Source organism: Jatrophihabitans sp. (genome assembly GCF_036389215.1).
Classification (GTDB): domain Bacteria; phylum Actinomycetota; class Actinomycetes; order Mycobacteriales; family Jatrophihabitantaceae; genus Jatrophihabitans_A.
Map to the genome: position 1 here is coordinate 1 of NZ_DASVQG010000032.1, position 43,745 is coordinate 43,745.

At 69.8% G+C, this 43,745-nt stretch carries 35 protein-coding genes and 3 pseudogenes; 17 read left to right on the top strand and 21 right to left on the bottom strand.

The features are described 5' to 3' along the window. The 4 genes and pseudogenes from VF542_RS01375 to VF542_RS01390 all read left to right on the top strand — a co-directional run. Window positions 1–874: pseudogene (locus VF542_RS01375) on the top strand (SAM-dependent methyltransferase); the annotation flags it as partial. Then, complete coding sequence (gene dtd, locus VF542_RS01380; protein WP_408649915.1) at window positions 871–1,317, top strand: D-aminoacyl-tRNA deacylase; 447 nt, start codon at window positions 871–873, stop codon at window positions 1,315–1,317. The pseudogene VF542_RS01375 and the gene dtd, both read left to right, overlap by 4 nt. A 390-nt stretch (window positions 1,318–1,707) precedes the next feature. Then, window positions 1,708–2,670: an RNA polymerase sigma factor SigB gene (gene sigB, locus VF542_RS01385; RefSeq protein WP_408649947.1), complete on the top strand. Its 963-nt coding sequence runs from the start codon at window positions 1,708–1,710 to the stop codon at window positions 2,668–2,670. 160 nt (window positions 2,671–2,830) lie between these two features. After that, window positions 2,831–3,847 carry a PHP domain-containing protein gene (locus tag VF542_RS01390; RefSeq protein WP_408649916.1) on the top strand — a complete coding sequence of 339 codons (1,017 nt, stop codon included), beginning with the start codon at window positions 2,831–2,833 and terminating at the stop codon, window positions 3,845–3,847. A 66-nt stretch (window positions 3,848–3,913) separates the two neighbouring features. Here VF542_RS01390 and VF542_RS01395 read toward each other — a convergent pair whose 3' ends face one another. Then, a complete protein-coding gene (locus VF542_RS01395) occupies window positions 3,914–4,891 on the bottom strand; it encodes a sulfurtransferase (protein WP_408649917.1) in 978 nt (325 codons plus the stop codon). A 132-nt stretch (window positions 4,892–5,023) separates the two neighbouring features. On the opposite strand from VF542_RS01395, the gene VF542_RS01400 reads away from it, so the two are divergent. Then, complete coding sequence (locus tag VF542_RS01400) at window positions 5,024–5,686, top strand: metal-dependent transcriptional regulator (RefSeq protein ID WP_408649948.1); 663 nt, start codon at window positions 5,024–5,026, stop codon at window positions 5,684–5,686. Between the two features lie 29 nt (window positions 5,687–5,715). Here the strand turns inward: VF542_RS01400 and VF542_RS01405 are convergent, their stop codons facing one another. Next, the gene (locus tag VF542_RS01405; RefSeq protein ID WP_408649918.1) at window positions 5,716–6,963 is read right to left on the bottom strand and encodes a DUF4192 domain-containing protein; all 1,248 of its coding nucleotides are present in this window, start codon (window positions 6,961–6,963) and stop codon (window positions 5,716–5,718) included. Window positions 6,964–7,083: 120 nt separating this feature from the next. Continuing rightward, entirely contained in the window at window positions 7,084–7,686 is a 603-nt protein-coding gene (locus VF542_RS01410; RefSeq protein ID WP_408649919.1) for a hypothetical protein, read from the bottom strand. A gap of 258 nt (window positions 7,687–7,944) precedes the next feature. Here VF542_RS01410 and VF542_RS01415 point away from each other — a divergent pair, with 258 nt between their 5' ends. The 3 genes from VF542_RS01415 to VF542_RS01425 all read left to right on the top strand — a co-directional run bounded on the left by VF542_RS01415 (window position 7,945) and on the right by VF542_RS01425 (window position 10,306). Then, window positions 7,945–8,622, top strand: coding sequence for an NUDIX domain-containing protein (locus VF542_RS01415; RefSeq protein WP_408649920.1), 678 nt, complete (start codon window positions 7,945–7,947; stop codon window positions 8,620–8,622). A 125-nt stretch (window positions 8,623–8,747) separates the two neighbouring features. Further along, window positions 8,748–9,596, top strand: a complete 849-nt coding sequence (locus tag VF542_RS01420; RefSeq protein WP_408649921.1) for a YaaA family protein — start codon at window positions 8,748–8,750, stop codon at window positions 9,594–9,596. 62 nt (window positions 9,597–9,658) lie between these two features. Then, window positions 9,659–10,306, top strand: coding sequence for a VOC family protein (locus tag VF542_RS01425; protein ID WP_408649922.1), 648 nt, complete (start codon window positions 9,659–9,661; stop codon window positions 10,304–10,306). 117 nt (window positions 10,307–10,423) lie between these two features. Here VF542_RS01425 and VF542_RS01430 read toward each other — a convergent pair whose 3' ends face one another. Then, window positions 10,424–11,323 (bottom strand): DMT family transporter, encoded by a 900-nt coding sequence (locus VF542_RS01430; protein ID WP_408649923.1) that lies wholly within the window; start codon window positions 11,321–11,323, stop codon window positions 10,424–10,426. Between the two features lie 323 nt (window positions 11,324–11,646). On the opposite strand from VF542_RS01430, the gene VF542_RS01435 reads away from it, so the two are divergent. Further along, complete coding sequence (locus VF542_RS01435; protein ID WP_408649924.1) at window positions 11,647–13,566, top strand: glycoside hydrolase family 15 protein; 1,920 nt, start codon at window positions 11,647–11,649, stop codon at window positions 13,564–13,566. An 88-nt stretch (window positions 13,567–13,654) separates the two neighbouring features. Further along, window positions 13,655–14,404 (top strand): annotated as a pseudogene (locus VF542_RS01440) (phosphatase PAP2 family protein); the annotation flags it as partial. Window positions 14,405–14,434: 30 nt separating this feature from the next. Here VF542_RS01440 and VF542_RS01445 read toward each other — a convergent pair. The 3 genes from VF542_RS01445 to VF542_RS01455 form a co-directional block, all read right to left on the bottom strand. Next, a complete protein-coding gene (locus VF542_RS01445) occupies window positions 14,435–15,496 on the bottom strand; it encodes an alcohol dehydrogenase catalytic domain-containing protein (protein WP_408649925.1) in 1,062 nt (353 codons plus the stop codon). Window positions 15,497–15,590: 94 nt separating this feature from the next. Then, window positions 15,591–17,441: a PD-(D/E)XK nuclease family protein gene (locus VF542_RS01450; protein ID WP_408649926.1), complete on the bottom strand. Its 1,851-nt coding sequence runs from the start codon at window positions 17,439–17,441 to the stop codon at window positions 15,591–15,593. Beyond that, the gene (locus VF542_RS01455) at window positions 17,438–18,367 is read right to left on the bottom strand and encodes a RecB family exonuclease (RefSeq protein WP_408649927.1); all 930 of its coding nucleotides are present in this window, start codon (window positions 18,365–18,367) and stop codon (window positions 17,438–17,440) included. The genes VF542_RS01450 and VF542_RS01455 overlap by 4 nt, the downstream gene beginning before the upstream one ends. 160 nt (window positions 18,368–18,527) lie before the next feature. Between VF542_RS01455 and VF542_RS01460 the strand changes: the two genes are divergently transcribed. After that, entirely contained in the window at window positions 18,528–20,051 is a 1,524-nt protein-coding gene (locus VF542_RS01460) for a hypothetical protein (protein ID WP_408649928.1), read from the top strand. Window positions 20,052–20,064: 13 nt separating this feature from the next. Here the strand turns inward: VF542_RS01460 and VF542_RS01465 are convergent, their stop codons facing one another. The 3 genes from VF542_RS01465 to VF542_RS01475 all read right to left on the bottom strand — a co-directional run bounded on the left by VF542_RS01465 (window position 20,065) and on the right by VF542_RS01475 (window position 24,012). After that, on the bottom strand, window positions 20,065–21,621 hold the full coding sequence (locus tag VF542_RS01465) for an endonuclease/exonuclease/phosphatase family protein (protein ID WP_408649929.1): 1,557 nt from the start codon (window positions 21,619–21,621) through the stop codon (window positions 20,065–20,067). A gap of 220 nt (window positions 21,622–21,841) precedes the next feature. Beyond that, a complete protein-coding gene (locus VF542_RS01470; RefSeq protein ID WP_408649930.1) occupies window positions 21,842–22,921 on the bottom strand; it encodes a hypothetical protein in 1,080 nt (359 codons plus the stop codon). 323 nt (window positions 22,922–23,244) lie between these two features. After that, window positions 23,245–24,012 (bottom strand): nuclear transport factor 2 family protein, encoded by a 768-nt coding sequence (locus VF542_RS01475; protein ID WP_408649931.1) that lies wholly within the window; start codon window positions 24,010–24,012, stop codon window positions 23,245–23,247. A 310-nt stretch (window positions 24,013–24,322) separates the two neighbouring features. Here VF542_RS01475 and VF542_RS01480 point away from each other — a divergent pair, with 310 nt between their 5' ends. The 3 genes and pseudogenes from VF542_RS01480 to VF542_RS01490 all read left to right on the top strand — a co-directional run bounded on the left by VF542_RS01480 (window position 24,323) and on the right by VF542_RS01490 (window position 26,813). Further along, entirely contained in the window at window positions 24,323–24,655 is a 333-nt protein-coding gene (locus VF542_RS01480; protein WP_408649932.1) for a helix-turn-helix transcriptional regulator, read from the top strand. Between the two features lie 15 nt (window positions 24,656–24,670). Next, a pseudogene (locus VF542_RS01485) lies at window positions 24,671–25,743 on the top strand (type II toxin-antitoxin system HipA family toxin). Between the two features lie 5 nt (window positions 25,744–25,748). Next, window positions 25,749–26,813: a hypothetical protein gene (locus VF542_RS01490; protein ID WP_408649933.1), complete on the top strand. Its 1,065-nt coding sequence runs from the start codon at window positions 25,749–25,751 to the stop codon at window positions 26,811–26,813. 270 nt (window positions 26,814–27,083) lie between these two features. On the opposite strand, the gene VF542_RS01495 is transcribed toward VF542_RS01490, so the two are convergent. The 3 genes from VF542_RS01495 to VF542_RS01505 form a co-directional block, all read right to left on the bottom strand. Beyond that, window positions 27,084–29,993: a vitamin B12-dependent ribonucleotide reductase gene (locus VF542_RS01495; protein ID WP_408649934.1), complete on the bottom strand. Its 2,910-nt coding sequence runs from the start codon at window positions 29,991–29,993 to the stop codon at window positions 27,084–27,086. Then, a complete protein-coding gene (gene nrdR, locus VF542_RS01500; protein WP_408649935.1) occupies window positions 29,990–30,550 on the bottom strand; it encodes a transcriptional regulator NrdR in 561 nt (186 codons plus the stop codon). Before nrdR ends, VF542_RS01495 begins: the two co-directional genes overlap by 4 nt. A gap of 326 nt (window positions 30,551–30,876) precedes the next feature. Then, window positions 30,877–31,374: a LysM peptidoglycan-binding domain-containing protein gene (locus tag VF542_RS01505; RefSeq protein ID WP_408649936.1), complete on the bottom strand. Its 498-nt coding sequence runs from the start codon at window positions 31,372–31,374 to the stop codon at window positions 30,877–30,879. Between the two features lie 387 nt (window positions 31,375–31,761). Between VF542_RS01505 and lexA the strand changes: the two genes are divergently transcribed. Next, window positions 31,762–32,514 carry a transcriptional repressor LexA gene (lexA, locus tag VF542_RS01510; RefSeq protein WP_408649937.1) on the top strand — a complete coding sequence of 251 codons (753 nt, stop codon included), beginning with the start codon at window positions 31,762–31,764 and terminating at the stop codon, window positions 32,512–32,514. A gap of 126 nt (window positions 32,515–32,640) precedes the next feature. Here the strand turns inward: lexA and tatA are convergent, their stop codons facing one another. From tatA to miaA, 4 genes are all read right to left on the bottom strand, one after another. Next, a complete protein-coding gene (gene tatA, locus VF542_RS01515; protein ID WP_408649938.1) occupies window positions 32,641–33,015 on the bottom strand; it encodes a Sec-independent protein translocase subunit TatA in 375 nt (124 codons plus the stop codon). A 70-nt stretch (window positions 33,016–33,085) separates the two neighbouring features. Beyond that, a complete protein-coding gene (gene hflX, locus VF542_RS01520; protein ID WP_408649939.1) occupies window positions 33,086–34,636 on the bottom strand; it encodes a GTPase HflX in 1,551 nt (516 codons plus the stop codon). A gap of 59 nt (window positions 34,637–34,695) precedes the next feature. Continuing rightward, window positions 34,696–35,577, bottom strand: coding sequence for a diaminopimelate epimerase (dapF, locus tag VF542_RS01525; protein ID WP_408649940.1), 882 nt, complete (start codon window positions 35,575–35,577; stop codon window positions 34,696–34,698). Beyond that, window positions 35,574–36,518, bottom strand: coding sequence for a tRNA (adenosine(37)-N6)-dimethylallyltransferase MiaA (gene miaA / locus VF542_RS01530; RefSeq protein WP_408649941.1), 945 nt, complete (start codon window positions 36,516–36,518; stop codon window positions 35,574–35,576). The genes dapF and miaA overlap by 4 nt, the downstream gene beginning before the upstream one ends. 58 nt (window positions 36,519–36,576) lie before the next feature. Between miaA and VF542_RS01535 the strand changes: the two genes are divergently transcribed. After that, window positions 36,577–37,761, top strand: coding sequence for a DUF349 domain-containing protein (locus VF542_RS01535; RefSeq protein ID WP_408649942.1), 1,185 nt, complete (start codon window positions 36,577–36,579; stop codon window positions 37,759–37,761). A gap of 25 nt (window positions 37,762–37,786) precedes the next feature. Here the strand turns inward: VF542_RS01535 and miaB are convergent, their stop codons facing one another. Continuing rightward, entirely contained in the window at window positions 37,787–39,259 is a 1,473-nt protein-coding gene (gene miaB, locus VF542_RS01540; RefSeq protein ID WP_408649943.1) for a tRNA (N6-isopentenyl adenosine(37)-C2)-methylthiotransferase MiaB, read from the bottom strand. A gap of 62 nt (window positions 39,260–39,321) precedes the next feature. On the opposite strand from miaB, the gene VF542_RS01545 reads away from it, so the two are divergent. Continuing rightward, a complete protein-coding gene (locus VF542_RS01545) occupies window positions 39,322–39,936 on the top strand; it encodes a GNAT family N-acetyltransferase (RefSeq protein ID WP_408649944.1) in 615 nt (204 codons plus the stop codon). Here VF542_RS01545 and rny read toward each other — a convergent pair. The 3 genes from rny to recA form a co-directional block, all read right to left on the bottom strand. Continuing rightward, a complete protein-coding gene (gene rny / locus VF542_RS01550; RefSeq protein ID WP_408649945.1) occupies window positions 39,910–41,574 on the bottom strand; it encodes a ribonuclease Y in 1,665 nt (554 codons plus the stop codon). The genes VF542_RS01545 and rny overlap by 27 nt on opposite strands. Before the next feature lie 303 nt (window positions 41,575–41,877). Next, the gene (locus tag VF542_RS01555) at window positions 41,878–42,366 is read right to left on the bottom strand and encodes a regulatory protein RecX (RefSeq protein WP_408649946.1); all 489 of its coding nucleotides are present in this window, start codon (window positions 42,364–42,366) and stop codon (window positions 41,878–41,880) included. 107 nt (window positions 42,367–42,473) lie between these two features. Then, window positions 42,474–43,514 (bottom strand): recombinase RecA, encoded by a 1,041-nt coding sequence (gene recA / locus VF542_RS01560; protein ID WP_408649949.1) that lies wholly within the window; start codon window positions 43,512–43,514, stop codon window positions 42,474–42,476. Window positions 43,515–43,745: the final 231 nt, after the last annotated feature.

Sequence of the window (43,745 nt, forward strand, 5' to 3'; positions counted from 1 at the left end):
CGGAGCTGGCGGCTTTCGTTACCGCGACAGCGGCCTGCCCGGTGACTCGGTATGCGCCGAACTGGTGCGCGGGTTGCCGGACCGGCTGGTCGAGGGCGGCACCGGCCAGTTGCTGGCGAACTGGATCATCGGGTCGTCCCAGACCTGGCAGGAGCGGGTTACCCAGTGGTTCCCCGCGGCCGGCTGCCAGGCGTGGGTCTGGCAGCGCGAGGTCGCCGACCCGGGCGAGTACGTCGCGCTGTGGTTGCGCGATGCCGGTGAGCAGCCCGGCACGGCCAGTTGGCAGCAGCGCTACGACCGGTGGTTGGACTGGTTTGCCGCCTCCGGCGTGGCCGGCATCGGGATGGGCCTGATCAGCCTGCGGCGTACCGGTGAGCAAGGCTCCCAGGTGGTCTGCCAGGACGTTCGGCAACCCCACGAGCATCCGATCGGCCCGGCGATCGAGGACTGGTTCGCCCGGCAGGCCTGGTTGCGGGATCGGCCGGTCTCAGAACTCCTGGATGCCCGGTTGGTGGCCGCCGCCGGCCTGGTGCGCTCGACGCACTCGCTGCTCAGCGCCGACGGCTGGCAGCAGGCGGTGGTGCAGCTTCGCCAGGCCGGTGGCCTGCGCTGGGAACTGGAGGTCGACGACGCGGTCGCCGCGCTGGTGGCCGCCTGCACCGGCGAGGCCACCCTCGCCGTGGTGCTCAGCGTGCTGGCGGCCGCGGTGTCAGCCGGTACCGACGAGGTGATCACCGCTCTGATACCGGTCGTACGCGATTTGATCGATCGCGGTTTCCTCGTACCCGCCGAACTCGTACCCGCCGAGCTCGTACCCGCCGAGCTCGTACCCGCCGAGCTCGTAGGATCGACTGCTACCGACGGTGACCGATGAGAGCCGTTGTGCAACGGGTATCCACTGCCTCGGTGACGGTCGCCGGCGAGATCCGCGGCGAGATCCCGGCGGGTCTGCTGGTCCTGGTCGGGGTGACCCACTCCGACACCGACCGCGAGGCCCGCTGGCTGGCCGGCAAGATCGCGGGATTGCGGGTGCTGCGCGATGGCGACCGGGACGAGGCATCGGCAACCTCGATCGGCGCGCCGGTCCTGGTGGTCAGCCAGTTCACCCTGTACGCGGACACGGGCTCCGGTCGCCGGCCCAGCTGGCAGGCGGCGGCGCCCGCCGATTACGCCGAGCCGTTGGTGGAGGCGGTCTGCGCCGGGTTGCGGGCACTCGGGCTGCCGGTGGCGACCGGTGAGTTCGGTGCCACCATGGCCGTGCACAGCGTCAATGACGGCCCGCTGACCATCCTGCTCGAGGCGCCATCCCGGCGGTGACTCGCCGCGCTGCCATGGGTGCCGGACCGCCCCGGACCGGACCGGTCCGACGCCGCCGAGCTCTTCGGGTGGGCCTGGCAGGCGCCGTCCCGGCACTCCGGCGTTGCGCCGATCGGCACTGGGAGCAATCGCGAAGTACATCCGGGAACAACTGGGGCTACGAATCGTTGTACAGGACGGGAGAAAAGCACCCCCATCAGTGGACGGGACCCCAACGTGACGCAGCCAGCCACCAAGATAACCGCGCAGCCAAGCGCCAAGACGAGCGCCTCCAAGCGCCGCAACGCGCCCTCCCACACCCTGCCGGGCCACCGTGCCTCCCGCACTGCCACACCCCCGCCTAACGCCCCGGTCGAGCTCGACGACCTTGCCGGCCCTCCCGAGACGCTGCTGGACGAGGTCAACCCGATCGACGCCACCGCCGACCTCGACGAGGTGGTCCAGGCCGCCGACCTGGTCCGTTCCTACCTGAACGAAATCGGCAAGGTCTCGCTGCTGACCGCCGTCGAAGAGGTGGAACTGTCCAAGCGCATCGAAGCCGGGCTGTACGCGGCGCACCTGCTGAGCACCAGCAAGCGGCTGGCGTTGCCGCGCCGCCGCGAGTTGCAGGCGCTGGCCGCCGACGGTGAGACCGCCAAGGATCTGTTGCTGCGTGCCAACCTGCGACTCGTGGTGTCACTGGCCAAGCGCTACACCGGCCGCGGCATGCCGTTCCTCGACCTGATCCAGGAGGGCAACCTCGGGCTGATCCGGGCCGTGGAGAAGTTCGACTACACCAAGGGCTTCAAGTTCTCGACCTACGCCACCTGGTGGATCCGGCAGGCGATCAGCCGGGCGATGGCAGATCAGTCGCGCACGATCCGGTTGCCCGTCCATCTCGTCGAGCAGATCAACAAGATGCAGCGGATGCGCCGGGAACTGGGCCAGAACCTTGGCCGCGACGCCACCGACGCCGAGCTGGCCAGCGAATTGGACATCAGCGTCGAGCGGTTGCACGAGTTGATCGACCACGCCCGCGACCTGGTGAGCCTGGACCAGACGGTCGGCACGGACGAGGACTCCGCACTCGGGGATTTCATCGCCGACAGCGAGGCAACCAAGCCGACCGAGGCCGTCGAGTTCGACCTGATGCGGCGCCAGCTCGGGGTGATCCTGGACTCGCTGGAGCCCCGTGAGGCCGCCGTCGTCCGGCTCCGGTACGGCCTGGCTGACGGTAACCCGCACACCCTCGACGACATCGCGAAGAAGTTCAGCCTGTCCCGGGAACGGATCCGCCAGATCGAACGGGAGACGATGGCCAAGTTGCGCCATCCCTCCCGCGCCCAGTCGCTTCGGGACTACCTCGACGCCTGAGCCGCTGACGACCGGCTTTCCAGCCGCCCGGTATATCTCGCTTCCCAGCCGAGAAACCGGGCGGTTGGTGTTTTCGCCGGACAGTCAGCGGTTGGGTGGCGCCGATCTCCCGGGGCGGCCTGCTCTGTACGCCCAGCTGCCCGCTCTCTACGGTGTGCTGGTGGACCCCGTCACCGCCCTGCGCCGGATCGCGTTCTTGCTGGAACGAAGTGCCGCCCCGACCTACCGGGTGCGGGCGTTCCGCCGGGCCGCCGAGGTGGCCCTGACCAACTCCGCGCAGTTGGAGGAGCGGTTGCGGGCCGGAACCCTGGCCGAGCTCGCCGGCATCGGACAGGTGACGGCCACGGTGATCACCGAGGCCGCGACCGGCCGGGTGCCGGACTACCTCGCCAAGCTGGAGGAGCGGGAGGGCCTGCTGGTCGATCTGGATGCCGACGGGCAGCAGCTGCTGGCGGCGCTGCGTGGCGACCTGCACAGCCACTCGGACTGGAGCGACGGCGGCAGCCCGATCGAGGAGATGGCGGTGACCGCCATTGAGCTGGGGCATCAGTACCTGGCGCTGACCGACCACTCCCCGAGGCTGACGGTGGCCAACGGCCTGACCGCCGCGCGGCTGGAGCGCCAGCTCGGGATCCTGGAGTCGCTCGCGCCGCGGCTGACGCCGTTCCGGCTGCTGAGCGGCATCGAGGTAGACATCCTCGAGGACGGCAGCCTGGACCAGACCCCGGACCTGCTGGACCGGCTGGACGTGGTGGTGGCGTCGGTGCACTCCAAGCTGCGGATGGATTCACCTGGGATGACCCGGCGGATGCTCACCGCGATCCGCGACCGGCACACCAACATTCTCGGGCACTGCACCGGCCGGTTGATGGGCAGCAAGCCCCGGCCGCAGAGCACGTTCGACGCGGCAGCGGTGTTCGCGGCGTGTGCTGAGTACGGCGTCGCCGTGGAGATCAACAGCCGCCCGGAGCGGCTTGACCCGCCCCGCGACCTGCTGCGGCAGGCCGTCGAGGCCGGGTGCCTGTTCAGCATCGATACCGACGGGCACGCACCCGGCCAGCTGGACTGGCAGCCCTACGGAGTCGCCCGAGCCGCTGAATGCGAGGTTCCGGCGGACCGGGTGATCAACACCTGGCCGGTGGACAAGCTGCTGGCCTGGGTCAACCGAGAGCGGTAGCGGCAGCCGGCGGCGTTGCGGTGCGGTGGTCAGCCGGCGGCGCTGCGGTGCGGTGAGTCAGGCGGGTCAGCCGGTGGCGATCGGCCGGCTGGGGTCGGTGATCCACTCGCTCCACGAGCCTGGGTACAAGGCGGCCTCGATACCGGCCAGCCGCATCGCAAGCACGGTGTGAGCGGCGGTGACACCCGAGCCGCAGTACACCCCGACCGGCGCGTCGGGATCGGTTGGTTCCTTGGTGGCCGCTGGTTCGGCTGGTCCATCTGGTCCAGCTGGTCCGGCTGCTCCTGCCGCACCAGCTGGTCCGGCTGCTCCTGCCGCCTCGGCAGCCCCTGCCGGTCCGGCTGCCCGTGCTGGCCCTGCTACCCCGGCTTCGGAGAACCGCTGCCGCAGGGCGGGCTCGGGCAGGAAGTGTCCGGAGGCCTGCACGTTGGCGGTGGTCGGCAGGTTGACCGCTCCCGGGATGTGACCGGCAACCGGATCGATCGGCTCGAGCTCACCCCGGAACCGCTCGGGCGCCCGGACATCGATCAGCCGGCCGGCGGCGGCCCAGTCTGCCGCCGTGTCGGCGTCCAGCGTCGGCATGCTGCCCGGCCGGACGCTCACCGCGCCGTCACCGGGCTGGGGCTGCTCGGTGTCGACCAGGTAACCGGCATCCGACCACGCCTGGAACCCGCCGTCGAGCACCCGGACGTGCCGCAACCCGGCCCAGCACAACACCCACCAGGCCCGGGCGGCAGCCACCGAGTTGGCCTGGTCATAGACCACGACCTCAGACTCCGGTTCGATACCCCAGGATCGAAGCCTCGTCTCGAGCCGGTGCGGATCCGGCAACGGATGCCGGCCGCGGGCCCCCGGTGGATCGGCAAGGTCGACATCGAGATCGCACCAGCGAGCCCCCGGTAGGTGCCCGGCGAGATAGAGCGGATACTGGGAAGGCCCAGCCACCTGCCACCGGACATCGAGCAGCACGGGGCTGGCACCCTTCTGGATGGCGGCAGCCAGCTCATCGACGCTGATCAGGGCCCGCACGGAAGGATGGGTCATGCCGACGGTTCTAACATGGACGCTGGCAACCCGATACGGCAGCGCGGCGCGAGCAGCAGGGTCCAGCACCGGAGTTCGGAAAGGGGTCGGCAAGTGAATCATCACCACAGCGACTTGATCGACACCACCGAGATGTACCTGCGCACCATCTATGAGCTGGAAGAAGAGGGCGTCACGCCGCTGCGTGCCCGGATCGCCGAGCGGCTCAGCCAGTCCGGGCCGACGGTGAGCCAGACGGTCGCCAGGATGGAGCGGGACGGCCTGTTGCAGGTCGAGAGCGACCGCCACCTGCTGCTCACCGAGCGCGGCCGGCACCTGGCCGTCTCGGTGATGCGCAAGCACCGGCTGGCCGAGCGCCTGCTGCAGGACATCATCGGCCTGGAATGGGACCAGTTGCACAACGAAGCGTGCCGGTGGGAGCACGTGATGAGTGACGCCGTGGAGCGCCGGATCGTGGCCCTGCTCGACGGCCCGCTGGTCTGCCCGCACGGCAACCCCATCCCCGGGCTGGAGGAGCTCGGCCTGCCCACCACCAGCAGCGCCGACTATGCCGTGCTGCCGACGCTGGCCGCCTCGGTGGCCGCTGAGGAGGTGACGGTCCGGATCGAGCGGATCAGCGAACTGCTGCAGCCCAACGTGGAGCTGATGCGCCAGCTGTCGGACTCGGGGTTGACTCCCGGGCTGTCGGTCGCGGTCAGCCGGGTGCCGGCCGGCTTGCACGTCGCCGGCGCCCCGGACAGCGAGCTGGTGCTCGACGAGGTGGCCAGGCACATCTTCGTCTCGGTGCCGGCCTGAGACGCTCACCGGGCACGCCAGCCCGGTACTCATCCCGGCCGTCCCTGGCCCAACGCGGGTACGGTACGCGGGTCGAGGCCGCGTTGCGCCGCGCTCAGCAGGAGCTCGGCGGCTGAGTACCCGGGCCGGGACTGCAGCACCCGTTCGGCGGCCATCATTGCCAGCGCGGCGTTACCGGCGCGCCACTGCGACCAGCCGAAGAGGAACAGCGGCGCGGCGTCGTAGGGCGCCGGCAACCTGGCGTGCAGCTCGCCCATCAGCAGGCTGATCGGTGCATTGCTGATCGGTGCATTGCTGATCGGTGCACAGCCGTCGTCGAGGGCCAGCCACAGGGCATCCCGCACCGCCAGATCGGTCAGGGCCACGGCGTACCGGGCCAACCGCTCGGCGGTCAGCGCAGCCGGCGCCGCGAACCCGCCCGCGGCGCCCCGCTGGTGGCCAGTGCCCGGACCGCCATCGGTGCCGGGCTGGCGTCCTCTGCTCGGCTGGCGCACCCTGCTCGGCTCGCGCCCACTGCTCGGCTCGCGCCCACTGCTCGGCTCACCCCCGGTGGCCAGCTCGGCGGCAGCGGCGCATTCGGCAGCAGCTGCCAGCAGATCGGCCACCTCGGCCTGGCGCCAGCCGGCGGCCTGCTCCGGAAGGGTGCCGGCCCTGCGCCGCTCCGCATCGGCCAGCCGCGGCAGCAGCGCCGACCGCTCCGCGGCGCTGCTGCCGGCAAGGGTGGCCACCATGGCCTGCCGGTCGGGCAACGCCACCAGCCCGGCGAAGGTCGCCTGGGCAGCTGCCGCCGAGCAGCCGAGCACCCGGTCGTGCCCGTCACTGGGGCAGCACTCGGGCTGCTCGCAACACAACGACCACCAGCGCCGCTCGGTGGCGACCAGCACGTCGAGGACCTCGATGCCGGACCCGTCCATCGACGTTGCCAACAGGTCGCGGCAGGCCAGCAGGCCGGCGGACTGCCGGGGGTCTCCTCGCACCGACTCGGTCACCAGCACGGCGGCCATCGCGGCGGATTCTGCCCGCCGGAGCACCTGGCTCAACGGTTGCAGCGTCTGGACATCGAGGCTTCCCGGCAGCCGCTCGGGCAGGTCCACCCGGATGGTGACCTGGATCTGCTGCGGCCCGGAAGCGTCGGCGGCCCCGACGGAGTCGCCAGCCCCGGCGAACCCGATCAGCACCAGGCTCTCGCGCGGGTGGAAACCGAGCAGGTAGGGAACCATCTCGATCAGCTCGCCCGGGTCACTGATCTGGATGCGGGGCAGTTCGCACGACGTCATGCTGCCCAGCCTGGCCGCGGTCACCGGCACTCGCGGCCGACGCCGCATAGTTGTGGACAAGCGCCTGGACAACCGCGCGCGTCGTCCACAGCCTCCGCGGCGGCAGGAGCCCCCGAACGGCTAGAGCGGGCTCTTCCGCCAGTTGAGCGCGGCGAGCGTGAGCCCGTCGGCCACCTCGTCGTTGCGGTCGGCGAGGTGACGCTCGCGCTCCCCCTCCTCGCCCGGCCCCGCGCTCTCCCGGCGGCCGGTGGCGATCACCCGGAAGAATGCGGCAGCACGCTCCAGCGCGACGTCGAAGTCGCCCAGGTACGCCCCGTGCAGCACCGCATCGGCCAGCGCCTCGATGGCTGCCGGATCCGCGGCCTCGGAGACCCCGGCGACCACCTCGTCGGCCGGCGCGTACGGCCGGCCGGCGCGCCACAGCCGGGTGACCTCGGCGCCATTGCTCTGGCACCACCGCCGCAGCAGGTACAGCGCCCACAACGCCCCGGGCAGGCTGGAGGGCTGCTCGTGACGCCACAGCTCGGCAAGGGTGTCCAGCCCTACCCGGTCGGCCAGGTCGACCAGCGATTCCGAACCGGCAGAGCGCCCGTGAGTGATCACGGCCGCGGCGGTGGCGGCGGCGAGTTCGGCGCGGGCGAACGGTTCGAACTCGACCGAACCGGCGAGCGCGGCCATGTGAGGGCGCCGGATCGGGCGGTGTGGACGGTCGGCTTCGGGCACCCGTCCAGGGTAAGTGAGCACGTTCGCGGCCCTGCCGAGGGCCGAGTACGGCTCGCAGCAGCGGAATCGGCGGGTAAAATGGAGCACGGCGTCGACCCGATCCATGGCCCCCGGTCCCACTTATGCCGCCAAGAGCGGCCTTTTGCCGAGAGGCGACCTGGCGGGTCGGCGTCTATACCAACCTGTAAGACCAGTCACGCACACCCGTACCGGGCCTGCGGACCGCCGGAGCGAAGGACAGCGTATGGGTTCCGGCCTATGAGTTCCGGGGATGGATGGACGATCTGCGCGGCCGGCCATCGGCACTGGGGCCTGTTCGGCGCTGCCGGGCTGCTGCTCGTCGACGAGGACCGGGTGGTCCTGCAGCACCGCGCGCCGTGGACCCACCAGGGTGACACCTGGGGCATCCCGGGCGGCGCCCGTGACAGCCACGAGGACGCGGTGACGGCGGCGCTGCGCGAGGCGCGCGAGGAGGCCCACCTCTCCCCCGACGACGTCGACCCGATCGGCCTCTACGTCGATGACCACCAGGGCTGGAGTTACACCACGGTCGTCGCCCGGACCACCCGGACGGTGCGGCCCTACGCCGCGAACGCCGAGAGCGTGTCGGTCCGCTGGCATGCCGCCGCTGACGTCGCCGCGCTCAGGCTGCATCCCGGCTTCGCCTCCTCCTGGGCCCGGTTGCGCGACGTGCCACCACCGCTGTTCCTGGTGGTGGGCGACGCGGCCGCCGACGATCCGCTGCTGGAACGGTTGCGCCGGACCGGCGTCGAGGCCGCCCGGCTGCCCAAGGGCATGGTCGGCGGCGGTCTCACCCGGCTGCTTCCGCACGTGGTCTATGCGGGCAGCCTCGGTTCCAGCGTCGCGGCCGGCTACGCCTCGCGGGGTCAGGTGATGCTGGCCGTCCAGCCGGAGGACCTCAAGCTGCTCGCCTGATCCGCTGGGTCGCCTCTCCGCTGGCGCGTTGTGGCCCGCTGGCACGTTGTGGCCCGCTGGCACGTTGTGGCCCGCTGATCCGCTGGCTCGGCCGAGCCCCCTTCGGTGCCGCTACCGTCTGCGGGGTGCGCATCCTGCTTCCGCCCAGCGAGGCCAAGAATCCCGGCGGCCGGGGCGTTCCGCTGGCCCGTCGCCGGCGGCGCCAACCCATCGACGACAGCCGGGACCTGGTCCTGCGGGCCTTGGCCGAGCTGCTGGCCGGCCCCGACGCCGCCAGGTCGCTGCAGCTGCCCGACTCGGTGGCGGCCGGGGCCCTGGCGGACAACGGGCGGGTCCGGACCGCGCCGACGATGCCGGCCCTGGATCGCTACGCCGGCATCGTCTACGACGGGCTCTTCCTGCAGCCGCTCAGTGACGCCGCCCGGGCGGTGGCCGACCGGGAGGTGCTGATCTTCTCGGGCCTGTTCGGGGTAGTACGCGGCGGTGATCCGGTCCCGGCCTACCGGGTTCCGGCCAAGGCCTGGTTGCCCGAGCTGGGCGTGCTGTCGACCTTCTGGCGGCCGCGGCTGGAGGTCCTGATGCCTGCCCTGCTGGATCGCGGCCCGCTGATCGACCTGCGTTCGGGTGACTACGCCGCGATGTGGCAGCCCGCCGGCCAGGACCCGGCGGCCGGCCGGCTGGTCAGCGTCCGGGTGCTCTCGCCACGGCCGGACGGAACTCTCGGGGTGATCTCCTTCGCCTCCAAGCTCGCCAAGGGCCGGCTCGCGGCCGCGCTGCTGGAACGCCAGGCGGCCGGGCAGCCCGTCCAGGACGTCACCGACATCGCCGCTGCCTGGGCGGCGGCCGGTGGCAGCGACCTGATCGAGCGTTCGGCAAGGCACGGCAGAGCCCTGGAGTTGATCACCGCGACCGCCGCCGGGCCGGTCGGCTCCACCGGATCGGCCCGTGCGCATAGCAGGAGCAATTGGAGATAAAGCAGCCAGGGCGGCGCACCCCGGTGGCCGGGGGCTTTTCCGGCTCAGCCACTATCGACGGCATGCGATTGGACCACCTTTCCTACGCGGCAGGCCCAGAAGGCCTCGCCTCGTGTGTGCAGCGGCTGGGTTCCCAGCTCGGTGCCGGCTTCACCGACGGCGGGATACACCCCCGCTTCGGAACCCGGAACTTCGTCCTGCCGCTGGCCGGCGGCATCTACCTGGAAGTGGTGGAGGCGCTGGATCACCCCGCCGTCGAGGCGGCGCCGTTCGGCCGGGCGGTCAAGGCCCGCAAGCTGGCGGGCGGCGGCTGGTTCAGCTGGGTGGTCGCGGTCGCCGACCTTCCGGCCATCGAGCAGCGGCTGGGCCGTCAGGCGGCGCCGGGGCACCGCAGGCGTCCGGACGGCTACGACCTGCGCTGGAAGCAGATCGGGGTGCTGGACACCGCCAGCGACCCGCAGCTGCCCTGGTTCATCCACTGGGAGTCCGAGAAGGCCGAGCACCCGGCCGCCCGCGGCGGCACCGTGAAGCTCGAGCTGCTCGACATCGCCGGTGACCGGTCCCGGGTCGTGGAGTTCCTCGGCGACCGTGCCACCAGGTCACTGGACGACCTCCAGGTCCGCTGGCTGCCGGTGGAGGACAACGACGGCGAGACGGGCATCGTGGCGGTGCACTTCACCACCGCCCGTGGCGTGGTGGTCATCGACTGACCCGCGGCGGACCTGACCCGATCAGCCTGAGCCCGGATCAGCCTGAGCCCCGATCAGCCTGAGCCCGGATCAGCCTGAGCCCGGATCAGCCTGGGCCCCGATCAGCCTGAGCCCTGATCAGCCAGCCGCTACCGGAGTGATCTCCTTGTTGCGGGTGCCCGCGACGGCCTGGACCCTGCGGGTGGCGAGGATGGAGCCGGCCAGGATCAGCGGGAAACCCGCCAGCATGCCGAGGGTGACGTCCTCGCCCAGCACCAGCACGCCGAGCGCGACCGCGACAGCCGGGTTCACGTAGGTGATCACGGTGGAGCGGGTGGGCCCGATCTCGGTGATCAGCTTGAGAAACACCACGAACGCCAGTGCGGTGCACACCAGGGACAGCACCACGATGCTGGAGACCGCCGAAGGGGGCAGCCGCCGCGGTGGCTGCAGGATCACGAACGGCAGGGAACACACCGCGCTGAGCGTCATCGACGTGGCGATCACCCCGGGACCCGGCAGGTCCGCCAGGTACCGGGTCAGGACGACCGGCCCGGTGGCGTAGCAGGTGCTGGCCGCCGCCATCTCCAGAATGGCGAAGAGGTCGAGCCCGGCGAAGTCGAGCCCGACCAGCGCCGCGACACCGGCCACGCCGAGCAGCAGGCCGGCCAGCTGACTGCGGCTGACCCGGTCGGCGTGGGTACTGAACCTGGCCACCAGCGCACCGATCAGCGGCACCGACGCCACCAGCAGCCCGGCCAGCGAGCTCGACAGCTGCCGCTCGGCATCGGAGATCAGCAGCCACGGAAACACCGACTCGAGCGCCGCGAAGAGAACCAACGGGCGCCAGCGGGCCAGCACCGGAGCCACCTGGCCGCGGGTCATGGCCAGCGGGAGCAACACCACGGTGGCCCCGGCCGCCCGGAGGAAGACCAGCGTGCCGGGCGTCACGTACTCCACCGCGATCCGGGTGAACAGGTAGGGCAAGCCCCAGATCAGAGACATCGCTGCGAAGAGCAGCCAGCCACGCCGTGACACAGGCCGTCCTGTCCTAGTACTCGGAAGGGATTCACGTAGTCGAAGGGGTTCACGTAGTCGAGCAGGTTCACCGGGCCAAAAAGTTCACGGTGTCAGAAAACCCACGTAACGGAAAGTCGGCATCGCCGGTGCCGAAGTGGTGGAAAGTAGCCGTGATCGGATTGCGCACCCTTGACGCTACGGCCTCTCCTCGCGTCCGAGCTAGCTGAAATCCGCCACCTTAGGTGCAATGACTGCCGAGATGGGGGGCGGCGCGAGTCGTCGACGAGCACAATCAGAGTCGAGGATGATCGAGTACCCAGACACCGTCGGCAGGTGAGGCAATGACATTGAAGATTTCGCCCAGTTCCGGCCACCACGACATCCGGACCGTGCCGATCGGCGACTACGGCTTCCTCAGCGACGGTGAGACCACCGCACTGGTCTCACCCGGCGGCTCGGTGGACTGGATGTGCCTGCCGCGGATGGATTCGGCCAGCATCTTCGGCGCGATCCTGGGCCGGCATGCCGGCTCGTTCCGGATCGCGCCGGCCGACGTGTCGGTTCCCGCGGCCCGGCGCTACCTGCCCGGCACGATGATCCTGGAGACCAGCTGGGGATCGGCGACCGGCTGGATCATCGTCCGCGACGTGCTGCTGATCGGCCCCTGGCGCTACGACACCGAGATCGCGCACAACTACCGACGGATGCCCACCGACTACGACGCCGAGCGGGTGCTGCTGCGCACGATCCGGTGCGTCTCCGGCGAGGTGCAGACGGTGATGGAGTGCGAGCCGGTGCTGAACTACGGGCGCAGCTCGGTGCGCTGGGAACATACCGAGAAGGGCTACCACCAGGGCCGGGCGCGCTCGGACAACAGCGACATCGAGCTGACGCTCACCACCGACATGCGGCTGGGCTTCGAGGGCGGCCAGGCCGGCGCCCGGACGCTGCTCAAGGAGGGCGACGTCCGGTTCGTGGCGCTGTCCTGGGGCGGCCGGACGCCGCCGGAGGACTACGACGACGCCTACTCGCGGGTGGTGTGGACCGCCCACCACTGGCAGCACTGGCTGGCCCGCGGCAGGTTCCCCGATCACCCGTGGCGCAGTTACCTGCAACGCAGCGCCCTCACCCTCAGGGGACTGACCTACGCTCCGACCGGTGCGATCGCCGCGGCGGCCACCACGTCGCTGCCCGAGACCCTCGGCGGTGAGCGCAACTACGACTACCGCTACTCCTGGATCAGGGACGCCACCTTCGCCCTGTGGGGGATGTACTCCCTCGGCTTCGACTGGGAGGCGCTGGACTTCTTCTCCTTCATCGCCGACCTCGCCGAGCGCGACGCCGACCTGCAGATCATGTACGGCATCGGCGGTGAGCGGAATCTGGAGGAACGGGAGCTGGACCACCTGGCCGGCTATGCCCAGTCCAGGCCGGTACGGATCGGCAACGCCGCCTACGCCCAGCGCCAGCACGACGTCTGGGGCGCGCTGCTGGACTCGGTGTACCTGCACTCCAAGTCCGCCGATCACCTGGACAACCGGATCTGGCCGATCCTGGGCAACCAGGTCAACGCCGCGCTCAAGCACTGGCGCGAACCCGATGCCGGCATCTGGGAGGTGCGCGGCGAGCCCAAGCACTTCACCTCGTCCAAGATCATGTGCTGGGTGGCGGTGGACCGCGGCGCCCGGCTGGCCTCGATGATCGGCCAGGACGCCGAGGCCGCCCAGTGGGAGCTGGCCGCGGAGGAGATCAAGCAGGACATCCTGGCCAACGGCCTCGACGAGCGCGGCGTCCTGACCCAGTACTACGGCGGCACCGCCCTGGACGCCTCGCTGCTGCTGGCGGTGCTGGTCCGGTTCCTGCCACCGGATGACCCGCGGATCCGGGCCACCGTGCTGGCCATCGCCGACGAGTTGACCGAGGACGGCCTGGTGCTGCGCTACCGCACCGAGGAGACCGACGACGGCTTCAGCGGCGAGGAGGGCAGCTTCACCATCTGCTCGTTCTGGCTGGTGTCGGCGTTGTGCGAGATCGGCGAGTACCACCGGGCTCGCAAGCTGTGCGCCAAGCTGCTGTCCTTCGCCGGACCGCTGGAGCTCTACGCCGAGGAGATCGACACCCACACCGGCCAGCACCTGGGCAACTTCCCGCAGGCCTTCACCCACCTCGCCCTGATCAACGCGGTGCTGCACGTCATCGCGCTGGAACGCGTCGAGGACGACGCCGCCGACGCCGGACCGCCGGTCGCCAAGCCGAACTGAGCGGCAGCGCCGGCCACGCGTCCTTGACGGTTGCCGTACTCCTGCCGAAATAGCCGCATCGGCGGCTGCTATCGGACATAGTGGCCGCATGCAGAACCTCCAGCTGGGCTGGCAGCCGGCCGCCGCGCTGTCGGCCGGCCTGCTCGCCGGGGCGGCGGGGGTCCGGCTGCCCTCCCGGGCGTCCCGGTTCCGGCTCCCCGAGCGGGCAGTGCCCTACCTGCGCGAAGCCGGCCTGGTCGCGGCGCTCTACGCGCTCTGGCAGCTGGCCTGCTCGGTGTCGGTGCTGGGCAGCGCCGGGGCGTTCAGCCGGGCTCGGTGGATCCTGCGGCTGGAACGAGCCGGCCGGTTGCCGAGCGAGCACGGCACCCAACGGCTGATAACCGGGCACCCGGTGCTGACCCAATCGGCGAACTGGTACTACGCGGCGATGCATTTCACCGCGCTGGGGGCGCTGCTGCTGTGGCTGTTCGCCCGGCACCGCGCACGCTATCCCGAGGTCCGCAACGTGCTGGTGCTGCTGACCGCGAGTTCGCTGCTGATCCAGTTGCTGCCGGTCGCGCCGCCCCGGCTGCTGCCCGAGCTCGGTTACGTCGACACCGCCGCGCGCTACGGGCAGTCGGTGTACGACCTGTCCGGAATCTCGCTGGACCAGCTGGCCGCGATGCCCTCGGTGCACGTCGGCTGGTCGCTGCTGGTGGCGTGGGCGGTGCTGCGGGTGAGCGCCAGCCGGTTCCGCTGGTGGGTGCTGGCGCATCCGGTGCTCACGGTGTTCGTGGTGGTCGTGACGGCCAACCACTTCTGGCTCGACGGCATCGTCGCCGCCGCGCTGCTGGCGCTGAGCATCGCGCTGCTGCGGCTGGCCGGCCGGCTAGCCCGGGTCACGGGCGGGATGGATGACGGTGATGCCCGCCGGAGCCCCGCCGGTCATGGCCGCCAGCGCCGCACCGACCTCGTCCAGGCCGATCGTGGCGGTGACCAGCTCGTCGGGACGCACGGCACCGGAGCGGACTAGGTCCAGCATCGCCGGATAGTCATGAGCGGCCATGCCGTGGCTGCCCAGCCAGGACAGCTCCCGGAACGCCAGGAACGACAGGTCCAGCTGCAGCCGGTCGGGCAGCAGGCCCAGTTGGACGTGCCGGCCGCGAGGCTTGAGCGAGGACAGCGCGGTCTGCACGACCGACTCCGCTCCGATCGCGTCCATCGTCACCGCGGCGCCGCCGCCGGTCAGCTGCCTGATCCGCTCGGCGATGTCCTCGCCGGAGCCGGCCTCGCCACCGGCGGCTGCCAGCATCGTGTACCCCGCGCCGTGCCTGGTGGCCATCGACAGCGCCGCCGGGTTGGTGTCCACGGCGATCACCCGGGCACCGCCGGCGGCGGCGATCATGACGACCGAGAGCCCCACGCCGCCGCAGCCGAAGACCGCCAGCCACTCCCCGGGACGGACGTTGCCGACCGCCGTCACGGCCCGGTAGGCGGTGGCGAACCGGCAGCCCAGGGCGGCCGCGGTGTCGAAGCTGATCTCCTCGGGCAGCGCGACCAGGTTCACCTCGGCGTAGGGAATGGCCACGTACTCGGCGAAGGAACCCCAGTAGTTGAACCCCGGCTGCAGTTGCCGGGTGCAGACCTGCTGGTTGCCCTCGCGGCACTGCTCGCAGTCCCCGCACGCGCAGATGAACGGCACGATCACCCGCTGGCCCGGCCGCCAGCCGCGCACCGTCGGGCTCACCTCGGCGATGGTGGCGGCCAGCTCGTGGCCCGGCACGTGCGGCAGCGCGATGTCCGGGTCGTGGCCCTGCCAGCCGTGCCAGTCGCTGCGGCACAGGCCGGTGGAGCGCACCCGCAGGATCACCCCGCCTTCGGGCAGCGCCGGCTCGGGCACGTCGGTGACGATCGGGGCGTCGGCGAAGCGTTGGACGAGAACTGCGCGCATGCGGGCATTCTTACCGGTAGCCCGCTCGGCCGGTGATCCCGCCTACCTGGTTGTCCCGGATGACTTGGGCGATTCCGCCTACGGGTGCTCGCGATCAGAACGGCGGTGGGTCCTCGATGCCGGGATCGGCCGTGCTGACCGCCAACGCCGCGGTTGCCTCCGCCGCGGTGGGTGGGCGGGCGGTACGCGCGGCGTCGATCACCTCGCCGGTGGCCGCGTCGATCCGCACCCCGTCGATGACCAGGACGCTGCCGGCCGGGGCGCTCGCGCCCCCGAAGGCATCCGGGCACCACCTGGCCACCTCGCAACCGGCACAGTGCTCCCCGGGCCGGGTGGCGAAGGTGTCGTCGCCGTGCCAGGCGTCGGCGGCGACGGCCGCGGCGCGGCGGGCGGCGTGCACGGTCGCTTCGTCGGCGCAGTCATAACCGGCCACCCGGGAGGCTTCGGCCGACAGCAGTTCCAGTTCCACCAGGCCCGGGCCGGAGTCCAGCGACAGCCGGGGGTCACCGAGGGCATTGTCGGCGACGATGCACACGGCCACCGCCAGCTGCGGAAACATCTCCAGCAACTGGCGATCCGTCGCGGCCGGCAGCTGGGTCATGGTCTTGGTCTCCCGCCACAGCGGCCCGCCCGGCCGGGCGATCAGCAGGTCCGGCCGGGTGCAGACCGTCACGTCGGCGTCGGTGTCGTACACCACGACGTCGCGCTCGGGCCACGCCTGGACCGCCCCGGACAGCGGGCAGTGCGCGAGGTGCTGGAGCAGGTACGGCCGCGCCCTGGCGTAGTCCTTGCCTTCGAGCCCGGCAGCCTCGGCCACCGCACCCGGGCTCGTGGCGTCGGCGGGCAGGTCCTCGGGCCGGCAGGCGATGCCCCGGCCGTGCGCCTGCTCCAGCCACCGGTGGGTGTCGTTGCCACGCCGGATGGCATCGGTGGACACCTTGTCCTCGCGAGGCAGGTTGACCACCTTGGTGAGGAAGTAGCGGGCCGGGCATACCCGGTAGGTGGCGAGTGCGGTGGGCGCGAGGGATCTCGGATGGGTGCCGTAGGTGGGCAGCCCGAGCAGCCCGGGAGAGGTCGGCAGCGCCGCGCACACATGCCGGGCACGGCAGTCGATGCAGGATCTGCCCGGACGCACCGAGCCGCCCTCGGTGAGCGCCCCGGCCAGTGGCCGGTGCGGCGCCCACGCTGCCCGGGCGTCCTCGGGGCTGCCCTGCCACACGATGCGGTCGGCGCCGTCAGCGGTGCTGACGAGCCGGATCCGGACGAGTTCGGCCGGCACGGTGCTCCCGGACACCCGGCAGTGCGGTTGCCGTGGCCGTTCCCCGGGCTCGGTCGGCACGCCGGTTGCGGTGATGAAGGCGGCGGCGGCGACGGTCTGGGCGGGCAGCACCAGCTCGTCCAGCGGTCGCATCCGCAGCAGCCAGAGCTCGCGGACCGCCCCGTCACCGCGCTGGTAGCTCAGGCCCCAGCTCGCAAGCTCCATCGTCCGGTAGTCGTCACCGGCGTGGACGATGCGCCAGCCGTGCCGTGGACCAGGCTCCAGGTTCTCCGCCGCCCGGAGCGATTCGGCCGCCTCGAGAAGGTTCTCGGTCGCCCGCACCGCCCAGCTGCGGGCCGCGGCCGGCACGTCCTTGGCGGGGTCGAGGGTGGCGATGGCGTGCGCAACCGCGCGCTCAGCCACCGCGGACAGCGGCTCGGTACCGCTGGCTGCCACGTCGCCGTGATCGACGGCCGTGACGGCGTCGCGGACCAGTCCGAGCGGGAAGGTGTCCCAGCGGTCGAAGCGAAGCGGTCGATACGTCTGATCCCGCGGGAACACCTGCGGATGGGTCTTGAGTGCCAGCTGCTCCAGGCAGGCCCCGGCGAGCGGGGTGCCGAGCACCGTCGGCGACACCCGGACATGACCGAGGTCGCCGTTGACCTCCCAGGCGGGCTGCCAGCTCACCAGACTGCCTCGGAGAGATCCTCGGCTTCCCGCTCGCGTTCGGCCAGCTCCACGGCTTCCGGGCGGTGACCGCGGCGCCGCAGCCCGAGGGTGGCCAGCCGGGCATCGGACTCGGCGCTGCCCGGCGGCGCGGCGCCGGCGTTGTAGGCCGGGCAGGCGGGCTTGAACGGGCAGAAGCCGCACAGGGCCGTCGGTGTGGCCGTGAACTGCCCCTCGGCCAGATCCCGCTCGGTGTCGCGGCGCATGAGCGTGAGGCGATCCACGGCGGCGTCCAGGGCGGCCGGGTACACCGGACGGCGGACCAGCCCGCCATCGCCTCCCAGGTAGAACAGCTCCACCTCGTCGACCGGGTCGCCCTCGGCACGCGCGGCCGCGGCATACAGGTAGACCTGGGTCAGCTTGTCCGGGAGCCGGTAGGCAGGTGGCCGGCGACCTGACTTGTAGTCACAGATCCGCCGCAGCGGTGCTCGGGTGCGCCGGTCCAGCCGGCCGGTGAACGCCACTCCGTTCAGCTCGACGGTGACAGCTGACTCCAGGTCGGCCGGAGCCACCTCCAGCCGGCTGGGCGTCTCCAGGGCGAACAGGTTCCTCAAAGCGGCCTCGGCCCGGGTGCGAATCTCACGGTTGTCGGCATGCTGGCGGTAGGCGGGCGTGGCGAACATGCCGCGAGCCACCTCGACCATGAGCTGCACCGCGGTCGTCGCGCTACGTTCGCCCGGCTCCAGTCGGTACAGGCGCTCCAGGGTGTCGTGGAGGAGCGTGCCCAGCGTCGTCCATACCGTCTCGGGCTGCCGGAACCCGAGGACCGTGTCGAAGTAGTAACGCAGGCCGCAGCTGGAATAGCTGTCCAGCTGGCTTGCCGAGACATGTCCGGGCAGGCTGGCACCGGTCTCGGCGACGGCAACCCGAACGGGTGGCTTCGGCACGCCTCGACAGTAACGGCGGGTTCGGACGATTCGGCGCGATCGCGGCCCGACCCGCCGGAGCCGGTTGCCTGAGTTCTCCTCGGCGGTGCGGCTCAGGCGCTTAGGCTGGCGGTAGCTGACTACGCCGCCGGCCAATCAGCTGCTACCAGATATGGGGTCTATGACGCCTCGCCGCCTTCCGGGCTCGGTTGCCGGTGAGATCGTTGTCTTCGCCCTCGCGGTCGCCGCACGGCTGGCCGTGGTGGTGACCAGCGGCGGGTTCGGCGGAAACTACGGCTACGACGCCGGGGTGTACTACGCCGCCGGCGACTCGCTGGTCCACGGCCGGGTCCCGTACCGGGATTTCGTGCTGCTGCACCCGCCCGGCCTGATGCTGGCCCTGACGCCGTTCGCCTGGCTGGGCCGGGTCACCAGCGACCATGCCGGGTTCGTCACGGCGAGCCTGGCCTTCACCGCACTCGGCGCCGTCAACGCCGTGCTGGTCGTCCGGGTGGCGCGAGGAATGGGTGTGGCGAGCGGGCCGGCTCTGCTCGGCGGCGCCTTCTACGCGCTCTGGTACGGCGCCATCCGGGCGGAATACCTGCCTCGGCTGGAGCCGCTGGGGAACTTCCTGCTGCTGGGCGCCCTGCTGGCGCTCCTCGCCGCGGCGGACTCCGGCCGTGGCTGGCCCGCCGTGGCCGGCGGCGCCGGGCTGGGGGCCGCGGCGAGCGTCAAGATCTGGTGGGCGGTACCGATGTTGCTCGTGCTGGCCTGGCAGCTCGTCGGCGACCGGCGCCGGCCCCGGTCGGTGCGAGTGCTGCCGGCTGCCGGGGCCGCCGGGGCGCTCGTGCTGATCAACGGCCCGTTCTTCCTGCTCTCGCGCGGCCAGATGTGGCAGATGGTGGTGGCCCAGCAACTCGACCGCCCTCCGGACCGCAACTCCGCCGCGTCCAGGCTGGCTCAGCTCAGTGGCCTGAACTCCCTCTCGCCCTCGCTGCCCCGTCCGGCCGAGCTTGCGCTGCTGGTGGCCGGCGCCGCCGTAGCGCTTGCCGTCTGCTGGCTGGCCTGGCGCATGCCGCGAGCGCGCCTGGTGGTGGTGCTGGCCCTGGTCCAGGTGGCCGTGCTGGTCTCGGCACCGTCCTGGTTCACCTTCTACAGCGACTATGCGGCGCCGGCGGCGGCCCTGACGCTGGCCGCCGGGATCGGTGCCCTCAGCGCGCGGCGTGCGGCTGCCGGGCACGGGTGGCTGGATCGCGCAGCGCGCTACGGCTGGTTGCCGGTCGCCGTGGCCGCGCTGGAAACCGTGCTGCTGCTGGTCACCGGGCGCAGCAACGTGGTGGCACCGTTCCCACGGGCACCGCTGGCGCGGGCGGTGGCCGACACCCGGTGCCTGATGTCGGACTCGGCGATGGCCCTGATCCAGTTGAACGCATTGAGTCGTGGGCTGGCCAACGGCTGCCAGAACTGGGTGGACGTCACCGGCAAGACCTACGGCCCCGACAAGCCGGCCTCGCCTGCGATCCCGCGCAAGGCCAATGCCAAGTGGCAGGCCGACCTGCGGGCCTACCTGCTGTCCGGTGACGCGGTGATCGTCATCCGGGCGGCCGGCACCGGCCTCAGCCCTGCCACGACGGCCGCGGTCCAGCAGGGCGGCGTCCTGGCCGCGGCCGGCGGCCACGCCGTCTACCGCACGCCGCACCGGTAGCCGGTAACGCCTCTTAGTACGGGATGGTCATGTCCGCGACCAGCGGGTTGTGATCCGAGGGCATGACGCCGACGAACTTGCCGTAGGACAGGTTCAGCAGCAGCCGCCACGACACGATGGCCACCCCGGGCGGGGCGTAGACGTGGTCGATGCTCTGCCCGAACGCCGGCGGGGTGCGCCAGTATCCGTTGGCGCTGTTGTAGGCCTGGTTGCCCAGCCACTGCGCGGAGTCCAGCCCGTCGGCGACGTGCACCGCCCGGGCCGCGACGCTGGGGCCGTCGAAGAGGTGATAGGCGTTGACGTCGGAGTTGAAGTCGCCTGCGTAGATCACCGACGCGTGCTGGGTGGCCGCGAAGGACGATGCGGTGCTCATCAGCCACTTCATGTCGGCCTGGCGAGCGGCGTCGGTGGATTCGACCCCGAAGTGCACCACGACGTAGACGACCCTGGCGCCCGTGGTGCGGTTCTCCAGTCCCTGGTAGGACGCGTAGTGGCCGCTGGGCATCGTCCAGTGCCAGCCTGCGCCGACCGCCCGGTACGCCGCGGCCTTGTAGAGGATGTAGTTGGCGGTGCGGAAGTAGCCCGGCTCGGACGGCGGGATCTCGGTGCGGGCCAGGATGTAGGCACCGCCCAGGGCGGTCGTCAGGGTGTCCACCTGGCGGGGTCCTCTGACGGCACCAGTCCAGGAACCGGCCTCCTGCAGCCCGACGAGGTCGGGGTTGGACTGCTTGATGTAGCCCACCACGCCAGCCTGGCGCTGTGACCAGGGAGCGATCACCTGGCCGCCAGCGACGGTGCCGTCCGCGGTGGCCTGCAGGACGTTGTAGGTCATCACCGACAGTCGCTGCTGGGTGCTCATCTTCACCGCACTGACCAGGACCGAGCCGTAGGACGGTGTCCCGTTGTTGAGCGCCCGGACCCGGTAGTAGTACGTGCGGCCCTTGACCAGGCCGTACGGGGTGAACTGGTGGTTCAGCCCGCCGCGGATCCGGTAATCGCGCCGGTTCACGGTCATGGTCGGGTCGGTGGCCTCGGCGATGGTGAACCCGGTCGCCGGTCCGCTGTTCCAGGTCAGGTAGGTGCCGCTGCTGTTGCTGGTGATGGCCACCGCCGTCGGTATCGCCGGGCGGAGGCCGACCGACAGGATCCCCGACCAGTTGCGGTAACCGCCGTTGATGGTCTCGACCCGGTACCAGTACGGGGCGGCGGTGTAGGCCAGGCCGCTGATCGTCATCCGGGGCGTCGTGGAGAGCGCGGACGCACGCGCCCTGGTGATGTTGGAGACGTACAGGTCGCTCTTCAAGGTCGAGGCGAACAGCCGGTAGTACACGGTGTTCGTCGCCGGGTTGGTGGTGATCGTGAAGGCCGACGCGGTCACCGCCGCCACCCGGATTCCGGTGGGTACCCCCGTCTGGGAAGCGGCCTGTGCAGCCGTGGGCACCAGGCTCGCCGCCACGGTTGCCGCGATGGCCAGCAGCCCGCCGGCGACCCGCCGGCGAACGACAGCACTCCGGTTGCGGCCTCGTCGGCCGCCGACCGGCACTGTCGATCGGCTGGGGACATGCGACATGTAGGAGCTCCTCGATTGTCACACTGCGTATAGGCGTGGCTACCTTACGTGTCCAATCGGGCAGGAGCGCAGAAAACTTAGATCCCGGTCAGTACTGCTGAGCCCGCTTTGCAGGGGTGATGGCTCAGGACTCTGCCGGAGAGTCGGCAGGCACGGTGGTAAGGGGGCCGGAGCGAGTCATGCACGCCGTCGGGACGCGCCGGCTGAGCCAGGACGAAGGTTACTGATCGACTTTGGCCGCAGCTTCCATGTAGGCAGCCCGAAAGGAGTCCAGCAGTTCGTCGTCGAACTCAGTCCTGATGTAATTGCCCTGACCGATCTCTCCAGGAACCATCGCATCCAGCCTGGCAAGCGTGGCCGGCGCCAACTGCGCGAGCACGGTGCGGTAGGGCGAGAGATAGGCGCCGTTGTCATTCCAGACCATGACCATGCCTCGGGTCTGCCCGGGTAGGCGCGGGTTCAACACCCACCTACCCTTGCCGATCGAGGTGTAAAGCTTGGCAACTCCGTCCTGCTCCAGTGCCTGCGCCCAGCGAAGCAGCCGCCGCAGCTTTGGCTGCTGTTCGGGTGGCGCAGTCTCGATCGATGCGGCGAAGTCCGCCGCGCCAGGCCGGATCTCGCCTGCGGTCGAGGGCTTGCCGGTCCCGGCAAGTTGAGCGGTGACTTGGGTACGGTCCGGCTCGACAAGTTGCGGCACAAGAATGCGCTGCCCATTGACGTCGTAGGCGGTTACGACGACGAGGTCGAGAGCGAGCCGATCGCTGGTCACCTCCTGCAGGTAGCCGACAAGTTCGATGACGTCTGCGGGAGCGGAGTCGAGCACGATCACCGCCCGCAGCCGGCCATGGGCAAGGGCATCCGCAAGGCGGCTGCGAAACCCCTGCTCATCGAAGCTGGGATCGCTCTGAGCGGCGGCATGCGCGGCATGGGCGATGGAGGCGTACCCCTGCTTGTCCAGGTAACCGTGCAGCAGGACGTTCAAACCCTCCAGGTCGAGCCGGCGCAGGTACGCCGCGTAACCGAGGACCTGGGTCAAGGCCTGCCGCCGGTCAGTATTGGCTGCGAGCTTCACCTCGATGATCACGGGCCGGCCAGTTTCGATCTCCACCCCGACCAGGTCGGCCCGTTCCCGACCACAGACGACTTCCTTGCCGATGATCGCTATCGTGGGCGCGCCCGCCAGCGGCAGCATCGCCGGTGTCTGCTCGATCAGCTCGTGCAGATCGCCCTCGCTAATGAAGCCGGTCGCAATGAGCGGGCTCCACCTGTCTTGGCGGTCTTTCGCCCAGACCCCTGACATCATCACTCCTGGTCATGCGGCGCCCTTGCCATGTCGTCAGCAGTCATCGCTGTCGCTCAACGTGGCAGCGACACTACCTGTGGATGGTGACCAAGGACCGGCTGCCTCGCTCGACCCGGTCTTCTTGTGTTGCGGGTCTGATCGCCTACACGAACGGGCCTGCGCTTCACGTGTCACATCGGCGCACGTTTGGAACACGACGCCCCGGCCTCTTGCGGTGGCCGGGGCGCTCGTGGCGCGTTGCACGGGTTGATATCGCTGGTGTCAGCTGCCACCCGATGTGGCTGGCCGCCCTGCGCGAACGTCACTCAGACGAACGCCGCTCAGCTGAAGAACGCGTCGTCGCCCGGCAGGTCTGAGTGCGCTTCGAGCAGGTCGGTAGCCTTGCCGCCGACCACGCTGAATACGATCGAACCCCGGCTGATCCGGCTCGTCCCGTTCCGGATGGCACTCATCTGGTGCACCGCTACGACGTGGCCGAGGCCGTCGCCGTAGACGTCGATGAGGTGGGCCCGGAACGTTCTGTCGGTCAGCTCCGCGAGCTTGCCGTAGTACCCCAGAACCGCGTCAACGCCCTTGTAGACGCCAGCCAGCGGCCCGTTGCCGGGCACATGCTGCACCACGTCGGCGGCGAAGATCGTTCGCAGCGTGTCCACGTCTCCGGTATTGAACGCCGCGTATCCCCTGCGGACCAGGGCCATCGCCTCATCGTCGGCTGGGGCGATGTCCGTGGCTCGGGCGTAGCGGGTGACCTCGGCGGAGTAATCCAGCATCACGCAGGCCTCGTCCCCGACCACCCAGGCGTCGTGGCCGGCAGGCAGATCGAACAGGTCGTCGGGGCCGATGTCGTACTCGGTGCCCTCGTCGAGCTTCACCCGCATCGTGCCGGCCAGGACGTAACCGAGGTGCCGGGTCTGGCAGGTGTCGGTGCCGGCTATCGGCGCGACGTCATTCGACCAGCGCCAGCCCGGCTCGAACACCCCCCTCATCAGGCTCAAGCCTCCAGCACTCGCCAGGTGCGCATAGCCGTGCGTGGCGAACGGGCGGATCTCGCCGTCCCGCTCGAGGTTGCTGATCATGACGTCCGTCATGGGTGTACCCCCCAACCGGCTTGGCCGGGTGCCGAAGTGCATCCGGCTGGCCGACAGCCTCCCACCGCGCGGATTGGCTGGCCAGAGGAGAAAAGGGGCACTCGGCGCGGGTTTCGCCGCTGCCAGTGGCCATTGTCGGCGCATTCCGCTGGCGAGCGCTGGGGGTGATGTGCACCCGCGGTCGAGACGTCCGCCCATGGTCGCCTGTGACGGATAACCGCTAGTTCGTCACCTTGATGGTTCAGGGTTTGGCTGTCAGAGCAGCCTTTAAGGCTCTAAGGGGCGGTACAGTATCCAGAAAGGAGTCCTCATGAGCGTGGTCCGCACCTACTCGCAGCCCACCGTAGACGCCGCGCGTGTCCTCGGCCTGGAGATCGCGCGAGCCCGACGCGCGAGGCGGTGGACCATCAACGAGCTCGCCGAGCGCGCCGGCGTCTCACGGATCACCGTACGGGCCGCCGAGGCGGGTACGCCGACCGTCGCGATCGGTACGGTATTCGAGCTGGCCACGATCCTCGGCATCGATCTGTTCGGTGCCAGCCCCGCCGAACTCCCAGAGCTGCTGGCACGTGGGCGGGACCGGCTGGCCCTGCTGCCGGCGCGGGTACGGCAACCGGCCACCCCCATCGACGACAACTTCTGAGCCGGCGTACCCGTGATGACCAGCATCGGTGCCGGGGCTGCCCCGGACAGCGCGTTCGTCTGGATCTGGCTGCCCGGCGCGGTCGAACCGGTCGTCGCCGGGCGGCTCGACCTGGCGGGCGAGGTCGTGCTGTTCACCTACGGACGTTCCTATCTGGCGCGCGTCGACGCCATTCCTGTCTACCTACCCGAGCTTCCGCTGCGGCCGGGCACCATCAGACCCGGCAGCGGGCTCGCGGTGGCCGGCTGCATCAGGGACGCCGGACCGGATGCCTGGGGGCAGCGGGTCATCCTCGCCCGTCACGTCGGACACCTCGATCGCGACGCCGACACCGGCGACCTCGGTGTGCTCAGCTACCTGCTCGAGTCAGGCTCGGATCGCATCGGCGCCCTGGATTTTCAGGTCAGCGCTTCCAGCTATGTCCCCCGAGAGGGCCGCGCATCGCTGGAGGAACTGCGGCGATGGAGCTTGCCCGCAGGGTCGGGCTGCAGGTGCCTCACACCGAGGTGACCAGCTGCCTCGGCCGCGACGTGCTGCTGGTCGAGCGCTTCGACCGCACCGAGATCCTGGGCCAACGGCGAATGCTCGTCTCGGCGCTGACCATGCTGGGACTGGACGAGATGATGGGCCGGTACGCCACCTACCCTGCGCTGGCCGACCTCATCCGGCAGCGCTTCACCAACCCGTCCATGACACTGCGCGAGCTGTTTACCCGCATCGTGTTCAACATCTGTGTCGGCAACACCGACGACCATGCCCGCAACCACGCCGCGTTCTGGGACGGCAGCATGCTCACCCTCACGCCTGCGTATGACCTGTGCCCGCAGTTGCGATCGGGCACCGAAGCCAACCAGGCCATGGCGATCGGCCGGGACGGGCAGCGGGCCAGCCGGCTGGCGGTGTGCCTCGACGCGGCCGAGACGTACCTGCTCAGCCGCGCCGAAGCCGGCGACATCATCGACCAGCAGGTGACGGTCATCCATGAGCAGTGGGAGGACGCCGCCGAGACGGCGCGGCTCACCGCTCAGGAGAAGAAACAGTTGTGGCGACGGCAGATTCTCAATCCTTACATCTACGCTGATGGGTAGCCGCTGTGCGGCCTGCGGCTGCCACCTCACGTATGTTCAGCGGCTGGTTAACCCAGGCCTCGGTAATCCAGCTGAACGTTGCCGGGCACGGTGTCATGATGACCGCCATGGACGCCGCCGACCTCCTCCGTGGACCGCGCGGCCGCCGGCTCTGCTATGAGGTCCTGCAGACATGGGCTGGTCGTTCGACGCCGTCGATGCCGAGCAGACCGGATGTCGACACTCGGATGGCGTTCGAGGCCGTGACCGAAGCCTGCAACTGGGCGATGTACTGGCAACCTCCCGACCGCGTCGACGCCGACCTGCGGTCCAGCGAGTGGCTCAGCCAGCTTCAGGACATCGCGGAGGCGATCGCGTCCAGCCCCGTGACGAATTGGTGGAGCAGCCCGCTCGACCTCAACGATCAGCACCTCGTCCGCTTTCTCGACGAGGACGTGCCGGAGCCGGAGCACGAACCGACGCTGACCGGCCTGCGCGCAGCCGTGGACACGCTCGACCTCGAACACTCCCGCGAGTTTCCTGATGACCCAGCCGGCGTTCGACTCGATTGGACGACCGTCAGCGGTGTGTGGTGGTCGGCGCCGATCGCGCACCCCGGGGTTTTCACCGCCCGCTCGATCGGACAGCCGCCGCTACCGGTTGGCCTGGCTTTCGTGGAGGACTCGTTCGGCTGGACCGCCGCGACATCCTGGCAGGTGTCTCCGACCCGCGATGTGAGGGTCCTCGAACTGGGCACCTCGGAGCACTGGGTGGACGTGGTTCGCCGTTACCCGTTGGAGGTCACGGTCACGACCAAGCGTGGCGACTGGTGGCGAACGACTGGCCGGGACGGCCGGTGGGCGATGCCCGCTTGGCCTTTGGTAGCCAAGGACTGGGACGCAGTCCACCTCAGCGTGGCCGGCTACCTGGCCACCGCCGGACGGGCATTGCCGGTGGACGAGGCCACCGCGACCGTCCTGGCGGGGTGGCCGCCGGACGCGACGTTTTGGCTTGCCGACCTCCTTCGAGTCGCGGCTCCGCCTACAGCGTGGCGTAGGCAGAGGAACACCAATATGTGGACCCGGTCCTGATGCAGCCGGCATAACACTGCGCCGCTTGCATGACGAGGTCGCGTCAATCCTCGCCAAGAGCCGTTGCCGGCCGCAGTGAGCGTTTTGCAACATGGCTTCGAGCGGCAGATCCTCGACCTTCAAATACACATTGGCGGCTATGAGGCTGTTCACAACGCCGCTCGGGCTGCTGGTATTGATCAGCAGTCCAAGCAGTACAGGTCGTATGCCCGGACGTTCACTCACCGCGGTTGGTGATCGTGCACCGACCTCGGCTCGGCCTCGTTTCTCTCAGCTGCAGCCGGAGGTACTACCGCACCCCTCGCAGACGAAGCAGGAACCGGCGGGCCGCATTTTCGTTCCGCAGTTCATGCAGAGCGGGGCGTCGGCCGAGGTGCCGATGATGGACTCCAGCAACTCGGTGGAGCTGTGCACCGCCGACGCCGCCTCGGGCTGGACCACGGGCTTCGTCTCGAACGTCGCAGCGGACTGGGCCAGGGTTTCCAGGTCGTCCTCGGCCGGGGCGTAGCTGCCGGTGTCCAGCTGCCGGGCCCGCTCCTCGGCGGTGTAGATGCCCAGCGCGCTGCGGGTCTCGAAGGGCAGGTAGTCCAGTGCCAGCCGGCGGAAGATGTAGTCGAGGATCGACTGCGCCATCCGGATGTCCGGGTCGTCGGTCAGGCCGGCCGGCTCGAAGCGCATGTTGGTGAACTTCGAGACGTAGGTCTCCAGCGGAACGCCGTGCTGCAGCGCGATCGAGATCGCGATCGAGAAGGCGTCCATCACGCCGGCCAGCGTCGAACCCTGCTTGCCGAGCTTGAGGAAGACCTCGCCCAGGCCGTCGTCGGGGTAGGACCCGGCGGTCAGGTACCCCTCGGCACCGCCGACGGCGAAGGACACCGTGCGCGACGGCCGTGACTTGGGCAGCCGCTTGCGTACCGGCCGGTGCTCGATCGGGTCGACAGGCGCCGCGCTCGCGGCCTTCTTGGCCTCCTTGCCGGCCGACAGCGGCTGGCCCACCTTGCAGTTGTCGCGGTAGACCGCCAGCGCCTTCAACCCCAGCTTCCAGCCCTGGAAGTACACGTCGGCGATGTCGGAGATGGAGGCCGACTCCGGCAGGTTGACCGTCTTGGAGATCGCGCCGGAGAGGAACGGCTGGGTCGCGGCCATCATCCGGACGTGGCCCATCGCCTTGATCGCCCGCGCGCCCATCGCGCAGTCGAAGACGTCGTAGTGCTCGAGCTTGAGACCGGGCGCGTCCTGCACGTGCCCGTGCTCGGCGATGAACTCCACGATCGCCTCGATCTGCTCCTGCTGGTAGCCCAGCGCCCTGAGCGCCCGCGGCACCGTCTGGTTGACGATCTGCATCGAGCCGCCACCGACCAGCTTCTTGAACTTCACCAGCGCCAGGTCCGGCTCGATGCCGGTGGTGTCGCAGTCCATCATCAGGCCGATGGTGCCGGTCGGGGCCAGCACCGAGGCCTGGGCATTGCGCCAGCCGTTGGTGGCCCCGATCTTCAGGCAGGACGCCCACTCCTCGGTCGCCCGGGCCAGCACCGCCTTGTCGGTCTCGTGGAAGTACCGCACGCTGTCGTTGGCGGCGGCATGCTTGCGCATCACCCGGGCGTGGCCCTCGGCGTTGCGGGCGAAGCCGTCGTACGGGCCGACCACGCCGGCGAGCTCCGCCGAGCGGCGGTAGGCGGTGCCGGTCATCAGCGAGGTGATCGCGGCGGCCATCGCCCGGCCGGCATCGGAGTCATAGGCCAGGCCGGAGGCCATCAGCAGCGCGCCGAGGTTGGCGTAGCCGATGCCGAGCTGGCGGTAGGCCCGGGTGTTGACGCCGATCGCCTCGGTCGGGAAGTCGGCGAAGCAGATCGAGATGTCCATCGCGGTGATGATCAGCTCGACGGCCTTGACGAACTTCGCCGAGTCGAAGGAGTTGCCGGTGCCGTCGACACCGAGGAACTTCATCAGGTTCAGCGACGCCAGGTTGCACGAGGTGTTGTCCAGGCTCATGTACTCCGAGCACGGGTTGGACGCGGTGATCCGGCCCGACTCGGGGTTGGTGTGCCAGTCGTTGATGGTGTCGTCGTACTGGATGCCCGGGTCCGCGCACTCCCAGGCCGCCTTGGCGACCTTGTGGAACAGCTGCTTGGCGTCGATGGTCTCGATGACCTCGTGGGTGGAGCGGGCCCGCAGGCCGAACTCCCGGCCCTCCTCGACCGCGCGCATGAACTCATCCGTCACCCGGACGGAGTTGTTGGCGTTCTGGTACTGCACCGAGGTGATGTCGGCGCCACCGAGATCCATGTCGAAGCCGGCGTCGCGCAGCACCCGGATCTTGTCCTCTTCGCGGGCCTTGGTCTCGACGAACTCCACGATGTCGGGGTGGTCGATGTCGAGCACCACCATCTTCGCGGCCCGCCGGGTGGCGCCACCGGACTTGATGGTGCCGGCCGAGGCGTCCGCGCCGCGCATGAAGCTGACCGGGCCGGAGGCGGTGCCGCCGGAGGACAGCAACTCCTTGGACGAGCGGATCCGCGACAGGTTCAGCCCGGCGCCGGAGCCGCCCTTGAAGATCAGGCCCTCTTCGCGGTACCAGTTCAGGATCGAGTCCATGGTGTCGTCGACCGCGAGGATGAAGCAGGCGCTGACCTGCTGCGGCGAGGTGGTGCCGACGTTGAACCAGACCGGCGAGTTGAAGCTGAACACCTGGTGCAACAGCATCCAGGTCAGCTCGTGCTCGAAGATCTCGGCATCGGCCGCCGAGCGGAAGTAGCCGTACTCCTCACCGGCGACCCGGTAGGTGTGCACCACCCGGTGGATGAGCTGCTTGAGCGACCACTCACGCTGCTCGGAGCCGACCGCGCCGCGGAAGTACTTGGTGGTGACGATGTTGGCCGCGTTGACCGACCAGAACTCGGGGAACTCCACACCGCGCTGCTCGAAGTTGACCGAGCCGTCCCGCCAGTTGGTCATGACCACGTCGCGGCGTTCCCAGTCCACCTCGTCGAAGGGGTGCAGGCCCTCGGTGGTGTAGACGCGGTCGATGACCAGGCCATTGGCCGGATACACCGGCTGGTCCTTCGCGGTGACCTTCAACGCCCGGGGGTCGCCACCGTGCTTGGAACCAGCCGGCTTGCCGGCGTTCTTCGCACTGGAGGAAGAACTGCCGCTGGACCCGCCTTCGACAACTTCGGTCATAACCCGCTGTGCCCCTTTTCCTTGGTGATCCCGTGTGGTTGCTGTGGTGATGGCTGCCGGGAGGCGGCGGCCGGCCGGGCCGGCCCGGCATCGCCGCCGGACTGCTCGGTGCGGTGCTCGGTGCGCAGCTCGCTGATCGCCTTCTCGAAGTCCTCGATGGAACTGAAGGACTGGTACACGCTGGCGAAGCGGAGGTAGGCCACCTCGTCCAGGGCCCGCAGCGGGCCGAGGATCGCAAGACCGACCTCGGGTGCGGGCACCTCGGCCGTTCCGGTGGCCCTGATGGCCTCCTCGACCGTCTGGGCCAGTTGGGCCAGCGCGTCCTCGTCGACCGGCCGGCCCTGACAGGCCCGGCGCACCCCGCTGATGACCTTCTGCCTGCTGAACGGCTCGGTCACGCCGCTGCGCTTGATGACCGCCAGGGTCGCTTCTTCCACCGTGGTGAACCGCTTGCCGCACTCCGGGCAACTGCGACGCCGCCGGATGACCTGGCCCTCGTCCTGCTCACGAGAGTCCACCACCCGGGAATCGGGGTAGCGGCAGTACGGGCAGCGCATCGATGACTCCCTCAGCTGAATCAGTTGATCTGGTGAATCTGTTAAATCAGTGTTCAGCGCGGAGGTTTCCGCCAGCGCGCATACGAGCTGCTAGAGCCGGTTATCAACAGGGAACTGTCAACAACCTGGGGACGCACCGTGGACGGCCGCTCCCTGTTGTTGATGCGCTGTGGACTGCCAAACCCCAACTTGTGGATGAAGTACACCGTTGTAACTACTACATGTAGGAACGCTAGAGCGTCGCCCGGTGTTCCGCAAGTAGCGCCACGAATGGATTTGAGACGCCCTCACAGCCTTGTCAGCAGCTGGCGGCAAGTCCTCAAGCTTTAGCCGACCTTGAGGGTTTGGCCAGGCGTAAGGGACACCGTGTCGAGGTGGTTGGACCGCCGGATCTGCTCGACCACCCGGCGTGGATCGCGTCCCGGCGCCACCTGCCCGGCGATGGACCACAGCGTGTCACCAGGCTGCACCGTGACCACGGCACCCGGAGCGACGGCTGGCCGGGGCGCCGGCGAGCCGGCCGACAGGTGGGCCGTCAGCAGCAACAGGCCACCAGCGAGCGCGACGCCGAGGGCGATCGCGATAACGCCCCGCCGGGTCAGCCGGACGGGCGGGGCTTCGAACTGCTCGGCTGCGATGCCGATGTCGGCCGGCAGTGCCGGGTACGTCGATGGAGGCGGGCAGGCGGCCGGGCGGCGACGGACCCGCCCGGTACCGCGCCGCGTTCCGTCGGGTCGGAGACGGGGGGCCGGCGGCGGGTAGCCCTCGACCGGCGGAACCAGCCGCAGCCTCGGCCGGGACGCGGGCCTGGCGGCAGGTGGCATGGCGGGCGCAGCTGGCCTGGCGGGTGCAGCTGGCACGGCGGGTGCGGCTGGCACGGTGGCGCGCGATAATTGCCGGGCGCGAACAGGAACGGACACCGCCGGGGGAAATTCGGTTGCGACTGACATGCCGTGCTCCTCACTCCAGCTGGCCGATGGCCAGCTACCCTGAATGATCGAACATTCTTTCGATCGGACCTCTGTACGGATGTCTACTACAAGCCTCCGACAGAAACCAGATTGGCGACACGCCGATTCGAACAGGTGTTTGAATCGTTACTCCTGCGGCGATACCGTCGGCACGCTCGTCCCCGGACGACACGGCAGCCGAGGGACCGCCCCGGCGACAGCAGAGAAGGCCTTCAGGCCAGCACAGACAGGGAGACTCCGGTGCCCAAGCCGATCAAGCCACCAACCAGACGAGGACCGGGACGCCCCAGGAACAGCACCATCGCCGAATTTCCCGACCACGACCGCGGAGACGGGCTGACCGCACGGCAGCGGACCATCCTGAGCGTCATCCGCAACACCGTCCAGCAGCGCGGCTTCCCGCCGAGCATGCGCGAGATCGGTGACGCCGTCGGGCTGCAGTCCACCTCCAGCGTCAGCCACCAACTCGCCGTCCTGGAGCAGAAGGGCTTCATCCGGCGGGATCCGAACAAGCCACGGGCCCTGGACGTCCGGTCTCCGGAAGACCAGGACGAGCAGATCAGCAGGCCGATGGGTTTGCACCCTGCCGACGACGACGCGCTGAACGCCAACGCGCCCGAAGCGGTGCTGGTGCCCGTGATCGGGCGGATCGCCGCCGGTGGCCCCATCCTGGCCGAGCAGGTGGTGGAGGACGTCTTCCCGTTGCCGCGAACCCTGGTCGGCGAGGGCACGCTCTACCTGTTGCGGGTCCAGGGTGACTCGATGGTGGACGCCGCCATCGCCGACGGCGACTGGGTGGTGGTCCGCCAGCAGCCCAATGCCGACAACGGCGAGATCGTGGCGGCCATGATCGACGGCGAGGCGACCGTCAAGACGTTGCAGCGCCGGGACGGCCATGCCTGGCTGCTGCCGCACAACGAGGCCTACTCACCGATCCCCGCGGACGAGGCAACCATTCTCGGCCGGGTGGTGGCGGTGCTGCGCAAGGTGTGACAGCCGGTTTTCCGGCCCCGCTGCTCGGGGCGGCGCTGACAAGCCCAGGTCAGCGCCGCTCAGGGTGGCCGCTCAGATCAGAAGATCAGATCAGTACGGCCGCTCAGGTCAGGTCGACGCGAGGCCTCAGCCGGTCTGGGTCCGCTGCTGAGGGGTCTCCTCGGCGGTGGGCGGGGTCGTCACCGTCGGGTTCACCGCAGTGGCGGCCGGGGGCGGGGTCACGACCGGCGGGGCGACCACCGGCGGGGCGACCACCGGCGAGGTGACGGCGGGCGGGGTCACGACCGGCGGGGTGAGCGCGGACGGTTGGTCGGTGCCGGGAGTGACCGTCTCAGCGGAGTCCCGGGCCGCGTCGTCCTGCCCCATGCCCTTGATCTCGGTCTTGAAGATCCGCAGCGAGCGGCCCACCGAGCGAGACATCTCCGGAAGCTTCTTGTATCCGAACAGCACCAGCACGACCAGCGCGATGATCACCCAGTGCGACGGCGATTCCCAGCCCATGATTAGTCTCCCTGTACTGCGTCGACACCAACTGCAGGCAAGCGTACGCGGTGGCGGACAGAACGCAGGTTCACCGCTCGCCGGCAGGCACCGCAGCGGCGAATTGCTCCAGCGCCGCGGCGAGGTCCGAGCGTACCCGCGCGCTGATCAGGGTGCCATCGCCGGTGTGCTCCTCCGACAGCACCTCACCGTCGGCATGAATGCGGGCAACCAGGTCACCCCGGGTGTAGGGCAGCAGCACCAGGACCGCACGGTCCGGGCGGGGCAGTCCGGCCTCGATCAGGCTCGCCAACTCGGCCATGCCGGTGCCGGTCAGGGCGGAGACGAACAGCGCGTCCGGCACCAGGCTGCGCAACCGCAACTGGGTTTCGGCGTCGGCGGCATCGGCCTTGTTGAACACGATCTGCTCCGGCACGTCGAGCGCGTCGATGTCTGACAGGACCTCGCGCACCGCCCGGATCTGGGCCTCCGGATCGTCATCGGAGGCGTCCACCACGTGCAGGATGAGGTCGGCCGAGGCCACCTCCTCGAGCGTCGAGCGGAAGGCCTCGACCAGTTGGTGCGGCAGGTGCCGGACGAACCCGACCGTGTCCGACAGCGTGTACACCCGGCCGTCGGCGGTCTCGGCTCGCCGTACCGTGGGGTCCAGGGTCGCGAACAGGGCGTTCTCCACCAGCACGCCGGCACCGGTGAGCCGGTTGAGCAACGAGGACTTGCCGGCGTTGGTGTAGCCGGCCAGCACCACCGAGGGCACCTCGTTCTGACTGCGCCGGGAGCGCTTGACGTCCCGGGCGGTCTTCATGCCCGAGATCTCCTTGCGCAGCTTCGCCATCCGGGCGGTGATCCGCCGGCGGTCGATCTCCAGCTTGGTCTCACCCGGTCCGCGGCCACCGATCCCGACGCCGTTCGCCGCCCGGCCACCGACCTGCCGGGACAGCGACTCGCCCCACCCGCGCAGCCGCGGCACCAGGTACTGCAGCTGTGCCAGCTCCACCTGTGCCTTGCCCTCGCGGGAGCGGGCGTGCTGGGCGAAGATGTCGAGGATCAGCGCGGTGCGGTCGACCACCTTGACCTTGACGACCTGCTCCAACTGCCGCAGCTGGCCCGGGGTCAGTTCACCGTCGCAGATGACGGTGTCGGCACCGGTGCCCGCGACGATGTCGCGCAGCTCCTTGGCCTTGCCGGAGCCGATGTAGGTTGCCGGGTCCGGCCGGTCCCGGCGCTGCACCAGGCCGTCGAGCACCTCTGAGCCGGCGGTCTCGGCCAACCTGGCGAGCTCGTGCATCGAGTTCTCGGCCTCGGTCAGGGTGCCGGTGGTCCAGACACCGACCAGTACCACCCGTTCCAGGCGCAGCTGGCGGTACTCGACCTCGGTGATGTCGGTGAGCTCGGTGGACAACCCCGCGATCCGGCGCAGGGCCGCGCGATCGGAAAGGTCGTACTCGCCGAGGGTGTAGTCCGGCTCGTCCGGGTTCCCGGTGCCCGTATCGGCATCGGTGTCGTCGGCGTAGGTGTCGGCATAGTCGAGCTGGATGGACCCGTCAAGCTCGGCCTGAGGTCCGGCGTGGCCGGCCGGCTCGACCGATTCGGCAGTGGCTTCATTTCGTCGGTAAGCAGTCATTACCTCCATGGTGACAGCCCGACGCGCCGGATTGCGACAGAATTTCGCCCAGAGCGGCGTCAACGGTGTGCCGCGAGCCACTCCGATGACAGCTCGACACTGGCGACCAGGACCGCTGGACCGCAGAGCACCATGCTGCCGGCGGCATTCCACCAGACCCGGCACTCACCGCCCGGCACCTCCACCGTCCACGGCTGCGAGTCGGTCCCCGAACCGTTCGCCTGATCAGTCCATGGCCCGGCCACCGCCGCGACGACGGCGCAGATCCCGGTGCCGCACGAGCGGGTTTCGCCGGAGCCGCGCTCGTGGACCCGCATCCGCAGCCGGTCGGGCCCGGTGCGCACCACGAACTCGACGTTCTGGCCCTCCGGCAGTCCTGGCTGGACCCGCGGCGGCTCGGTCAGCCGCAGCGCCGCCAGATCCGCCACCGAGGCCAACTCGACCACCACGTGCGGGTTGGGCAGGTCCAGGGCCACCGCGTCGAACTCACCGGCGAGGCCCGCGGCAGTGACCCGCGGCCGCTCGGGGCGCACGGTCGCCGGCCCGAGTTCGGCGCTGATGTGCTCGCCGTCGAAGCTGAGCACCTTGGGGCCGCCCCGGGTGGCGACCGTGAGACTGGCGCCGCCCTCGGCCAGCCCCACCTGGTGCAGGTACCGCCCGAACACCCGCAGGCCGTTGCCGCACATCTCCGCGATCGAGCCGTCGGCGTTGTGATAGTCCATGAAGTACTCGGCGACCCCGGCCTGGGCCTGGACGTCCGGCTCGGTGGCCAGCGCCGTCCTGGTCACCCGCAACACCCCGTCGGCGCCGATGCCCGCCCGCCGGTCGCACAGCGCCCGCACCAGCGACGGCGACATCGAGACCACCGCGTCGAGATCGGGCAGCACCACGAAATCGTTCTCGGTGCCATGGCCCTTCATCACCGGCAGCGTGCGGCTCACCTGCCGAGCGTAGCGGGCAGCAGCGCGAGCGAGGCGTCCAGAACGTTCGGGGCCGCCGCATCCAGCCAGTGCAGCCTCGGGTCGCGGCGGAACCAGGACCGCTGCCGGCGCACGAACCGCCAGGTCGCCCGAACGGTCTGCTCGACAGCTTCCTCGAGATCCCCGCGCAGCTCGCCGTGGTCATCGAGCACCGCCAGCAACTGCTGGTAGCCCAGCGCCTTGCCCGCGGTAGGGCTGTTGCGCAACCCGAGCGGCAGCAGCCGGCGCACCTCCTCCAGCAGGCCGCCGGCCATCATCTCCTCCACTCGCAGCCGTACCCGGTCCTCCAGGCCCGGGTGTTCCAACGCGATCTGAACCGCCGGGTAGATCGACTCGAAGGCCGGCATCCGGGCGGTGAAGAGGCCGCCGGTGAGTTCGATGACCTCCAGTGCCCGCACGATCCGGCGGCCGTTGGACGGCAGGATCGCCACCGCGGCCGCCGGGTCCAGCCTCGCCAGCCGGGCGTGCAGGAGCGCCGGACCGACCTCGGCGAGTTCGGCGGTCAGCCGGTTCCTGATCCGCGGCGACTCCCCCGGGAACTCCAGGCGGTCCAGGGTGGCCCGGACGTAGAGCCCGGAGCCGCCGACCAGCACCGGGACCCGGCCGCGGCCGGCGATGTCGGCGATCGCGGCCCGGGCCAGCCGCTGGTACTCGGCAACGGCCGCGGACTTGGTCAGCGGCCAGACGTCGAGCAGGTGGTGGGTGATGCCGCCGCGCTCGGCGACCGTCAGCTTGGCGGTGCCGATGTCCATCCCGCGGTAGAGCTGCATGGAGTCGGCATTGATGACCTCACCACCGATTCGCCGGGCCAGCGCCACGGCGAGATCCGATTTGCCGGTCGCCGTCGGGCCGACGATCGCCACCACCGGGGGCCCGGGCCGGGGTGCGTCGGTGTCAGTCACGTTGCAAGAGGCTAACCGGCTGCACCGAAGGCATCCCCGGTCGTGTCTAATGCTCGATATGAGTTCGGAATGGGGACGTATCGACGAGGCTGGCACGGTGTTCGTCAGGACCGCCGACGGGGAACGGGAGGTTGGCTCCTGGCAGGCTGGTGACGCCGAGGCCGGCATGGCCTTCTACGTCCGCAGGTTCGAGGACCTGCAGACCGAGATCAACCTGCTGGCCAAGCGCCTGGAGTCGGGCGCGGGCGATCCCAAGGCCACCAAGTCCCAGGCCATGACCCTGCACGCCTCGCTGCCGACGGCCCAGGCGGTCGGCGACCTCGCCGCGCTCGATGCTCAGCTGATCGCCTTGATCACCGCGGCCGACGCCAAGATGGGTGAGCTGGCCGAGGCCCGCGACGCCGCCCGAGCCGAGGCGATCGCCAAGAAGGAGGCGCTGGCCGTCGAGGCGGAGACGATCGCGCAGACCTCCACCCAGTGGAAGGCCGCCGGTGACCGGCTGCGGACCATCGTCGAGGAATGGAAGCTGATCAAGGGCATCGACCGCAAGACCGATGACGCCCTGTGGAAGCGGTTCGCCGCCGCGCGGGACGCCTTCGGCAAGCGCCGCGGCAGCCACTTCGCCACCCTCGACACCGAGCGCGACGCCGCCAAGGCGGCCAAGGAGAAGCTGGTCGACCAGGCCGAGAAGCTGTCCACCTCGGAGGACTGGCGCGAGACCTCGGCGGCCTTGAAAGAGCTGATGAACGAGTGGAAGGCCGCGCCGCGCACCAACCGCAGCACCGAGGACGCTTTGTGGAAGCGGTTTCGGGCAGCGCAGGACGTCTTCTTCGAACGGCGCTCGGCAGTCTTCGCCGAACGGGACGCCGAGCAGAGCCAGAACCTGAAGGAGAAGGAAGCGATCATCGCCGAGGCGGCCGCGCTGGATCTGAGCAATCCGCGGCAGGCCCAGGTGGCGCTGCGTGACCTGCAGGAGAAGCTCGAAGCTCTCGGCCACGTTCCGCGCGATGCCATGCAGCGGGTCGAGGCGCGGATGCGGGCCGCCGAACAGCGGGTCCGGGAGGCCCTCGACGCGGAGTGGAAGCGTGGCGCGACCGAGTCCAATCCGTTCCTGGCGCAGCTGAAGGAACGGCTGAGCGAGGCGGAGGCCAAGCTCGCCAGGGCCCAGTCATCCGGGGACCCGCAGCGGATCGCCAAGGCCGAGGCCGAGGTGGCCCGGCGCAGGGCGCTGCTGCCGGACTAGGCGCTGCTGCCGGACTAGGGCACGCTCAGGCCGGTCGGCGGCCGATGCTGAGCAACGGCCGGGGCGCCGGTGCGGCGGGTGCTGCTTGTCCGGACGCACCTCGCCATGGCCGGTGCGCGGAGATGCCGCCGTCGGCCACCAGGTGGTGCGGAGCCGCATACGTGACCCTGGCACTGACCACATCGCCGGCCGCCACCGGCAGATCCCCGGCAGCGACATGCACCAGCCGGCCGTCGCGGGCCCGGCCGGACATCCGCAGGTTGGCGGCGTCCTTCTTGCCCTGACCCGAGCTCACCAGAACGTCGACCTCGGTGCCGATCAGCTGCTTGTTCTGCTGCCAGCTGATCTCCTCCTGCAGTTCGATCAGCCGGTCATAGCGCTGCTGCACCACGGCCTTCGGGATCTGGTTCGCCATGGTCGCCGCCGGGGTGCCGGGCCTCGGCGAGTACTGGAAGGTGAAGGCGCTGGCGAACCGGGCCCGCCGGACGGCCTCCAGGGTCTGGTCGAAGTCGGCTTCGGTCTCGCCCGGAAAGCCGACGATGATGTCGGTGGTGATGGCAGCGTGCGGCATCGCGGCGCGGACCCGGTCGATGATGTCGAGATAGCGCGCCTGCCGGTAGGAGCGCCGCATGCTGCGCAGCACGGCGTCGGAGCCGGACTGCATCGGCATGTGCAGCTGCGGGCAGACATTGGGGGTCTCGGCCATCGCGGCGATCACGTCGTCGGTGAAGTCACGGGGATGCGGGCTGGTGAACCGGACCCGGTCCAGGCCCTCGATGCGCCCGCAGGCACGCAACAACTTGCCGAAGGCCAGGGCGTCACCGAACGAGCGACCGTAGGAGTTGACGTTCTGGCCCAGCAAGGTGATCTCGGTGACCCCCTCGGCGACCAGGGCCTCGATCTCGGCCAGCACGCCACCGGGGCGCCGGTCGGTCTCCTTGCCGCGCAGGCTCGGCACGATGCAGAACGTGCAACTGTTGTCACAGCCGACCGAGATCGACACCCACGCCGAGAATGCCGAATCCCGCCTGCTGGGCAGGTCGGAGGGAAAGTTCGCCAACGCATCCAGGATCTCGACCTGGGCCTCGCCGTTGTGCCGGGCCCGCTCCAGCAACACCGGCAGGCTGGCGAGGTTGTGGGTGCCGAAGACCACATCGACCCAGGGCGCCTTCTGCAGGACGGCGGACTGGTCCTTCTGTGCCAGGCAGCCGCCGACGGCTATCTGCATGCCCGGACGGGCGGTCTTCACCGGAGCAAGCTGACTGAGGTTTCCGTAGAGCCGGTTGTCGGCGTTCTCGCGCACCGCGCAGGTGTTGAACACCACCAGATCGGCCTCGCGGCCGGTCTGATCCGCTGCCCGGCGGTAGCCGGCCTGCTCCAGGAGCCCGGCGAGCCGTTCGGAGTCGTGCACGTTCATCTGGCAGCCGTAGGTGCGAATGGCATACGTGCGGGTGCCGCCGTGATCGGCGCTGGACTCGGTACCCGGGGCGGCGTTCATATCGGCTCAAGAGTACGAGGCCACGCCAGCCACCGTGACCAGGCGGTTGGCTACTCTTGCTCATGGTCGCGACCTCGACGCCGGACGCACCGTCCGGCCACACCGAAACGGCCCCGGTCCTGCTGCGGCCGATGACGGCCGACGACCTGCCGCTGATGAGCCGGTGGCTCGGCGCCGCTCACGTGCACCGGTGGTGGCACGATTCCTCCGAGCCGGCCGCGGTCAGCGCTGAGTACCTGCCGTGCATCCAGGGAACCGAACCGTCGCACCCCCTGATCGCCGAACTGCCGAGCGGGCCGGTTGCCTTCCTCCAGTGGTACCGGTGGGCCGACTACCCCGACTACGGCCGCAAGGTCGGCGCGCATCCGGACGAGGCAGGCTTCGACTACTTGATCGGCGAGGAGACCCACTGCGGTCAGGGCCTGGGAACGCGGCTGATCGCCGCGCTGATCCGCCTCATCCGCGAGCAGGATCCCAGCGTCGGCGGCTTCGTGATCGACCCCGAGCAGGCCAACACCGCGTCCCGGCGGGTGCTGGAGAAGAACGGGTTGAGCCTGGTGGCCGTGAAACAGATCGATGATCCCGACGGGCCTCCGGTGGGCCCGTCGGCGATCTACCGCCGCCGGTTCACGGCGGTGCGGCCGTCCGGCTCAGTGGGCGACCTCGGTGGCCCGTGATTCCCGCACGACCGTCACCCGGATCTGGCCGGGGTAGGTCAGCTCGTCCTCGATCTGCTTGGCCACCTCACGGGCGATCACGCCGGCGGCCAGGTCATCGACCTGCTCGGGCAGCACCATCACCCGAACTTCGCGGCCGGATTGCATGGCAAAGACCCGCTCGACCCCGGGTCGCGCGGTAGCGATCTGCTCGATCCGCTCCAGCCGCTTGACGTAGACCTCCAGCGACTCGCGGCGGGCACCGGGGCGGGCCGCCGAGCAGGCGTCGGCAGCCTGGGTCAGCACGGCTTCCACGGTCCGGGGTTGGACCTCGTTGTGATGGGCCTCGACGGCGTGCGCGACGGCCTCGCTCTCGCCGTACCTGCGCAGCAGATCGGCGCCGATGATCGCGTGACTGCCTTCGACCTCGTGGGTCAGGGCCTTGCCGATGTCGTGCAGGAAGGCCGCCCGCTTGATCACACTGGGCTCCAGACCCAGCTCGCTGGCCATGATCCCCGCGATGTGCGCCGTCTCGGTGAGGTGTCCGAGCACGTTCTGGCCGTAGCTGGTCCGGTACTTCAACCGTCCCAAGGTCGGGATCAGCCGCTCGTCCAGGTCGGTGATGCCGATCCCGGCGAGGGAATCGCGGGCGGCCCGCAGGCACAGCTCGTCCACCTCGACCTTGGCGGTCTCGTAGATCTCCTCGATCCGGTGCGGGTGAATCCGGCCGTCCAGCACCAGCTTCTCCAGGGTGATCCGGGCGATCTCCCGGCGAACCGGATCGAAGCAGGACAGCAGCACGGCCTCGGGGGTGTCGTCGATGATCACATTGACCCCGGTGACCGATTCGAAGGCACGGATGTTGCGGCCCTCGCGTCCGATGATCCGCCCCTTCATCTCGTCACTGGGCAGGTGCAACACGCTGACCACGGTCTCGGTGGTCTGCTCGCTGGCGATCCGCTGGACCGCGTCGACCACGATGGCCCGGGCCCGGTCGGTCGCCTCGGCACGGGCTTCGGTCTCGATCGTGCGCACCAGGGCGGCCGCGTCCCGGCGAGCGGTCGCCTCGACCGAATTGAGCAACTCGACCTTGGCCTCTTCGGTGGTGAGGGCGGCCACCCGCTCCAGGGCTGCGATGTGTTCGTGTTCCTGCCGGACCGTCGCCGCGGTCAGTTCCGAGCGCAGCTCCTCCAGAGCGGCGCCCTCGGCATCCAGTTCCGCCCGGTGGGCCTGGAGCTCGCGCGCCTGCGTATCGAGCTCGGATTCACGGTGGTCCAGGGCCTGGGTGCGTGCCGTCAACTGCTCTTCCCGAGTCGCCAGGGCCGCGAGCCGGGACTCCGACTCACGCTCAGCTGTGCGCCGGGCATCGGCGAGCAGGTCTTCGGCGGCCTTGTCGGCCCGTACCTTCGCAGCCTCGGCACTGGCGCGTGCCGCCGCCACCTCGGTCTGGACGGCCCTGCGCAGCGATTCGATCTCGACCTCGGCGGCCCGCCGGGCTGCGTCAGCCTCCTTCATCCCCCGTTGCCGGACTGCTTCGGCTTCGATCTCGGCTTCGGCAACCCGGTCATGACCGTCGACCGGACGCTGGGTGACACCGCCGGCCGCGGAGCGGCCCGCGTACAGCGACAGGAATCGTAGGCCGAGGATCAGAATCAACACGAATATGGCGGCAATAGCCACGAACTCAATCACTAACGTCCCCCTCTCGCGGAGGCGACGCGTCAGTCAAGACTCGTCGCGACAGCACTGCCAGGAGGCGGAGCCGTGGGCCGAAGCCCCAAGCGAACACAGAGTGGAGGCGCCTCCGCAGATGCTAGCGGCGGCGGTCGCAATCTCCTTCGGTCCTCGGCGTGGCGACGGTCAACGGGCAAACATGACGCGGGTGTATGTCAGTGCGCTGCGCTTGCGTGCAACACATCCATTCTCCTGATCTTGTGAGGCTATGAACGAAGAGGCACAGGGTCAAGCCAGCCATGCGGTGTCATCGGGCGCAGTGTCCTCATCACACGCGCCAACGGCATCCCTGACCACCTGAAATGCCATGGACGGTGGATAGCCCTTGCGCGCCAGCATCGCCACCAAACGTCGTGTTTTGACCTCTGGTGCCAGCCGGGTCATCGATCGGAGCTTGCGCACCACCAGCTGCCGAGCCACCTCGGCATCGGCCTCGGCCGCGCTCCCTTGGACGGCGGCTGTGATCACCGCGTCGTCAACGCCCTTGTCCCGGAGTTCGCGGCTGATCTGCCGCACCGCCAGGCCGCGCTCACGTTGCCGGGACAAGACATAGCCGGCGGCGAAGGCACCGTCATCCACGAGTCCGACATCAGCCAGCCGATCCAGCACCGTCGTCGAGGCCGACTCGGGAACCCCACGGGCTGCGAGCGCGTCACGGAGTTCGACTCGGGTTCGGGCACGTACCGTCAGCAGGCGCAGACAGATCGTCCGAGCCACCTCCTGAGGGTCTGCCTCAGGGTCGGCACGCCGATCATCGAACTCGGAAGGTTCGGCAGGCGGAGCGCATGCGCCGCCACCCGCCGAACGTACCCGGGCCACTGACGCTAGAAGTCGACCGGAGCCGGCAGCGGCGCCTCCTCAGTCACCTGGGCGCCCACCCCCAGCTTTTCCTTGATCTTCTTCTCGATCTCTTCCGCGAGGTCGGGGTTGTCGCGCAAGAAGTTGCGCGAATTCTCCTTACCCTGGCCCAGCTGATCGCCTTCGTAGGTGTACCAGGCGCCGGACTTGCGTACGACCCCCTGCTCGACGCCAACGTCGATCAACGAGCCCTCACGGCTGATGCCCTGGCCGTAGACGATGTCGAACTCTGCCTGCTTGAAGGGCGGGGCCACCTTGTTCTTGACAACCTTGACCCGGGTCCGGTTACCGACCGCCTCGCCACCGTCCTTGAGGGTCTCGATGCGGCGAACGTCCATGCGCACGGACGCGTAGAACTTCAGCGCCTTGCCACCGGTGGTTGTCTCGGGCGAGCCGAACATGACTCCGATCTTCTCGCGCAGCTGGTTGATGAAGATCGCGGTCGTGCCGGAGTTGCTGAGCGCACCGGTGATCTTGCGCAACGCCTGACTCATCAGCCTGGCCTGCAGGCCGACGTGGCTGTCACCCATCTCGCCCTCGATCTCGGCGCGGGGCACCAGGGCGGCCACGGAGTCGATGACGATGAGGTCGAGGGCGCCGGAGCGGATCAGCATGTCCGCGATCTCCAGCGCCTGCTCACCGGTGTCGGGCTGGCTGATCAGCAGAGCGTCGGTGTCGACGCCGATGGCCCGGGCGTAGTCGGGGTCGAGCGCGTGCTCGGCGTCGATGAACGCGGCGATGCCGCCGGTGGCCTGCGCGTTGGCCACCGCGTGCAGCGCCACCGTCGTCTTACCGGAGGCCTCGGGGCCGTAGACCTCGACGACCCGGCCGCGCGGCAGACCGCCGACGCCGAGGGCCACGTCGAGGGCGATGGAACCGGTGGGGATGACGGCCATCTGCGTGACCGGCCGCTCACCGAGGCGCATCACCGAGCCCTTGCCGAATTGTTTGTCGATCTGCGCGAGCGCAAGGTCCAACGCCTTGTCCCGATCAGGTCCTGCCACCATGTCCGCCACCCCTGTAGTCGACTTCCCAGGCGTCTTTGCTGAAGAGCTTCTGTTCACGCGGGTCACGCTAGGCCCTGGGTCCGACAGAAAACAGCCGGGCCGGCTCGGAGCTGTGGATGACCACGCCGCTGTGGACAATAGCCGAACACCTGTACGACGAACGAGCGACACGCCAGAACAGGCGTACGAAACGCGTCAGCGCAGCTTGGCGGGCACGCGATCGGGGTAAAC

Bases quoted from the DNA above. Each gene is read 5' to 3' on its own strand.
- dtd (WP_408649915.1), top strand. From the start codon at position 871: ATGAGAGCCGTTGTGCAACGGGTATCCACTGCCTCGGTGACGGTCGCC.
- VF542_RS01395 (WP_408649917.1), bottom strand. From the start codon at position 4,891: ATGACCCATCCTTCCGTGCGGGCCCTGATCAGCGTCGATGAGCTGGCT.
- VF542_RS01400 (WP_408649948.1), top strand. From the start codon at position 5,024: ATGTACCTGCGCACCATCTATGAGCTGGAAGAAGAGGGCGTCACGCCG.
- VF542_RS01405 (WP_408649918.1), bottom strand. From the start codon at position 6,963: ATGACGTCGTGCGAACTGCCCCGCATCCAGATCAGTGACCCGGGCGAG.
- VF542_RS01415 (WP_408649920.1), top strand. From the start codon at position 7,945: ATGAGTTCCGGGGATGGATGGACGATCTGCGCGGCCGGCCATCGGCAC.
- VF542_RS01425 (WP_408649922.1), top strand. From the start codon at position 9,659: ATGCGATTGGACCACCTTTCCTACGCGGCAGGCCCAGAAGGCCTCGCC.
- VF542_RS01435 (WP_408649924.1), top strand. From the start codon at position 11,647: ATGACATTGAAGATTTCGCCCAGTTCCGGCCACCACGACATCCGGACC.
- VF542_RS01445 (WP_408649925.1), bottom strand. From the start codon at position 15,496: ATGCGCGCAGTTCTCGTCCAACGCTTCGCCGACGCCCCGATCGTCACC.
- VF542_RS01460 (WP_408649928.1), top strand. From the start codon at position 18,528: ATGACGCCTCGCCGCCTTCCGGGCTCGGTTGCCGGTGAGATCGTTGTC.
- VF542_RS01465 (WP_408649929.1), bottom strand. From the start codon at position 21,621: ATGTCGCATGTCCCCAGCCGATCGACAGTGCCGGTCGGCGGCCGACGA.
- VF542_RS01470 (WP_408649930.1), bottom strand. From the start codon at position 22,921: ATGTCAGGGGTCTGGGCGAAAGACCGCCAAGACAGGTGGAGCCCGCTC.
- VF542_RS01475 (WP_408649931.1), bottom strand. From the start codon at position 24,012: ATGACGGACGTCATGATCAGCAACCTCGAGCGGGACGGCGAGATCCGC.
- VF542_RS01480 (WP_408649932.1), top strand. From the start codon at position 24,323: ATGAGCGTGGTCCGCACCTACTCGCAGCCCACCGTAGACGCCGCGCGT.
- VF542_RS01495 (WP_408649934.1), bottom strand. From the start codon at position 29,993: ATGACCGAAGTTGTCGAAGGCGGGTCCAGCGGCAGTTCTTCCTCCAGT.
- nrdR (WP_408649935.1), bottom strand. From the start codon at position 30,550: ATGCGCTGCCCGTACTGCCGCTACCCCGATTCCCGGGTGGTGGACTCT.
- VF542_RS01505 (WP_408649936.1), bottom strand. From the start codon at position 31,374: ATGCCACCTGCCGCCAGGCCCGCGTCCCGGCCGAGGCTGCGGCTGGTT.
- tatA (WP_408649938.1), bottom strand. From the start codon at position 33,015: ATGGGCTGGGAATCGCCGTCGCACTGGGTGATCATCGCGCTGGTCGTG.
- hflX (WP_408649939.1), bottom strand. From the start codon at position 34,636: ATGACTGCTTACCGACGAAATGAAGCCACTGCCGAATCGGTCGAGCCG.
- VF542_RS01535 (WP_408649942.1), top strand. From the start codon at position 36,577: ATGAGTTCGGAATGGGGACGTATCGACGAGGCTGGCACGGTGTTCGTC.
- miaB (WP_408649943.1), bottom strand. From the start codon at position 39,259: ATGAACGCCGCCCCGGGTACCGAGTCCAGCGCCGATCACGGCGGCACC.
- VF542_RS01545 (WP_408649944.1), top strand. From the start codon at position 39,322: ATGGTCGCGACCTCGACGCCGGACGCACCGTCCGGCCACACCGAAACG.
- recA (WP_408649949.1), bottom strand. From the start codon at position 43,514: ATGGTGGCAGGACCTGATCGGGACAAGGCGTTGGACCTTGCGCTCGCG.